Source organism: Gordonia sp. VNK1 (genome assembly GCF_040049135.1).
Taxonomy (GTDB): Bacteria; Actinomycetota; Actinomycetes; order Mycobacteriales; family Mycobacteriaceae; genus Gordonia; species Gordonia oleivorans.
Map to the genome: position 1 here is coordinate 57,672 of NZ_JBDZDJ010000005.1, position 57,270 is coordinate 114,941.

Consider the following 57,270-nt stretch of genomic DNA (forward strand, 5'->3'; position numbering starts at 1 on the left):
GCCTGCAAACTGCCGTGGTTCCTCCTCGCCGGCATCGGACGCATCGAGTCCAATCATGCGAGCAACGGTTCGGTCGACCAGTACGGCACGACGATCAACCCGATCGCCGGACCGGTCCTCGACGGTTCGCTCGCCGGCAATCAGGTCATCCGCGACACCGACGGCGGCCGGGTCGACGGCGACGCGAGCCATGACCGTGCGATGGGCCCCATGCAGTTCATCCCGAGCACCTGGGCCGCCTGGGGCAGTGACGCCAACGGCGACGGCAAGGCCGATCCGAACAACGTCTTCGATGCCACCTACTCCGCGGGCCGCTACCTGTGCGCCGGCGTCACCGACATCATGGCCGACGGCCACAAGGTGGCCGCGGTGATGCGTTACAACCACTCTGTCGAGTACGCCGAGAACGTCCTGGCCTGGGCTGCGGCGTATGCCACCGGCGTCATGCCGACCAACCCCATTCCCGAGATGCGCCGGCCCGCCTCCTCGTCCTCGTCGTCGAGCCCGAGTTCGGCGTCACGGCCGTCACCGGGATCACCGAGCGGGCCGTCGTCGTCCCCGTCGGCACCGAGTACCACCACGCCGACCCAGCAGTGCCTCGGCATGCTGTGCCTGCCGCCCGGGATCACCATCCCGGGTCAGCCCGCCCCACAAACCACGCAGGCCCCGACGCCGCGCACCACCCCGGCACGGTGACCACAGGGCTCCGCCCACAGTGACGACAGGGCTCCGCCCACAGGACCACAGGGCTCCGGGCCCGCCGTCGCCACCACTGGTTAAGCTGGCTGGGATGACTACTGGAGTGTCCCCCACCGAATCCGCGATCCGTGCGGCCCTGTCGAAGGTCCGCGATCCGGAGATCGGCAAACCGCTCACCGACCTGGGCATGGTCAAGTCGGTGACGATCAACGACGATGCCAGCGTCGACATCACGGTGTATCTCACCACCTCCGGCTGCCCGATGCGCACCGAGATCAGCGGACGCGTCGAGACCGCCGTCGCCGACGTGCCGGGAGTCGGCGCGGTCCGCGTCGAGCTCGATGTGATGGACGACGAACAACGGTCCGAACTCCGCAAGAAGCTCCGCGGCGACTCCGCCGAACCGGTGATCCCGTTCGCCCAGCCCGGCTCGCTGACCCGGGTCTACGCGGTCGCCTCGGGCAAGGGCGGGGTGGGTAAGTCGTCGGTGACGGTGAACCTGGCGTGTGCGCTCGCCGAGCGGGGATTGTCGGTCGGCGTGCTCGACGCGGACATCTACGGCCATTCGGTGCCCCGGATGCTCGGCAGCGACGCCAAACCGACCCAGGTCGAGAAGATGATCATGCCGCCGATCAGCCACGACGTGAAGTTCATCTCGATCGGCCAGTTCACCAACGACAACACCCCGGTCACCTGGCGCGGACCGATGCTGCACCGAGCGCTGCAGCAGTTCCTCGCCGACGTCTACTGGGGCGACCTCGACGTGCTCCTGCTCGATCTGCCGCCCGGCACCGGCGACGTCGCGATCTCGATCGCGCAACTCATCCCGGGCGCGGAGATCCTGGTAGTCACCACCCCGCAGCAGGCGGCCGCCGAGGTCGCCGAACGGGCCGGTGCGATCGCACTGCAGACCCGCCAGAAGATCCTCGGCGTCGTCGAGAACATGTCCTGGATGGAGTTGCCCGACGGCACCCGGATCGAGCCCTTCGGCTCCGGCGGCGGGCAAACGGTCGCCGACCGGCTTACGCGCATGGTGGGCGCGGAAGTGCAACTACTCGGACAGATCCCGCTCGAGACCGCCCTGCGTGAAGGCGGCGACGCCGGGGCCCCGGTGGTGCTCTCGGCTCCCGAGTCGGCGTCGGGTTCGGCCCTGCGCGCCATCGCCGATAAACTGGCGGTCCGTCGCCGGGGCCTGGCCGGGATGAGTCTCGGGATCGACACCACCCGTCACGCCTGATCGCCCTCGCCCGAAGGTCCTCTCGGCCGACGAATCAGGTTGCGTCCCAATCGGTGACGCTGCGATTGCCCCGCGCCGTCGCATGACCGGAATCCGATGCCGGGGCGCCGGAGTCCAATGAGGGCGAGGCCGATGAGGGCGACGGTGTGGTCGGCGTGGCGGATTCCGGCCCCGCCGGCATCGCCTTGGACACCGGCTTGATGGTGGGCGGTTCGGTCGCCGAACGCAGGGTCGACCCGACGCTGTCGAATGTGGAGAACACCGACTCGTCGCCGTTCAAGAGGTGTTTGGTGACCAGTGATCGGGGTGTCATCCCGCGCAGCTCGTTCAGATCGGCGAGGGGCTTGCGCAGGTCGTCGAAGTCGGTGCCGAGTTCGTTCTTGAGGCTGTCGGTGGCGCCGGTGGCGTAGTCGCGCGCCTTGCGGACCGACTGCATCGTCCAGCTGATGGCGCCGGGCAGCCGTTCGGGGCCGAGGATCACCAGCGCAGCCGCGATGAGGATGAAGATCTCTCCCCAGCCCACGCTGTCGAACATGACGCTTCTCCGATCCCGCGAGCTGTCAGTCGCTGCCGGGCGTGATGGTGCCGTCGAACGTGCGCCCGTCCCGCCAGTAGGTGAACTTCACCGGTTCACCGATCTTCGCCGTTCGCACCGCGACCGTCAATTCATCGGCGCTCTCGATGGACCGACCGTTGAACGACACGATGACGTCGTTCTCGCGGACCCCGGCGCGGTCGGCGGGACCGCCGGCGACGACGTTGCGGACCTCCGCGCCCAGGACGCGATCGTTGCGTACCGAACTCGCGTTGACCCCGATCTGCGGGTGGTTCACCTTGCCGTCGCGGATCAGTGCCTGCGCGATCGGGACGGCGTCGTCGATGGGGATCGCGAATCCGAGTCCCACCGAACCGCCACTGCCGGATCGGATCGCGGTGTTGATCCCGACCACCTGGGAGCGCATGTTCACCAGCGGGCCACCCGAGTTGCCCGGGTTGATCGCGGCGTCGGTCTGGATGGCGTCGATCACCGCGTCGGTGTCGGATTCGGCATCCGGACGCAAGGGCACCGCGCGGTGCAATGCGCTCACGATGCCGGTGGTGACCGTGCGGTCCAGTCCCAGCGGCGACCCGAAGGCGACGACGCCCTCACCGATCTGCAGGTCGTCGGAGTTCCCGAGCTGCGCGACGGTCAGGTTCGCGACGTTGTCCACCTTGAGGACCGCGAGATCGGTGCGGGGATCCCGGCCGGCGATGCGGGCGGGAACCCGATTGCGGTCGAAGAACACCACCTCGAGTTTCGCGTTGCGATCCGATGCGGCCAGTGACACCACGTGGTTGTTGGTGAGGATGTAGCCCTCCCGGTCGATCACGAATCCAGAGCCGGTTGCCGAGCCGTCGCTGAGTCGCACGTCGATGGCGACCACCGACTTCTCCACCGACTGCGCGACCGCGGCGACATCCGACCGCGGGGCCTGGCCGCCGTCGTCGCCGGTGGACAATTCGACGGTGTCGCTGTTCAGCGGTGCGGCGACCTCGGCGGTGAAGCGACCCATCAGGCCACCGACGACGCCGATGAGCAGGGCGATCACCGCAAGGGTGGCGAGTGCATGCCACGCCACCCGGCGCCCGAACAGCACGTCGCGGAGGCCCAGTGTGGGGCCGGCCACGGTCGGCGTCGGCGACGTGGCGGCGGCGACCGCGGGTCCGTCGAGGACGACGGGACTGTCGGGATTGCGCCACGGGTCCGGCGGCGACTCCGGCTCGGCGGGCTCCCCGAAGGAGGCGAGTGGGTCACGTTGGAGCGTCTCGGCGCTGCCGTCCGGTCGGCCGAAGGCCTCGGCCAGCACCGGATCGGGTGCGGCGACCTGCGGCTGTGGCTTCCGGTCGCGGTCCCGGCCGGCCGCGAACGATCCCGCGACGCCGTTCGGGCGGCCGAAGATCGCGGCAGTGGCCGGTGATACCGGGGCGTGTCGCGGCGGCTGCGTCGCAGCGGCGGGGCGAGGCCCGCTCGCATCGGCGGAGTTCGGCTCCGACCACGGACTGGGCCCGGATGTCGCTGCCACAGAGCGCTCGGATCCCGCAGCCGCGGAGTCGGCCGGACGTCCGGGATCGCTTGCCGAATTCGGTGTCTCGGCGACGGGTGAGAGGTCGGATCGGTCACCGGGGGAATGGTCACCGGCAGGGACGCCCGTCCGGGTGTCCTCACCCGGACCGTGTTGATCAGAGGCCACGTGTCAGCGGCTCCGCCAACGCTGGATTCGACCCCGGGTCATCGGCGGCGCGGGAACCGACACCGCCTCGCCGGACGGTGACATCGGCGGCCCGCCACGGTGGCCGGTCGAGGGATTGTGCGCCCCAGGATTGTGCGCCCCGGGATTGTGGGCCGCATCCGGCCGGCCGGGGCGGCGCTCGTCGAGTGCGGGGGCGCCCTCGGCGCTCATGTCGAACTCCCGGGTCGGGATCTGGCTCAGTTGCCCGAGCAGGCCCGACGGGATCGCCATGGTCCCCGACGACCGCAACCGGGTGCGGGCGGCGGCCTGTGCGTCGACGGCGGCGACGCATTCGTGGCACATGGCCAGATGGTGGGTCGCCCGCATCTGGGCGGTCATCCCGAGCTCGCCGTCGACGAATGCCGCGACGGCCTCGGGGGCGAGGTGCTGGGTGGGAGCGAAACGGCGCTCTCGGGGTGCGGCGGGACGACGCACGGGAGCGAACGACGACGCCGCCGGAGCCCACGCGGACGGCCCCCAGGACCGCCGACGACGCAGATTCGCGGGAAGGTCGGGCTGTCCGGTTCCGGATCCATCGCCGCCGGGCCATTCACCCGGGCCGGGTTGCCGTCGCTGGCCGTCCATCATCGCCCTCTTTCACCCCTTCCCGTCAGGTCTGTTGCTGTCAGGTCTGCGTGGTACCGCGCCCCCGAAGGGCCTGGCGGTCACCCAGCCTACCGAATTCGCCAACGATTCAGGAGAGCCCGGGGTTCCCGATCCGGCAATCCCGACACGGGTCAATGACCCGGATTGCCGACGGCGACCGACCGCCGATCGACGTGACCGTTGGCGAGGAGGTGATCACGAATCGTCTGTCTGCCGCGGTGGATTCGACTGCGCACCGTCCCCAGTTTGACGCCCAGGGTGGCGGCGATCTCCTCATAGGACAGGCCTTCGATGTCACACAGGACCACCGCGGCCCGGAACTCGGGGCTCAGCGAATCGAGTGCCGCCTGCAGATCCGCGTCGAGGTATGCATCGGCGTAGACCTGCTGCGGATCGGGCGTGTCGGCGGGTACCCGGTCGTACTCCTCGGGCAGGGCTTCCATGCGGATCTTGCTGCGACGCCGGACCATGTCCAGGAACAGGTTGGTGGTGATGCGGTGCAACCAGCCCTCGAACGTGCCGGGGCGATAGTTCGACAACGAGCGGAACACCCGGATGAAGGTCTCCTGGGTGAGGTCCTCGGCGTCGTGCTGGTTTCCCGACAGCCGGTAGGCCAGCCGGTACACGCGATCGGCGTGCTCGCGGACCAGTTCATCCCATGACGGCATGAACATGTCATTTCCGGTGGCATCGAATCCCGCGGTTCCACCGGGCACACCGGCATCCGATCCCGTGGACCCGCCCAAGGCTATTCCCGCGGATTCGGTGTCGACGGCCGCGGCCGAGGAGTCCTCATGGTCGGTCGCCTGGAATGTGGTCATCGTGTGTGGCCGGTCCCCTTCTCGCAACACCAGTGGCACTCGTGGGTGATATTCACCATGCCGAACCGTTGCGACGCCCACCTTATTCCCGCAGCGTCCGGCGCGGTGATCTCAGCCTCTCCTACCGCAGTGTGGTCGTCGTATGATGCGGCTGAGTGTTCACTGAGGAAGTCGGAGCGGACGGACTTTCGGATGGTCCCACCCGTAAGTCCCCCACATTCGGGCGTGCCCCGGCGTCGGTCGGGCGGGGCGTGTCTAACCTGGGGAGAATGACCGGTACACAGCCGAGCGACCCGCGGATGGCACTCATCGACTACGCCGAGTCGGCCATCGTCGAGGACGACGCCCTCGCCGCGGCCCGTCTTCGTGCGGCCGAACTCGGCACCGAACCGGTCAGTCCGGCGGTCGGAGCACTCCTGGCGATGCTGGCGCGTCTCGTCGACGCACGCGCCGTCGCCGAGATCGGCACCGGGACCGGGGTGAGCGGCCTGTGGCTGTTGGCCGGGATGGCCGCCGACGGCGTGCTCACCACCATCGATCCGGAACTCGAACATCACCGTGCGGCACGCGCATCGTTTGCCGGCGGCGACATAGCACCCGGACGTACCCGACTGATCAACGGCACACCGCGTGAGGTGTTGCCCCGCCTGTCCGACAACTCCTACGACCTGGTCTTCATCGACGGACCGCGCCTCGACCTGCCGCGTTTCGTCAACGAGTCGATCCGGATGCTGCGCCCGGGCGGGGCCCTGGTGATCCACGACGCCGCCGCCGGCGGGGCGGTCGCAGACCCGGCCCGCACCGATCCGATGACCAGCGCCGCCCGCGAGGCCGCCCTGCTGGTCGCCGACGACGACCGCCTCCTGCCGGTGGTGATCCCTCTCGGTCCGGGCGTGCTGGCCGCAGCCAAGGCCCGCTGAGGACGACGCCCGGTCCCGGACCATCGGGATCTCGGGAAACCGACCGCTCAGACGTCGGTCGAGAAGCGGACCCCACCGTCGGGCAGTTGCACCCCGGGCCAGACCCGCGCACCGCGGAGCAGTTCACAGCGGGCGCCGACGTCGGCGCCGTCACCGATCACCGTGTCCCGCACCAGGGCCCGCGGCCCGATCCGTGCGCCGAACCCGACGATGCTGCGTTCGACGACCGCGCCGGCTTCGATGACCGCACCGTCGAAGATCACCGCGCCGTCCAGACGTGCCCGCGGCCCGATCTCCGCCCCGCGGCCCACGACGCTCCCGCCGATCAGGAGTGCTCCCGGGGCGATGCCGGCCCCCTCGTGCACCAGCGATTCACCGTGACGATCGCCGAGTGCCGGCGACGGGGCGATGCCGCGGACGAGGTCGGCCGATCCGCGCACGAAGTCCTCCGGGGTGCCCATGTCACGCCAGTAGCTGTTGTCGACGTAGGCGTGGATGTGGCGGCCCTCGGCCAGCAGCGACGGAAACACCTCGCGTTCCACCGAGACCTCGCGACCGGCGGGGATCTCCTCGATCACCGAGCGGCTGAACACGTAGGTTCCGGCGTTGATCTGGTCGGTCGGCGGGTCCTGGGTCTTCTCCAGGAACGCCGTGACCCGCCCGGTGTCGTCGGTGGGGACCGAGCCGAAGGCACGGGGGTCGGACACCCGCACCAGATGCAGGGTGACGTCGGCCTGCGCCTCACGATGGGTGGCCACGACATGGCGGATGTCGGTGCCGCCGAGGACATCACCGTTGAACACCACGATGGTCGACGCGGTGAGCTCGTCGAGGACGTTACGGATACCACCACCGGTACCGAGCGGTTCCTCCTCGGTGACGTAGCGGATCTGCAGGTCCAGTTTCGATCCGTCCCCGTAGTACTCGGAGAAGGTCTGCGCCTTGAACGAGGTTCCCAGGATGACGTCGCGGATACCGGCGGCCCGGATGCGGGAGAGCATGTGCGTCAGGAACGGCAGACCGGCCACCGGCAGCATCGGTTTGGGCGCCGAGAGCGTCAGGGGACGCAACCGCGTGCCCTTGCCGCCCACCAGGATGACCGCCTGGACGTCGGACATGTCGACATCGGGTACCGCACCCGGCACCGGCGTCGGGTTGTTGACCGCGAAATACGTCATGGGGATTTCCTCTCCGCAGGGGGTTGGTCGGCACGGGATTGAACACGGGTGGAGTCGGAGCGTGCCGCCCGCACGGCGAGCGCCGATCGGACGGCCAGGCCCGCTCGCAGCCCCCAGCGGAGCGGCGCACGCCACACGCCGGGGTGGCGGTCGGCCTGAAAACGGTAGGCACTGCGATGGTGCGCGGGCAGCATCGTCTCGGGGCGTTTGTCGGCGCTGTGCCCCTTGGCGTGGACGACCTCGGCGCCGGGGACGTAGACGTTGAGCCACCCGGCTCGGCCCAGCCGGTCACCGAGATCGACGTCCTCCATGTACATGAAGTAGCGCTCATCGAATCCGGAGATCGCATCAAAAGCGTTGCGCCGCACCAACAGACACGATCCGGAGAGCCAGCCGACGGGACGCTCGCCGGGTTCGATGTCATCGGCCCGGTAGGCGGCGGTCCACGGATTGGACTTCCAGATCCCGCCCAGCAGGGCGTGTCCGGTGCCCGACACCAGGTCGGGAACGCGGCGGGCCGACGGGTAGACCGAGCCATCCGGGTCGCGGATCAGCGGCCCGAGCGAACCCGCCCGTGGCCAGCGCGCGGCCGCCGCGACGAGTTCGTCGATCGCCCCCGGCGACCATTCCACGTCGGGGTTGGCGATGACGATGAACTCGACGTCGTCGTCGATCGCGGCCACTGCCCGGTTGATCGCCCCGCCGTAGCCAATGTTGCCGCCGGTGTGGATCAGGGTGACGTTGGCGTGTTCGCGTTCGGCGGCCTCGGGTGCCCCGTCGCCCGATCCGTTGTCGGCGATGATCACCGGCGGCAGCGTGGACGTCGCATGGGTGAGGCTCTTGAGAAAGGCGTGCAGGTGATCACCGGACCAATAGGTCACGGTCACCACGGCCAGCTTCGACGTCACCGGGTCAGCGTAGCGGGCGGCCGCCGCACGTCACACCGGCTGCGCGGGTTACCCGGAACCTGTGGTAGAGGTCACCGCGGCCCTCACCGCCGCGGACCACTCGCGCAGCGGTGTCAGACCCGCGCGTTCCCACGCCCGGGCGGACAGCACCGAATACGCCGGCCGGGGCGCCGGGCGCGGGAAGTCGTCGGTGCTGCAGGGCCGCACCCGGTCCGGGTCGGCACCCACCAGGGTGAACACCTCCCGCGCGACGTCGTACCAGGTGGCCGCACCGGTGTTGGTGGCATGCAGGATCTTCCCGGCCACCGGCGGCCGGCGACCGCCGGCAACGAGTTCCCACAGCCCGTCGGCAAGGTCGACGGCATAGGTGGGCGACCCTTTCTGGTCGTCGACGACGGTGATCGTGTCGCGGGACCGCTCGAGTCGGCGCATCGTCCCGACGAAATCGGGGCTCTCGGGACCGCCGGTGTACACCCAGGCGGTGCGGACGATCGTCGCGGTCGGGTCGGCGGCCAGGGCGGCGCGTTCACCGGCGAGTTTGCTCGCGCCGTAGACGGTGGCCGGTGGCAGCGAGTCCGCGTCGTCGCCGGGTTCGTACGGCGTGGTGCGCATCGGGCGCTGCACGGCCCCTGGTGCGGCGGTGCCGGCCACCGCGTCGCCGAACACGTAGTCGGTGGACACGTGGATCAGCCACGCGTTCGCCGCTGCGATGGCGTCCGCGAGCAGGCCGGGTGCCACCGCATTGACCGCCCACGCCGCGTCGGCGTCGGATTCGGCCGCATCGACGGCGGTGTAGGCGGCCGTGTTCAGCACGACGTCGCCGGCCCGCAGCGCCGCGAGTACCGAGGCCACCGAGTCCGGGTCGGCCAGGTCGATGTCGGCCGAGGTCAGGGCGCGGATCTCGACACCGTCGGGTGCACGAGTGCGCAACGCGGTACCGAGTTGCCCGGCGGCCCCGAGAATCCAGATCGCGCCCGGTGATGTTCCCTGCGGCGTTCCCATTGGTGTCGCGGCGTCGGCGTCATCGTGCACGCGGACAGTCTGCCCGCAGCGGCCACCGGCGGCCACCGCTGGGGTCCGCACCTCGCCCGGGGTCACACCTCTCACGACGCATCGGCGTTGCACCGTCGACTTCGCGGTCATCTTCAGTAGTCTCGGCGAAGGCAAACCACACCAGAACCGTCAGACACTCGAGTAACGACAGTGCGCATGCGTCTCAGCCGATGCCGACTGTGGTCACCGCGAACGAAAAGGACCGCCCACACGTGGACTCCCGCCCCGACGACGTCCGTCGACGGCCCGACGCCGCCCCACGCGGTGACGCGGCTCGTCCCCGACGCTCGCGGACGGCCTCGGCAGACGCGACGGCCGCCCGCCCACGCCGCGCCGGTGAGTCACCCCGCCGACCCGCACCGGAGGCGACCGGACGGCCCGACCCGACCCACCGGGCCGAACCCGCCGACCGCCCGGACGGTGCGCGGCGTCGACGGCCCCGCCCGCCCGAGGCGGCCGGTCGGCACGACGGCGACCGCCCCGACCGACGGCCCGGCGAGCCCGATGCCCGCCGTCGGCGCCGACCGGCCCCCACCGACACCGAACGCGGCCCCCGACAGCGCACCTCGGGTGAGATCCACACCCGCACGGCGACCCCCGAGTCGCCCCGCCCGCGCAAGCGACGACCGCCGCGGCCCGCCGGCGACGACCCGACGGCCACCACCGAGGCCCGTCCGGGCGGTCGAGACGCGGGTACCCGACCACGGAAGAAGCCGGCACACCCGCGGCCCGACCGGGCGGATCAGGCACCTCCCCGGCCCCGAAAGGCCAAGCCGCACAAGAACTCCACTACCCACGCCGGCGTCGACGAGCCGACCCGCCCGACCGCTCTCATCGACCCGGAGATCCCGCCCGCCGACCCCGACACCGACTCACCCGCCGCACCGCCCCCCACGCCGCCGCGCGGGTGGGCTCGCCTCTCGGGTTTCCGCGGTGGCCGCGCGGCCGCCCGCGGTCTGATCGCCCTGCTGTCGGTCACGGTCCTGCTGTGCACCGGGTACGCCTGGAACAGCATCAACTCGCTGGACTCCGACATCACCCGCCTCGGCGGTCTGGCGCTCGGTGGTCCCGACGACGGTGCCACCGACATCCTGCTGGTCGGCACCGACTCCCGCACCGACGCGAAGGGCAATCCGCTCTCGGCCGAGGAACTGCGCTGGTTGCGCTCCGGTGACGACGTGGCCACCAACACCGACACCATCCTGCTGATCCGGGTGCCCAACGACGGTTCGTCGGCGACCGCCATCTCGATTCCGCGCGACTCCTACGTCGATGTCCCCGGGATCGGGATGAGCAAGATCAACGCCGCCTACGGCACGACCCGTGAGGGTGTCCGGCGCCGCGCAGTCGAGGCCGGTACCCCCGAGGCGCAGGCGGAGAAGGAGGGCACCCAGGCCGGACGCAAGGCACTCATCGACACCGTCGCCAATCTGACCGGCGTCCAGGTCGACCACTACGCCGAGGTCGGACTGCTCGGATTCGTGCTGCTCACCAAGGCGGTCGGCGGGGTCGACGTCTGCCTCAAGGACGCGGTGAACGAACCCTTCTCCGGTGCCCGGTTCCGGGCCGGCCGTCAGACCCTCAACGGACCGCAGGCACTGAGCTTCGTGCGTCAGCGTCACGATCTGCCGCGCGGCGATCTCGACCGGATCACCCGGCAGCAGGCCTACATGGCGTCGCTGACCCAGAAGATCTTGTCTGCGGGCACCCTCGCCGATCCGTCCAAGCTCGCCGAACTGCAGAACGCGGTCTCTCGATCGGTGATCATCGACGACGACTGGGATGTGCTGACCTTCGCCGAACAACTCAAGGACCTCTCCGGTGGTCGCGTGAAGTTCGCGACGATCCCCGTCCTCGATGATCACGGCTGGAGCGACGACGGTCAGCAGAGCGTCGTCACCGTCGACCCGGCCAAGGTGCGCTCGTTCACCAACTCCCTGCTCGATCCGTCACGCAACACCGGCCGCGGCGAGTACACCGTCGACGTGAACAATGCCGGCACCGTCGACGGCCTCGGCGCCAATGTGTCGGGCATCCTGACCGGCAAGGGCTATCAGGCCGGAAAGGTATCGAGCACACCCACCGACGAGCGCGATTCGGCGGTCTATGCGAAGGCCGCCGACGACGCCGGCGCCCTACTACTCGCCAAGGACCTCGGTGGACTGCCGGTGAAGGTCGACACCTCACTCGGCGACCACGAACTGCGTGCCGACCTCACCAACACCTACGGCGGAGTGGGCTCGGTGTCCGACGTCGGCAACGCCTCCACCGCCCCCACCGCCGACGCAGCCGGTACCAACAAGGCGATCACCGCCGGTACCGACGGCCCGACCTGTGTGAACTGAGCCGAGAGCACCGATGACCGACACGACCACCATCACCGCCGCGATTTTCGGCTCGATCGCCGATCACAGCCGTCCCGCGTTGACGTTCTACGATGACGCCACCGGTGAACGCACCGAATTGAGTTGGGCGACACTGGGAAACTGGGCGGCCAAGACCGCCAACCTTCTCGTCGACGAGATCGGCGTGGCCCCCGGGGATGACATCGTGGTGGACCTTCCCGAGCATTGGCAGACCGCGGGCATCCTGCTCGGCGCCTGGTGGGCAGGCGCGCATGTGCACCTGTCCGACGACGCGGCCGACGACCCGCGTGCGGTCTTCACCGATCGCGCCCGCATCGACCGGTATCCCGACGCCGACGAACTGATCGTCGCGCCACTCGATCCGTTCGCGCTGCCGATTCCCGGACTGCCGCCCGGGGTAGGCGACTACGGCAGCCGGGTGCGCATCCACGGCGATCACATGGCAGGACCCGTCCACCGGGGGCCCGCCCTCGACGACCGCGACACCGAGACGGTGCTCGCGTCGGCGGCCGCGGCCGCCCGCGCGGCCGGGATCACCGCCGGATCGCGGGTGTTGTCCACCCGCGAATGGCACACCGCCGACGGCGTCATCGCCAATTTCCTTGCGCCGCTGGTGGTCGGCGCCGGACTGGTGTGGGTGGCACACCCCGACAACGATCAGTCCACGCGTATCCGCACCGAACACGCCACCGTGGTTCTCGACGGACGGTGACTTCGCGTCTCGCCCCAGTCCGCAGGCCACGCCGCGCTTCGGCGAGCACCCCGAATCCCCGGTCACGCCGCCCACGGCCACCCGATGCGGCACAGTGGTGGCATGCAGGTCCCCGCCATCGTGGCCACGATCAACAAGCACGTCACCAATCCGATTCAGCGCCGGTGGGCGCCGCACCTGGCCCCGTGGGCGGTCGTCGTCCACACCGGCCGCCGATCCGGACGCCGGTATGAGACCCCGGTGCTGGCGTGGGTCGACGGCGAGACGATCTCCATCGTCCTCGCCTACGGCCGCGACACCGACTGGGTGCGCAACGTCCTGGCCGCCCCGGGATGTTCGATCATTCGGCGCGACAAGCATTTTCGCCTCGTCCGACCCGGGATCATCCCGGCGGATTCGCCGGATGTGGCGCGCGGTGCCCGGCTGTTCGCCCGCGGCTTCGAGTGGGTACTGAACGGCACCCTCGTCGCCGACACCGGCGCGCAGTAGCCGGGGAGAAAACTCCGCAGGCGGTCAGTCGCCGAGCAGTTGCTGCCGCAGGGCGGTGTCCTTGTCGAGCACGAGCTGCTCGAGGTTGCGCTGGAAGGTCTCCATCCGGGCCCGCAGATCCGGATCCGCCGCGCCCAGGATCCGCACCGCGAGCAGGCCGGCGTTGCGTGCGCCGCCGATCGACACCGTCGCCACCGGCACCCCGGCGGGCATCTGCACGATCGACAGCAGCGAGTCGAGTCCGTCGAGGGTGCGCAACGGCACCGGCACCCCGATCACCGGCAGTGGTGTCGCCGACGCCACCATGCCCGGCAGGTGGGCGGCACCACCGGCACCGGCGATGATGACCTCGATCCCGGCCTCGGCGGCGCCGGTCGCGTAGTCGAGCATGCGCTGGGGCGTACGGTGCGCCGAGATCACCCCGACCTCAAACGGTACGTCGAACTCGGCGAGCGCCTCGGCGGCGAGTTGCATTGTCGGCCAATCGGAATCGCTTCCCATGATCAGGCCGACCCGCGCCCGTGCCGGAGCCTGGTCGCGGTTGTCGGTGTCGCTCACCTCGGTCATCAGTGCCCTTCCCATCCGTCGGTCCACACCGCCGTGGACATCCACTGTGCGGCGCGTTCGGCACGCTCACGCACCGATGCGAGATCCTCGTCGCCGACCCCGACGATATTGACATGCCCGATCTTGCGGTCGGGCCGCTCCCCCTTGCCGTACAAGTGCACCTTGGCGTCTGGCATCCGCGCCATCAGGTGGTGCAGCCGCTCGTCCATCGACATGGTCGGTGCATCGTCGGCGCCGAGGATGTTGGCCATCACGGTGATCGGCGCCCGTGGTGTCGTCGCCCCCAGCGGATAGTCGAGCACCGCGCGCAGATGCTGTTCGAACTGCGAGGTGACCGCGCCGTCCATGGTCCAGTGACCGCTGTTGTGGGGGCGCATCGCCAACTCGTTGACGAGCAGCCCGCCGTCGACGGTCTCGAACAGTTCCATCGCCATCACGCCGACGACGCCGAGCTCATCGGCCAGACCAAGGGCCATCTGCTGGGCCGCCGTGGCGACGTCGGGATCGAGGCCGGGCGCCGGCGCGAGCACGACCGCACATTGGCCCCTGCGCTGAATGGTCTCCACCACCGGCCACGCACCACCCTGGCCGAACGGCGATCGGGCGATCATCGCCGACAATTCCCGGCGCATCGCCACCTTCTGCTCGACGATCAGCTCGGCTCCGGCGCCGACCTGCTCGTCGAACACCGCCAACGCCTCCTCGCGGTCGTCGAGAATCCACACGCCACGACCGTCGTATCCGCCGCGGATCGCCTTGAGGACGACCGCCCAGCGGTGCCGCTCCCCGAAATCGATCAGCAGTGCGCGTGCCGCGTCGGGGTCACCGGTCAGGTCGGCGAAGTCGGGAACCGGCAGGCCAAGCTGCGAGAGCCGCACCCGCATCGCCTGCTTGTCCTGAGCGAAGCGCAACGCCTTCGACGGCGGCAACACCGCGATCCCATCGGCTTCGAGCGCCTGCAGATGCTGCAGTGGAACCCCTTCGTGATCGAAGGTCACCGCCGCGGCCCCGGCGGCGGCGCGGCGCAGATCGCCGAGGTCGTCGTGGGAACCGAGCACCACATTCGCGCTCACCTGGGCGGCCGGGTCGGCGATGCTGCCGGCCAGAACCCGCAGGCACTGGCCGAGCGCGATCGCGGCCTGATGAGTCATCCGGGCCAACTGCCCTCCGCCGATCATGGTGACCGTCGGCATCCCGACGCTCGATCCCGACGGATTCGGGCCGGCACGGTCGGCGCCCGGCGCCGGTGGGGTCGGGTCGTCCTTCGAAGAGCTCACGCGAACCATCGTGGCATGACGGGCATGTCGGACGCATGACCGACCGCGGTGCGGCGGGCATCGACGGGGGCCTTACACTCGTGTCTTGTGCCTTTCATCGACGAGGTGGTAGCCCGCCTACCCGAACCGGTTCGCCGGATGGTGATGCAGCACCACGAACTCATCAAGTTCGCACTCGTCGGTGGCACCACGTTCGTGTTCGACCTCGCGATCTTCTACACGCTGACGTTCACCGTGCTCGGTCCCAAACCGGTCGTCGCCCGTATCATCTCCGGAACTCTGGCGACCATCCTGAGTTACATCCTCAACCGCGAATGGGCCTTCAAGAATCGCGGCGGGCGGGAACGCTCGCACGAGGCCCTGTTGTTCTTCATCATCAGCGGCGTCGGCGTGATCCTGGCGGCGGCACCGTTGTGGCTGGCCAACAACGTCTTCGACCTGCGATCCAACCTGGGGTCGCTGGAATTGGCCGTCGTCGACTTCATCCTCGGCTTCGTCATCGGCAACGTGCTGCAGATGGCGTTCCGGTTCTGGGCACTGCGCAAGTTCGCCTTCCCGGAGGAGAATCTGCGCGGCGGCGACGCCGGGTCCACCGATCTGCACCCCAGCCTCGCCGAACTCAACGATGAGGAACTCGGTCACGCCTGATCGGTGAGCGGGGCGCGGGAGCCGGTTCGGCGCCGTCGGACCCCGACGATGCGGGATCGGCCGACACGCGCGGATCACCGATGTGCCACCCCGACGCCGCGGGCACCACGATGCGGAACACCGGCGGCCGACGATGCGCCAATTCGAGCCGACCACCATCGGCCTCGACCAGCGCGCGGGCCAGTGACAATCCGACCCCGTTGCCGCTACCGCCGGAGAATCCCCGACGGAAGATCAGCTGTGAGAGATCGTCGGGAACGCCGGCACCCTCATCGGTGACGGAGATGCGGATCATGTCGCCGGCGAGGTCGTCGACGGCGATCTCACAGGTGCCACCACCGTGCTGGAGTGCGTTGTCGACGAGCACACTGATGGCCTCCCGCAACCGTCCGGGGCGGGCGCTCAGTGCCGCACCGGACCCGTCGAAGTCCGTCCGGATCTCACGTCCGGCCGCACCGAACGCCGCCCGGAAGTCGCCGACCAGTGTCGTCACCAGTTCACCCACGTCGACCGCCTGCGGATCGCCGGGATCGTCGCGGGAGGCGGCCACCATCTCATCGAGTTCGGCGGAGAGCCGTTCGATCTGGTCCAGACCGGCCTCGGCCTCGCTGACCACCGCCGGATCGTCGTGCAGGGACAGCTCGTCGAGACGGAGCTGGATCGCGGTGAGCCGGCTGCGCAACTGATGCGAGACGTCGCCGACAATCTCCCCCTCACGCTCGAGTCGCACCGCGATCTCGGCGTTGGCATCGCCGAGGGCGCGTGACACCCGGTCGAGTTCGGAGATCCCGTAGGTCGGCCATGCCGACCGGAAGTCGCCGCGTGCCATCGCCGCGGCCCGGTCCGCGAGATCGATCACCGGGTCGGCGATGCGCCCGGCGGTCACCGCGGCCACCAGGGTTCCGGCCGCCAGCGACGACGCAACGACGATGGTGACGATGCCCACCGCCGCGAGCTGATCCTTGCGGACGTCGTCGGCGGGGATCTCCAGCAGCAAGGATCCCGCGTCGCCGAGCCCGATCGAGTCCGAGAGCGCGGGACCGTCGAAGGTCGCCCCGACCGTCCGGTCCTCGGTGGAACCGTCGGCGGTCACATACGTCAGCTTCAGGTGCCCGCCCTCGGGGATCAGTGCTCGCAGGGCCGGCGAATCGAGCAGCTGGGGATCGAGGGTGGCGTCCCGGCCGTCGTCGGTGCGGATGAGCTGATCGGAGATGGATTTCAGCCGGGAGTCCAGCGTCTGATGGGCGTTGTCGGCAACCCACCACCACGCGATCACCGACAGCGGGATGCCCAGGGCGGCACCGACCGCCAGCAACATGGCGACCATGGTGTAGAGAATCCGGCGACGCATGTCAGACCCCGACGACGGCTACGGATCGAACCGGAATCCGACACCGCGCACGGTGACGATGTGGCGTGGGCGATCGCGGCGGTCGTCGCCGATCTTGCGGCGCAACCAGGAGATGTGCATGTCGAGCGTCTTCGACGACCGCAGATCCGCCGAACCCCACACCTCGGTGAGGATCTCGTCACGCCCGATGACCTGCCCGGACCGCTCCATCAAGAATCGCAACAGGTCGAACTCACGGTTGGCCAGGATCAGGTCGGTGCCGTCCAGCGTCACGCGGCGGGCACGCGCATCCAGACGCAGGTCCCCACCCTCGAGGACGACGTCATCGGTGGTCTGACGGCGACGCAGCAGGGCCCGGACACGCGCGAGCAGTTCGGCGAGCCGGAAGGGTTTACCGACGTAGTCGTCGGCGCCGGCGTCGAGCCCGACGACGAAGTCCACCTCGTCGGTGCGGGCGGTGAGCATCAGGACCGCCAATTCCGGTCGGCGCACCCGAACCTGACGGCACACCTCCAGACCGTCCATCTCCGGCAGCCCGAGATCGAGGATCAGCAACTCGAACGATCCCTCGTCGACGCGTTCCAGGGCCGCCGTGCCGGTGCCGACGACCTCACATCCGTAGCCCTCCCGCGCCAGCGCCCGGGCCAGCGGTTCGGCGATCGCGGTGTCGTCCTCGGCGAGCAGTACGTCGGTCATCGGCGTCCCCCTCGAGTGCGCACATCCGCCCCGTCGGCTCCTCCGTCGTCGTCCATGTCGCCTCCGTCGTCGTAATCGTCGTCGGCGTGATCGGCCACGTCGAGGACCTCGTGGTAGAGCAGCGCGTGCACCTTCTCGACCTGCGGGATGTCGTCGAACGACAGCGGATCGTCCGACGCCGATTCGATGACGAGGGTGCCGGTGCGCAGTATCCGGTCGATCGGACCGTGACGGAACTCGACGGTGTTGATCCGTCGGATCGGGATGTCGATGCCGGAGCGGGTCAGGACGCCGTTGCGGAAGATCACCCGACGATCGGTCAGCACGAAATGCGTGGTCTTCCAGGAGATCAGCGGGCGTAGGAAGAACCAGATCGCCGCGGCCGCCCACAGCACCGCCACCACCAGGTAGGCGATCAACGCACCGATGGACGCCAATGACGACGCCTCGATGAGACCGGCCAGCACCCCGGCGACGGCCGTGGCGAGGATGAACAGCAGAAACGGTCCCAGCAGGCACTTCCAGTGGGGATGTCGATGCAGCACGATCCGCTCACCGGGGGCCAGGTTTTCCCGCGGGTAGGCCATGGCAGCAAGCATAGGCGTGGCGCGGACGCTCTCACCCGGCGACCGTCGACCCACCGGGACCCGCCGGCGCAGCCGGTAGAATGACGCAGACCACAGCGACCACCGGCGCAGGAGCACTCATGACCTACCGCGATCCCCGCGATCCCCGCACCGCGAAGTACGAGCCCGGGTACGCACCCCAGTCGCGCGCCTACAGTCAGCAGGATCCGTCGTACCACCCGACCTCCGGCGGCGAGCCGTCCCCTTACGACCAGACCCGCTACGACCAGGGCGGATACCAGCAACCGGCTCCCGCGCGGCCACGGAAGAAGGTCGGCCCGGATATCTCGCCCGGCATGTTCGTCGGTGGTGTGGTGATGACCGGCGTGGTGACCGGACTCGCCGCATGGCTGGTCGCGTGGATCATCCGGGCGATCGTCGACCGGGTGAACGCGGCCGGCCAGTTCGGCGTGTGGAACCCGGTGGCCCAGGATCCGCTGTGGTTTGCGGTCGTCGGATTCCTGGTGGCCCTGGCCGGCGGTGCACTCTGGTATGTCCTGCAGATCATCACGCCATCACCTGACCAGTTCTATCGCTGGGTGGTGGGTCTGCTCATCGCCGCCGCGGTCGTGGTCCCGCTGGTGCTGTCGGCACAGTTCTCCGTCGGCCTCGGTACCGCGATCATGCACCTGATGATCGGACTGCCCGTCCTGTCCCTGATCCCGGCGATGGGTCACAAGAGCCGCAGCACGGCACGCTGAACGCATTCGCCCGGGGTCGGGTCACTGCCGCTCGGGGTCGGGTCAGTGCGCGCGCAGATGCACCACGTCCCCCGCGGCCGCGGTGACCGTGCGCCCGTCGGCCGCCTCGATCACGATCCGGCCTTCCCGGTCGACGTCTCGGGCGGTGCCGGTGACCTCACCATCGGGCAGTTCCAGGCGCACCGCCCGGCCGATCGTGTCGCACCGCTGCCGGTACTGCCGCGCGAGGTCGTCGATGCCATCGGGCCATCCCACCGCGGCGAGCGCACGCAGGTATTCGATGGCGACGGCTGCGGCGTCGACCGGCGCGCCGGTCGCCACCTGCAGGCTGGTGGCGGTGGGGACCGGAAGATCCGACTCGCTCATGTTGGTGTTGATGCCGATGCCGACGACAGCGTGTCCGTTCACGTATTCCGCGAGGATGCCCGCGGTTTTCCGCTCCCCGATCAGGACGTCGTTGGGCCATTTGAGCACCGGGCGGAGACCGGTGGCCTTCTCGATGCCGGTGGCGGCCGCGATACCGGTGGCCAACGACAGCCAGCCCAGCCGGTCGGCGTTGTCCCCGACGGCCACCACCGCCGAGATCGCGATCTGAGCGCCCGCGGGTGCCGACCACACGCGGGTGCGCCGCCCTCGTCCGGCGGTCTGATCGGTGGTGATCCGCACGGTTCCGACGATGTCGTCGTCGGTGGCCCGCGCGGCCAGATCGGCGTTGGTCGACCCCGTCGACTCGACCACCTCGATGCGGTGCCATCCGCTGCCGGACAGGTCCGCGGCCTCGATCGCGGTGCGGAGATCGGTGGTGGCGGTGGAATCGGCGCCAGCGGGATCGGACCCAGTGGGATCGGCGCCAGTGGGATCAGACACAGTGGGATCGGACACATCGTCGCTCATGTGACATGAGCCTACGGGGTGGATCGCGGGCGATGTGGCAGGTCACCGACCGATCGCTCGGAAACGTGAGGATTCACTCACATTGGGGTGGTTGACGTGGCTCACATATATGTCGCTAGCATCGACTCCCATGACCACAGCTTCGTCAGACTCCGGCGCCGCGCCAGACATCCACACGACGGCCGGGAAACTCGCCGATCTGCGCCAACGTCTCGAGGAGACCGCCCACCCCGTGGGTGAGGCCGCGGTGGAGAAGATCCACTCGCGCGGCAAGCTGACCGCGCGTGAGCGCATCCTCCATCTCCTCGACGACGGTTCCTTCGTCGAACTCGATGCGCTGGCCCGCCACCGCAGCACCAACTTCGGGCTCGCCGAGCGTCGCCCCCTCGGCGACGGCGTCGTCACCGGATACGGCACCATCGACGGCCGCGAGGTCTGCGTCTTCTCCCAGGACTCCACCGTGTTCGGCGGCAGCCTCGGCGAGGTCTACGGCGAGAAGATCGTCAAGGTCATGGATCTTGCGGTCAAGACGGGCCGTCCGCTGATCGGCATCAACGACGGCGCCGGTGCCCGCATCCAGGAGGGCGTGGTCTCACTCGGCCTGTACGGCGAGATCTTCCACCGCAACGTGCGCGCTTCCGGCGTCATCCCGCAGATCTCGCTGATCCTCGGGGCGGCCGCGGGCGGGCACGTCTACTCCCCCGCGCTCACCGACTTCGTCGTGATGGTCGATCAGAGCAGCCAGATGTTCATCACCGGCCCGGACGTCATCAAGACCGTCACCGGCGAGGACGTCACGATGGAGGCACTCGGCGGGGCCAACACCCACATGGCCAAGTCGGGAACCGCCCACTACGTCGCCTCCGACGAGGAGGACGCCCTCGACTACGTCAAGGACCTGCTGAGCTATCTGCCGAGCAACAACCGGGCCGACGCTCCCCGGTTGCCGGTCGCGGCCCCCGCCGCCGGGTCGATCGAGGACACCCTGACCGACGAGGACCTCGAACTCGACACGCTGATCCCGGATTCGCCGAATCAGCCGTACGACATGCACCAGGTGATCGAACGAATCCTCGACGACGGCGAATTCCTGGAGGTCCAGGCCGAGTACGCCACCAACATCCTCGTGGGCTTCGGCCGGGTCGACGGCCGCAGCGTCGGCATCGTCGCCAACCAGCCCACCCAGTTCGCGGGATGCCTCGACATCAACGCCTCGGAGAAGGCCGCACGGTTCGTCCGCACCTGCGATGCGTTCAACATCCCGATCGTCACCCTCGTCGACGTCCCCGGCTTCCTGCCGGGTACCGACCAGGAGTACAACGGCATCATCCGGCGCGGCGCCAAGCTTCTCTACGCCTACGGCGAGGCCACCGTCGGCAAGGTCACCATCATCACCCGCAAGGCCTACGGCGGCGCATATGACGTGATGGGGTCCAAGCACATGGGCGCCGACGTCAACCTGGCCTGGCCGACCGCCCAGATCGCGGTGATGGGTGCCTCCGGTGCGGTCGGCTTCGTCTATCGGAGTCGCCTCAAGGAGGCCGCGGCCAACGGCGAGGACGTCGACGCACTGCGTCTGGAACTGCAGCAGGAGTACGAGGACACCCTCGTCAACCCGTACATCGCCGCCGAGCGAGGTTATGTCGACGCCGTCATCCCGCCGAGTCACACCCGCGGTCAGGTGGCCACGGCACTGCGCCTGCTCGAGCGCAAGTTCGTCGCCCTGCCCCCCAAGAAGCACGGGAACATCCCGCTGTGACCGCCGAGGGCGCCAACGCCGGGCCTGATAGTGACGGCGAAAAGGATACTCGCGCACCGTTTTTGACGGTCGTGTCCGGCAATCCCACCGACGAGGACGTGGCCGTGCTGGTGGCCGTCCTCGCCTCGGCGGGTGGCGGCGACGCCGGCTCCGGCGCTCCCGCCATCCGTGACGACTGGGGTAGCCCGATCGATCGTCTGCGTCCGCAGTGGGGCGCGTCGACCAGCTTCACCAATTTGCGATACTGACCCGGTGAGCGAACCGGCCGGCAGCACCGAGCGCGCCACCGATACCCCGCGGTACCAGGTGGTCCTCGGATCGGCGTCGCCGGCGCGACTGTCGGTGTTACGGCAGGCCGGGGTCGATCCGCGGGTCCTGGTGTCCGACGTCGACGAGGATGCGGTGCTCGACAGCCTCGTCGGCGCGCCTCCGGATGACGTGGTGGCGCGTCTGGCGATGGCCAAGGCGGACGCCGTGGTCGCCACCCTGGTCACCGAGCGAACTGCCGACGATGCCGCCCGAGAAGATCTCGTCGTCTTGACATGCGATTCGATGCTGCTCTTCCGGGGCCGTCTGACCGGCAAACCACACACGCCGGAGGCGGCAATCGCCCATTGGCACAAAGTCCGCGGGCATTCGGCTCAGTTGCTGACCGGCCATCACCTGGCCGTGCTGCGCGGCCTGGAGGTCACCGCATCGGCCACCGCCACCCGCTCGACCACCGTCTCGTTCGCGCCCGTCACCGACGCCGAGATCGAGGCGTACGTCGCGACGGGTGAACCCCTGGAGGTGGCGGGCGGATTCACCCTCGACGGGCTCGGCGGCTGGTTCGTCGACAGCGTCGACGGCGATCCGTCCTCGGTGCTCGGCATCGGCCTGCCGACGGTGCGCGACCTGCTGCGCCGGGTCGGCCTCTCCGTCACCGATCTGTGGGCCGCCCCCGCCTGATCGCGCCGCACCGCGCCCCGGTTCGCCCAGGCCCTATCCGAAGAGTTCCGGCCAGTACTTCCCCAGGCAGTCGATGGGTTGTCCCTGCTCGCCCTGACCGAGTGCCTCACTCAGCGACGGCCCGAAGAAACCACGCGAGATCGCCGCGATCCGCTGCGTCGCGGTGCCGTGGCCCTCACCGGGTGCCGGGTCGCCGATCTTCTGGAGCAGTGCGGCGGCCTGCACGATGTCGGCCACCGACAGTTGATCCCGCCGCAGCACGGTGGCCGCCCAGTTCCCGGCCAGGCAGTCGGCGATCAGTTCGCTGTTCTCACCGCGCGGCTCCTGATCGGGGTCGAGGTTTCCGGCGGTCAGGATGCGATCGACGACGGCGTGACCGTACTCGTGGGCGACGACGGTGGCCGCGGTGAACTCCCCCTGGAAACCGCTGATCGAGTCCAGCGGCCCCTCCACCAGGAACACGCCCGTCCAGATCCCGACGAAGGTCTCCACCGGGAGGATGATCGACCCCTCGACTCGTTGCCCCTCACCGTCCTCGGCGGTGTCGAGCGGGCAGAAGAAGGCGTTCGGGGTGTCGGGCTCGACGACGATCACGCCGTCTTCATCTTCGCAGTCGGAGGTGTAGCGCCCCGATTCGACGAGCACCCGGCCCGGATACGGCTGCCCCCAACCGAGTTCGTCGAACCACGGACCCCACGTCGCATCCAGATCGTCGAGCACCGACGTCAGATAGCCGGGCACCTCCTCCTCGGCGTTGGCGCGGGTGATGGTGCCGCTCATCAGGTCGGCACCCGGCACCGGCAACTCCGGACACGCCGATTCGGTGCAGTCGCCGGGCACGTCGCCGTCGAGGGTCGACGACGGCGCCGATGACCGCGACGACGACCCGCCGGTGCCCGACGAGGTCGCATCGGAGGCGGTGGGGCCGTCGTTGCCCGAACACGCCGCGAGCCCTACCACCGTCACGGCGAGGGCGACCAGCACACGAAGTCGTACATGACCGGTGACCAGTGCTTTCATGGCTCATGAATCTAGCAATTCCGGCGCCGGATCCGGACCATCTCGACATCGTTCGAATGATGCACGGGCCGGTCGCCGGCACCGATGCGGCGCCGGTTACGCGACGATCGGGCCGCCGCCACCCACGCGCCGAGACGACTGGGTAGGCTTTGCGCGGGGCACTGTGGGTGCCCGCCGATCCACGATCACCCGGGAGGGGTTCTTCAGTTGAGCGTTGAGACCGATCCGAATCCGGCCTTCGCCGCCTATGCGCACCCCGAGCGGCTCGTCACCACCCAGTGGCTGTCGGCGCATCTGGGGTCCAAGGGCCTCAAGATCATCGAGAGCGACGAGGACGTGCTGCTCTACGACATCGGCCACATCCCGACCGCCCAGAAGATCGACTGGCACCTGCACCTCAACGATCCGGTCGAACGCGACTACATCAACGGCGAGCAGTTCGCGGAGCTCATGCGCGACAAGGGAATCGAACGCGACGACACCGTCGTCATCTACGGCGACAAGTCCAACTGGTGGGCCGCCTACGCACTGTGGGTGTTCACCCTGTTCGGTCACTCCGACGTCCGCCTGCTCGACGGTGGCCGCGACGCCTGGATGTCGGAGGATCGGGACACCTCCTTCGACGTTCCGGAGTACCCGCGTTCGGATTACCCCGTCGTCGAGCGCGACGACGCCGACATCCGGGTCTTCGCCCACGAGGTTCGCGAGTTGCTGGGCACCGAACCGCTGATCGACGTGCGGTCGCCGCAGGAGTACACCGGCGAACGGACCCACATGCCCGACTATCCCGAAGAGGGAGCGCTGCGCGGCGGCCACATCCCGACTGCGGTCTCGATCCCCTGGGCCAAGGCCGCCGCCCTCGACGGCCGGTTCCGGTCGCGTGCCGAACTCGATGAGGTCTACGCCGGCCTCGATCCCGCCACCCCGACGATCGCCTACTGCCGCATTGGGGAACGGTCGAGTCACACCTGGTTCGTCCTGACCCATCTGCTCGGTTTCACCTCGGTCCGCAACTACGACGGCTCCTGGACCGAGTGGGGCAACGCGGTGCGAGTACCGATCTCCGTCGGCGACGAGCCCGGCGATCCGCCCACCGATTCCTGAGGCCAGAAGCGTCATGAGTCTTCCCCCAGCCCTCGCCGAGATCGTCGATGACTTTGCGGCACTGGGCGATTCGGACAAGGTCACCCTGCTCCTGGAGTTCGCCGGCGAGCTGCCGGAACTGCCTGCCTCGTTGGCGGTCGAGGCGATGGAGCCGGTACCGGAGTGTCAGTCACCGGTGTTCTTGTCCGTCGATGCCGCAGATGCCGCCGCGGTGCGCCTCTATTTCAGCGCGCCGCCCGAGGCCCCGACGACCCGCGGGTTCGCCTCCATCTTGAGCCAGGGTCTCGACGGTGCGTCCGCCGCGGCCATCCTGGAGGTGCCCGGCGACTTCTATCACGATCTCGGTCTCGCGTCGGCGGTGAGTCCGTTGCGGTTGCGCGGTATGGCCGGGATGCTCGGCCGGATCAAGGCGGCGGTGCGGACCCAAACAGGCTCCGCCCAGCCGGGATGAAGTTCATCCAGATCCTCGAGGAGCCCATCGAACCCGGCGGACTCGTCGAGTGGACACCATTCGTGCCCGGCGGTCTGGGCGCCTGGCACCGCGACCCGCGACTGACGTCGCACAACCACGAGCAGCATCTGCGCGGGGCGTTCGAGTACCGTCTGCGCACCCGTCGCGAGGGTGGGCGGGAATCGTGGCTCGGGGTGGCAATCGAGTTCGACGAGCCGTTGTCCATCCCGGCGTTGCGCGCCGCGCTGCGGCGCTGGATCGACCGTCACGAGGTGCTGCGCAGTCACGTCATCATCCGCCACGACGGGCTGGCCCGGCTGAGCACCGATCCGGGTACGGTGCAGCTGAAGATGGGCCGGATCGGTTGGTACAACGAATCGGGACCGCTCGTCGAGCAGATCGCCGGGGCGTTCGACCGCACCACCGCCCCGCTGCAGTGGCCCGCGTACATGTTCGCCACCGTCGGGCGCGAGTCGTCGTTCACGTTGTTGTTCGCCGCCGATCACTCGCTGGTGGACGGCTACTCGCTGATCATGTCGCAGTTCGAGTTGACCGCGCTGTACCGCGCCGCGCGCGACCATCACGAGCCCGAACTGCCGCCGGTGGGCAGTTATGTGGACTTCAGTGCCGCCGAACGGCGGGAGGCCGATCAGTCCGGTGCCGATCACCCGGCGGTGTCCACCTGGCTGGGATTCCTGCGTTCCGGCGACGGCGACATGCCGCCGATGTTTCGTACCCCACCGGCCGGGACACCCCCACCCGGCCACAACACCGACACCGAGAACGCGGTGGCGCAACCATCGTTGTCCGGGATGATCGCCGACGACGCGACCGCGAATCGGTTCACCGCGGTGTGCTCGGAGGCCGGCGGATCGCTGACGGCGGGCGTCCTGGCGGCGTTCGCGATGGTCCACCACGACCTCACCGGCGACCCGGAGTTCCGGTGCGTCCTGCCGCGTCACACCCGTGACGACGCGCGCTGGCTCACCGCCCTCGGCTGGTTCGTCGCGCTGGCACCGTTCTGCCTCGACATGTCGGACTCACCGACGTTCGACCAGGCGGTCGCCCGGTCGACCGCCGAGCTCAAACGCTCACGGCAGGGTGCGGCGCTGCCGTTCCTGCGCGTGGCCGACCTGATCGGGTATCAGGGGTCGCCGCGCTTCGTGATCTCGTTCATCGACACCCGCTACGCCCCGGGCGCCGCGGAGGCCGACGCCGGTCGCGCCACCGTACTGCGCAGTCATTCCTACTCCCCCGACGAGGTCCTCATCTGGATCAATCGGACACCGTCGGGCCTGCGGTTCTCGGCGCGCTCACCTGTCGTCGCCGACACGTCGGGATCCGGCGGGTCCGCCGCGCCCGAGGACAGCCCACTCGCACGTCTGCTGGGCGGTTTCGCCGATCTCGTGCGCACGCTGGGCGATGACAGCACATTCAACTCCCGCAAGTGACCCACGCCTCCACCGAACGATTGCTCGGTGCGTTAGGGTGAAGCCCGGAGCGCGCACTGCCGAGAGATCCGCCATGGGTCATCCCGGCGGTGCGCGACGCCGCGTACGACGCGTTCGTGAGCGGTACGAGCCCCCCGGCGCCCCATCCGGGCGCCGGACGACCACGTGTGTGATGTACCCCCGTCACACCTGATCCCGATGTCCGGCCCAGGAGAACAACAAGTGCCCACTATCAGCAAGGTCCTCATCGCCAATCGCGGCGAGATCGCCGTTCGCGTCATCCGTGCCGCGCGGGACGCCGGGATCGCCAGCGTCGCCGTGTATGCCGAGCCGGACGCCAACGCGCTCTTCGTGAAGCTCGCCGACGAGGCCTTCGCCCTGGGTGGTCAGACCTCCGCCGAGTCGTACCTGGTGTTCGACAAGATTCTCGACGCGGCCGCGAAGTCCGGTGCCGACGCCATCCACCCCGGCTACGGCTTCCTGTCGGAGAACGCCGACTTCGCCCAGGCCGTCATCGACGCCGGACTGATCTGGATCGGTCCGTCCCCGCAGTCGATCCGCGACCTCGGTGACAAGGTCACCGCCCGCCACATCGCCCTCAAGGCCGATGCCCCGATGGCCCCGGGCACCAAGGACCCGGTCTCCGGCGCGGCCGAGGTCGTCGCCTTCGCCGAGGAGTACGGCGTCCCGGTCGCCATCAAGGCCGCCTTCGGCGGCGGTGGGCGCGGCATGAAGGTCGCCCACACCATCGCCGAGATCCCCGAACTCTACGAATCGGCCAACCGTGAGGCCATCTCCGCCTTCGGGCGTGGTGAGTGCTTCGTGGAGCGCTACCTCGACAAGGCCCGCCACGTCGAGGCGCAGGTGATCGCCGACCAGCACGGCAACGTCGTGGTCGCCGGCACCCGTGACTGCTCGCTGCAGCGTCGTTTCCAGAAGCTCGTCGAGGAGGCGCCGGCACCGTTCCTGACCGACGAGCAGCGCACCCGCATCCATGAGTCGGCCAAGGCCATCTGCCGCGAGGCGGGCTACTACGGCGCCGGCACCGTGGAGTTCATGGTCAGCGACGACGGCCTGATCTCCTTCCTCGAGGTCAACACCCGACTGCAGGTCGAGCATCCGGTCACCGAGGAGACCTCGGGTCTGGACCTGGTGCGCCAGCAGTTCCGCATCGCCCAGGGTGAGAAGCTCGAGATCTCCGAGGACCCGACCCCGCGTGGACACTCCTTCGAGTTCCGGATCAACGGTGAGGACGCCGGCCGCGGCTTCCTCCCGGCCCCTGGCCCCATCACCGTCTACCGCGAGCCGGCCGGCCCCGGTGTGCGCGTCGACTCCGGTGTCGTGGAGGGCGACGTGATCGGCGGTCAGTTCGATTCGATGCTGGCCAAGCTGATCGTCACCGGCGAGAACCGCGAGCAGGCGCTCGAGCGTGCGCGACGCGCCCTCGACGAGTACCACATCGAGGGCCTGGCGACGGTGCTGCCGTTCCACCGCCACATCGTGAGCAACCCGGCGTTCATCGGCCACAAGGACGAGGACGGCGTGGAGACCTTCGACGTCTACACCAAGTGGATCGAGACCGACTGGGACAACCCGATCGAGCCGTACACCGGTGGCGAGGCCATCGAGGACGACGACGAGGCCCCGCGCCAGAAGGTGGTCGTCGAGGTCGGCGGCCGCCGCGTCGAGGTCACCCTGCCCGGCGATCTCGCCCTCGGCGGCGGCGGTGGCGCCGCGAACGGCGTGATCCGCAAGAAGCCCAAGGCCCGTACCCGCAAGAAGGGTGGCGGTGCCGCCGCCTCCGGTGACGCCGTCACCGCACCGATGCAGGGCACCGTGGTCAAGGTGGCCGTCGAGGAGGGACAGACCGTCGCCGCCGGCGACCTCGTCGTCGTGCTCGAGGCCATGAAGATGGAGAACCCGGTGACCGCCCACAAGGACGGTGTGGTCACCGGCCTGGCCGTGGAACCCGGCGCCGCGGTCACCCAGGGCACCGCCCTGCTCGAACTGAAGTAGGACATTCCGCTGCAACCCGTCGAGATCAACGCCGGGACGTGGTATCTGCGTGGGCTTCGCGCCGACGACCGGATCACCGACGTCCCGGCGTTGTCCGATCTCGGGGTCGACGACCCCGTCGGATTCGTCGCCGCATCCGACGCCCGGTGGGCCGACGAAACCGAATTCGCCTGGGCCGTCTGCATTCCCACCACCGGTGAGCTCATCGCGCTGATCGGTGTCACCGCCGACGGTGACGCCGGCACCGTGTGGGGCCGGGCCCGTACCGGCCATGACGAGGCGCTGTCCGCCGCCGTGGCACCGGTCTCCCGCTTCGCCGACGGCGCGCTGGACCTACGCCCCTCGACGTCGATCTCGCCGCGGCTCCCGTCACACCGCTGACCTGCTCGTCCGTTTCCCACCCGGCTCAGGCGGGTTGACTCGGCTCGCGCAGGTCCACTCGGCTCGGGCAGGTCGTCGACGACCCACACGAGCGTCGACCGCCCGCGCCGGCCTTGACGAGCCGCGGTGTCTCGTGGCAGACACCGACAGGCCGGTGTGACCGACCGGATCGGTCCGTACGCCATGATCCGGCGTCGCGGGCATGTTGTAGATGATGAGGGTGTCGGTGTTCGACACCCCGCACACACATGACACCGACGGAGGTCAACGATGACGAAATTCCACAAGATCACGGTGCTCGGGGCCGGGGTCCTCGGTTCACAGATCGCGTTCCAGACAGCGTTCCGAGGCTTCGAGGTGACGTCCTATGACGTCTCCGACGATGCCCTGGCCGCGGCGGCCACCCGTCTCGATTCGCTCGTGTCCACCTACGAGGCCGAGGTGGCCGGAGCCGGCGACGGGGCGGCGAAGGCGGGACGCGCCCGCATCACACTGACCACCGACCTGGCGCAGGCGGTGACCGATGCCGACCTCGTCATCGAAGCCGTGCCCGAGGTCCTGGAGTTGAAGGAGAAGATCTACCGGGAACTGGCGAGCCTGGCTCCGGAGAAGACCATCTTCGCGACCAATTCATCGTCCCTGCTGCCCAGCGACCTCGCCGCCGCCACGGGACGCCCGGACCGATTCCTGGCCCTGCACTTCGCCAACCGTGTCTGGCAGTTCAATACCGCCGAGGTCATGGGCACCGCCCAGACCGACCCGAAGGTGTACGAGGCGGTGGCCGAGTTCGCCGAGCAGATCGGTATGGTGCCCATCCGCATCCACAAGGAGAAGCCGGGCTACGTCCTGAACTCGCTGTTGATCCCGTTCCTCAATGCCGGGCTGGAACTCGTCGCCGGCGGCTACGCCGACCCGCGCGATGTCGACCGCACCTGGCGAATCGCCACCGGCGCCCCCATGGGACCGCTGCAGATCTTCGACATCATCGGACTCAACACCCCGTACAACATCCTGATGAACGGCGATCAGGGCAACCGTCACCTCGGCGCCTGGCTCAAGGCGAACTACATCGACAAGGGCAAGTTGGGTGTGGCCAGCGGTCAGGGCTTCTACTCCTATCCGCAACCCGACTGAGCACATCAGCCCCGGCGGTGATCCTGGTCTGTTCCGCGGGCCAGGTCACCGCACTCCACCTCGATCACGCGATCGGCGTGGGCGCGCAGATAGACCGCAGCGCCGACGTCTCCCCGAACGGCGTCTCGCACGCCCGCATGGTGTGCGGCACCGATGAAGACCGGATGACCGGGCACCCCCCGGAACCTCGCCCGCACCAACCGGTCCCGGCGGCCGTCGGCCACGTCGAGAATCCGGGCCACCACCTGACCGTCGACGTCGGCCACGTCAACAACATGTAAAACCACCGCCGCGACCTCCGGTCTCGCAGCCACGTCGGCGAGCACCGCCCTCACCGTTTCCGACAGCCCGTCAGACCACCGCGGAACCATCAGCCCTCGAGCCCCCAACGGGGGTTCGACCGTGGCCGCACCCATCGCGACGACCACCTCGTCACAGCCCCCATCACCGAGTGCACGAACCGCCGACTGAAGCCATTCACCTTGCTGCGCAAGAATTTTGGGCATCCCGTAGCGGCGTCCCGCACCCGCGGCGAGCACGGCTCCGACCACCACCTCCGGCATGGTTCCCATTGTGCGCCCGGGCCCGCCCGAGCGCCCGCGAACTGCCCGCCGGGCGATCCGGCTCCACGCCCGGTATATCCCTTTTACCTGATCGCAATATACGATCCGACGGTCGCGAAAAGGGTTGCGTGGGTCCACTATTGACCTGCTGTGCACCGGACATCCCCGGTCCACCGACGTCAGAAGTTCATATTCGCAGGGAGTCAGGCGATGTCCACCGATTCGGCCCCGGCCGCGGCACCGAAAAAGAAGAAGCGCGTCCACCCCGTCGACGAGGTGCCACCACCCGGCAAACTCGTCGCACTGGGCGCCCAGCACGTTGTTGCGTTCTATGCCGGGGCGGTATTGGTACCGCTGCTGATCGCCCGCGCGATCGGCCTCGACTCCGAGGCGCTGACCATGCTGATCACCGCCGACCTGTTCACCTGCGGTATCGCGTCGTTGCTGCAGTCGGTGGGTATCTGGAAGATCGGTGTCCGACTGCCCCTGCTGCAGGGCATCACGTTTGCCACGCTGGCCCCGGTGATCCAGATCGCCAACCAGAACGGCGGCGGACGTGTCGGCCTGCAGACGGTGTACGGGGCGGTGATCGCGGCGGGTGTCTTCACCTTCCTCATCGCACCGTTCTTCGCCAAACTCATCCGTTTCCTCCCGCCCGTCGTGACCGGCACCCTGATCACGATCATCGGCATCTGCCTGATCCCGGTGGGCGCCGGTGACGCGGTCACCAACCCGAACGAGCATCTGAAGGACGCCGCCAACTGGCGGTGGGTCTGTTACGCCCTGGGCACCATCTTGCTGATCGTGTTGATGCAACGGTTCTTCCGCGGTTTCATGGCCACCATCGCCGTCCTCCTGGGCCTGGTGATCGGCACCTTCATCGCCTGGCTGTGCGGTGACGCGAGCTTCTCCTCGGTGGGCGAGGCCAACTGGCTGGGCTTCACCCCGCCCTTCGCATTCGGTTGGCCGCGTTGGGATATCGTCGCCATCGTCTCGATGATCGTGGTGTTGCTGGTGGTCGCGGTGGAGTCGACCGGCTCGATCTTTGCCACCGGCGAGATCGTCGGCAAACGCATCAAGGCCGACGACGTCGCCGCGGCGGTCCGCGCCGACGGTGTCGCCACCGTCATCGGCGGGTCGTTCAACTCGTTTCCGTACACCGCCTTCTCGGAGAACGTCGGTCTGGTGCGCCTGACCGGGGTGAAGAGCCGGTGGGTGGTGGCCTGCGCCGGTGTCATCATGATCATCCTCGGTCTGCTGCCCAAGCTGGCCAAGGTCGTCGAGTCGATTCCGGCCCCGGTGCTCGGCGGCGCCGCCCTGATCATGTTCGCAACCGTGGCGATCGTCGGAATCCAGACCCTGACGTCGGTGGACTTCACCGACCACCGCAACCTCATCATCGCCGCCACGTCCCTTGCCGTGGCCCTGTACGTGCAGTTCTCGCAGTCGTCGGTCCCCTCCCAGGTGATCGAGAAGAGCGGCAGCATCACCGACGTCCCGGAACTGCCCGGTGTCGATCAGGCGATGCCCAACATGGTGTTGCAGATCCCGTTCTCCACCGGCATCACGATGGGCGCGATCTGCGCAATCCTGTTGAATCTCTTGTTCTTCCACGTCGGCGGCAAGGGACCCGCGGTCGCCGGCAAGGGCTCGATCACCCTCGACGAGGTCAACACCATGTCGCGTGAGGAGTTCCGGGAGACCTTCGGCGAGGTCGTCCAGGGCGTCGACTGGGTGCTCGACCGCGCCTGGGAGCAGCGTCCGTTCGAGGACGTGCACGATCTGCGTATCGCGTTCCAGGAGGCGATGCTCACCGGCAGCGACACCCAGCAGATGGACCTGATCCAGGCGTTCCCCGACCTCGGTGCCGAGAACGAGTACGGCGAACTGACCGCGGTCGATCACAAGGGGCTCTCACATCTGGAGGAGACCGAGCACGAGAACGTCGTCAATCTCGCGAGCGCCTATCGCGAGCACTTCGGGTTCCCGCTGGTGATCTGCGCCCGTGAAACCGAACGGTACGACCGGGTGCTGCGCAACGGCTGGGCCCGCATGGACAACTCCGAAACCTCCGAGAAGTCCTTCGCGCTCATCGAGATCGCCAAGATCGTCAACTACCGGTTCGACGATCTCGTGGCCGACGCCAATCCGTTGACGTCGGTGCGATTCGGCCGCCAGCCCGAGCTCTCCTAGGCTGGGGCAGTGCGACGAGTGGATTGGCGTGGACTGGCCAGCTTCAATGAACTGTCCGAGAGACAGGCCATCGGCACCCTTTACGACTGCTGCAGCTCATCGATCTGGGCGCTGCGGGTGGCCAGGGCCCGACCCTTCGTCGACGATGAGGCCTTGCTCGAGTACGCCGACCTGATCCTCGCCGAACTCACCGAGGCCGATCTCGACGAGGCCCTGGCCGGCCATCCGCGCATCGGTGACCGCCCCGACAACGCCTCCTCGCAGCGGGAGCAGTCGGGGGTCGCCGGTGCGGACCCGGCCGTCCTGGCCGAACTCAAGGACCTCAACAGGGCCTACGACGAAAAGTTCGGGCACGTCTACCTGGTGTTCGCCAACGGCCGCCCGGCCGCGGAACTGCTGGCCATCCTCAAGGAGCGCATCCGCAACGACGCCGCGACCGAACGACGGGTGATGCGCATGGAGCTGGCGAAGATCAATCGCGCCCGGCTGCAGCGCATGCTCACCCCGGCCATCGAGTATGTTGACGACTGATCACCGCACCGCATCCGGCGGTCCGACATCGCAAGGGAGCGAACACCGATGACCGGTCTGTCCACCCACGTCCTCGACGCGGTCTCGGGATCGCCGGCCGTCGGTGTGGCGGTGTCCCTGCAGGACGCCGCCGGCGGCGAGGTGGCCGCGGGCGTCACCGATTCCGACGGCCGGATCGGCCAGGTGAACACCGAGCCGCTGATCCCGGGCATCTATCATCTCGTCTTCGACACCGGAAACTGGTTCGCCGACAACAACATCGACGGCTTCTATCCCGAGATCGACATCTGTTTCACCGTCGACGACCCGGACCGCCACTACCACGTTCCGGTGCTGCTGAGCCCCTTCGCGTACTCGACGTACCGCGGTAGCTGAGCGAGCTCAACCGCTCACATCGCACACCACTGACGGCGCCCGCCACCCCACTGTCAGCGCCCGCCACCCCACTGACAGCGCCCCGACCTGCCGTAACGACGGATCGATAACGGTCATCGCATGGACCGCCGACCGGGGCGGCGGCGGAGTGTGTGTATCCTGGCCTGCGCAGTTGGTTCGCCACCCGGGAAGTCATGGAGCCCCTACACCCGGGCCAGGCGTCGAAAGAGGGAATCCGGTGTGAATCCGGAACTGTCCCGCAGCGGTATGTCGGAACGACCGCCGTCACATGCACTGGGCACACACGCCCGGGAAGCGACGGCCAGTAGGAACCGGGTCAGCGATGATCTGCCCGCCGACGAGTCCGAAGACCTGCCTGCTGTACCGGTCGCGCCGCGATCGGTGGATCGTCGCCTCGTGGAATGGGCGTTGGTCGGACAGGCAGCAACAGGCGAACCGACTTCTTGCGGTAGTTCGCCACGGGGCTTGATCGACCCACTCTGCAAGGGCGACGGACCGTCGGAAACCATTGCAGGAGCGTCACACTCATGTCCGTGAGTACCACCAGCAGTTCTACTCCGAAAGCTGCACCCTTCACCGCCACCGTCCTCGGTACGCCTCGCATCGGCCCGCGCCGCGAACTCAAGCGCGCCATCGAGGGTTACTGGGCCGGGCGCGTCGACGCAGACGAACTGGCCGCCGTCGGCGCCGAACTACGCCGCGACACCTGGGCGCAACTCGCCTCGGCGGGCCTCGACTCGATTCCCGTCAACTCGTTCTCGTACTACGACCAGGTTCTCGACACCGCGATCATGCTCGGCGCACTGCCCGAGTGTTTCGCCGCGATCGACGATGCGCTGGACCGCTACTTCGCCGCCGCCCGTGGCACCGCCGGCGAGATCGACAACGCCGAGTACGAGCGACAGATGCGCGCCGAGATCGCCGACGCGATCGCACTGCAGGAAAAGATCGGGCTCGACGTGCTCGTCCACGGCGAGCCGGAGCGCAACGACATGGTGCAGTACTTCGCCGAGCAACTCGACGGATTCTTCGCCACCGCCAATGGGTGGGTCCAGTCCTACGGCACCCGGTGCGTGCGCCCGCCGATCCTTTTCGGCGACGTGTCGCGTCCCACGCCGATGACCGTCGACTGGATCACCTACGCCCAGTCGCTGACCGGTAAGCCGGTGAAGGGCATGCTCACCGGCCCGGTCACCATCCTGGCGTGGTCGTTCGTGCGCAACGATCAGCCGCTGTCGGTCTCCGCCGATCAGATCGCCCTGGCGATCCGCGACGAGACCGTTGATCTCGAACGCGCCGGCGTGGGCATCATCCAGGTCGACGAGCCGGCCCTGCGCGAACTGCTCCCGTTGCGCAACGCCGACAAGCAGGCGTATCTGGATTGGGCTGTCCGTGCGTTCCGTCTGTCGACGTCGGGCGTCGCCGACACCACGCAGGTGCACACCCATCTGTGCTACTCGGAGTTCGGTGAGGTGATCGGTGCGATCGCCGACCTCGACGCCGACGTCACCTCCATCGAGGCGGCCCGGTCGAGCATGGAGGTGCTCGACGATCTCAACTCCGTCGGCTTCTCCAATGGTGTCGGTCCGGGCGTCTACGACATCCACTCCCCGCGTGTCCCGGACACCGGCGAGATCGAGACGTCGCTGCGTGCGGCCCTCAAGGCCGTTGGCCCGGAACGCCTCTGGGTCAACCCCGACTGCGGGCTCAAGACCCGCGGCAATGAGGAGGTCATCGCGTCGCTGACCAACCTGGTCGCGGCGGCCGCCGCCGTCCGGGCGGGCGCCGACGCCTGAGTCGACCCGCACAGCTCCGACGCCGATCCATCACCCGCCCGTCGCGGGGGTGGATCGGCGTCGGACCTTCTTCTCACCGATGCCTATATCCCTCTGCCGCCCACCACATCCGAGGGGCACACTCCGTAGCGGTTGCGGAACGCTGCCGCAAACCGGCCCGAATGCGTGAATCCCCACCGCAGTGCGACCTCGGTGACGGAATCGGCTGTTTCACCGGCCAATTCGTCGTGAACGCCACGTAACCGGATGTCGGTCAAGCACTCTCGGGGTGTCTTGCCGATGTACTCCTTGAAGCCCTCCTGCAGTCGTCGTACGCTCACCCCGGCGACCTCGGCCATGTCGGCCGCCGACCACGCCCGCGCCGGATCGGCACGGATCGCATCCAGTACCCGGGTGACGATCCGGGGCCGCACTGCCTGCCGGTCCGACGGCGATTCGGGAAGTGCCGCAACGAGAAACGCGTCGGTGAGCGACGTGGCCAGCTGCTCGGCGATCAGCGGATTGGACAGCAACGGGTCGTCGCCGGGCTGACCGGCCACCGACCGCACCAGGCGGAACCAGCTCGCCATCTCGGGCACACCCAGATCCAGCTGATCCGGGATCACCACGTCGGTGTCACCGGCCACGCGGATCGCCTCGCGGTGCGCGAAGTCCCGATCGATCTTGACTCCCACGATCGTGCAGTCCCCCGACCAGCGGGTGATGTCGACCGGCGTATCCGGCGGGTTCACGGTCGCATGGCCGCTCGTCGACACCACCGTCCGGCCGTGCACCGCCGTCTCGAGCACCCCACCGAGCGGCACATTGATCCCGTACGCCCCGGGATGGTCACTGTGGATGGCCACCTCGGCTCCCCAACCGATCCGCGCGATCCGCAACGGACCGACCACCGTCACGTTCACGTCGGCCTCGGTGGCCGCACTCCCCGCGTCGAGAGGCTTCAGCTCGTGCGGGAAGTACGCATCCGACACGGCCTTGCGGGCCGCATCCCACTCGGGTGTACCCGGCACCCGGATATGGTCCACCGAACCCATGCTCTGACACCTCCTCGGACCGAGGGACGCGGTTTCGCGGGCTGATAGAACCCGACGCGCTTTTCGGATGGACACCGCGCAGATCGGATCGCCAACGTCTTCTCGGTCGCCTTATGTTCTACATCACATTCGGCCCGAGAGGAAAGGCGAGGCACATGGAGAAGAAAGCCCTGCAGAACGTTTTCGGCCAGTTCGCGAGCGGCGTCACCGTCATCACCTGCGCCAACGCCGACGGCGAGCCGCACGGCGCGACGGTCACCGCGTTCACCGCGGTCTCCCTTGAACCGCGGTTGTGTCAGGTCACCCTCACGCGAAAGTCCAAGGCGTGCAATTACTTGACCGATGCTCCCTTCGCGGTCAACATCCTCGCGGCCGATCAACTCGACACCGCGATGCACTTCGCCGGCCGGCCGAGCGAACCCGGCCCGACCTGGGTCGACGGACCCACCGCGCCGGTGTTGCGGGGCAGCGCGGCGGTTCTCAGTTGCACGCCGTGGCGGTCCTACGACGGCGGCGATCACCTGATCTTCATCGGCGAGATCGTCGACGCCGAGTCCTCGGGGAAGCCCCCACTCCTGTACTACCGCAGCACCTTCCACGATCTGGGCGAGCCCAGCGTCAACTCGCTGTGGACGCTGTGCGCCGACGATCCGCATTCCGGATGGTTCGACGCCACCACCACATTCACCCCCTTCCATCTCACCCGAGGAGAGAACGCAGAAACTCCGACGTCCAGCACAACTCCCGTATCAGCCTGATCCATAACGACATTCGTTCCATTCATCAGAAAGAGGTATGAATCATGACGACCATCGAACGCCCCAGTAACAATTCCACCGGCAATCCCGCCGACACCGGAGCGCCCACCGTCAATCCGGCCGCCGATTCGCCCGACAATCAGAAGAAGAACTTCGCATCCCGGCCGATGACCGGCGACGAGTACATCGAATCACTCCGCGACGGTCGTGAGATCTGGCTGCACGGTGAACGCGTCGAGGACGTGACCACCCACCCGGCCTTCCGCAATCCGATCCGGATGACCGCCCGTCTCTACGACTCGATGCACGACCCGGAGACCCGTGACAAGGTGACCGCACCCACCGACACCGGCAACGGTGGGGTCACCATGCCCTTCTTCAAGGCGCCGACGAGCAGCGAGGACCTGATCAAGGAACGCGACGCCATCGCCGAGTGGGCCCGGATGACCTACGGGTGGATGGGCCGCTCCCCCGACTACAAGGCCAGCTTCCTGGGCACCCTGCACGCCAACAAGGATCTCTACGCGCCGTTCGAGGCCAATGCCGAACGCTGGTACCGCGAATCGCAGGAGAAGGTCCTCTACTGGAATCACGCCATCATCAACCCGCCGGTGGATCGGCAGCTGCCTCCCGACGAGGTCGGCGACGTGTTCATGAAGGTGGAGAAGGAGACCGACGCCGGCCTCGTGGTCTCCGGCGCCAAGGTGGTCGCCACCGGTTCGGCCATCACCAACTACAACTTCATCGCCCACTACGGCCTGCCGATCAAGAAGAAGGAATTCGCCCTCATCTGCACGGTGCCGATGGACGCGCCCGGCATCAAGCTGATCTGCCGCAGTTCCTACACCCAGCAGGCCGCGGTGATGGGCAGCCCGTTCGATTACCCGCTGTCGAGCCGCATGGACGAGAACGACACCATCTTCGTCTTCGACAAGGTCCTCGTCCCGTGGGAGAACGTCTTCATGTACGGCGACGTCGAACGCATCAACGCGTTCTTCCCGCAATCGGGCTTCTTGCCGCGCTTCACCTTCCAGGGCTGCACCCGCCTCGCGGTGAAGCTCGACTTCATCGCCGGTCTGCTGATGAAGGCCCTCGATTGCACCGGTTCCGGCGGATTCCGCGGCGTGCAGACCCGTGTCGGTGAGGTCATCGGCTGGCGCAATCTGTTCTGGACAATCACCGACGCGATGGCCCACAACCCGGAACCGTGGATCGGTGACACCGTCATCCCACGCCTGGAGTACGGGCTGATCTACCGCATGTTCATGATGCGCGGCTACCCCCGCATCAAGGAGATCATCGAGCAGGACGTGGCGTCGGGCCTCATCTACCTGCCGTCGAGCGCCGCGGACTTCAAGAGCGCCACCGTGCGCCCCTACCTCGACAAGTACGTCCGCGGCTCCAACGGCATCACCGCCGTCGACCGCGTGAAAGTCATGAAGGCCCTGTGGGATTCGATCGGCTCCGAATTCGGGGGCCGTCACGAACTCTACGAGCGCAACTACTCCGGCAATCACGAGAACGTGCACGCCGAGTTGCTCTTCGCCGCGCAGAACCGCGGTGGCGTCGATCAGATGAAGGGTCTCGCCGAGGCCTGCCTGGCCGAGTATGACCTCGACGGCTGGACCGTCCCCGATCTGATCGGCAACGACGACGTCAGCTACTTCGGCAACTGAGAGGACTACCCACATCATGCACACGTTGATGGTCGCCTACCCGCACCCGGCCGATCCGGTGGAGTTCCGTCGCTACTACGCGCAAACCCACCTACCGCTGGCGGCAAAGATTCCCAACGTCCGGGCATCGCGGTATTCCTTCGAGATCGCCACGCCCGACGGTTCACCGTCGCCCTACTTCGCGGTATTCGAAGCCGACTTCGACAGCGTCGAAGCGATGGGCGCCGCACTCGACTCACCGGAAGGGCAAGCGGCACAAACCGATGTGGGGAACTTCGCCACACATGGCGTGCATATCATGCATTTCGAGTCCCAGTCCGCGTAGGCTGCGGCGTTGACCTGCCGTGGTCGCGACCCGCGAGGGTGGCGACCACGGCAGGGTGCTCTCACCACACCCACAGTGAGGGCCGGTCGGCCACCGCGACCGCCGTGAACGTCCGAGGAGGTCGGGATGCCACACTCGCCGGGCCGCCCATCGCAACCGGATCCGGGCGCGGGCCCACCCACACCGCCGACCTCGGTCGAAATGCACAGCGCCGACGTCGAAGAAGCGACCGCCGAGGTCGGACGACTGTTTCATCCCCACGAACTCACCCGGGTCGAGACCACCGGCACATTCGAGGCCGACCTGAGCGCCGTGGCCACCGGACCGATCGTGGCCGGGCGCATCCGCTACAACAGCAACAGCGATCTGTATTGCCCCGCAATCGACGGCTTTCACGTCAACATTCCGATCGCCGGGCGCCTGATCTCCGAGTCGGCGGGGGTACGCACCACGATCGACGAACTCGATGGCGTCGCCTACGACCACGACGCCGATGCCCGCCTGGTGACCCCCGCCGCCAGCCAGCTCAACATCGTGGCGCTCAAGTTCAACCGTGACGCTGTCGAGAACGTGCTCGCCGACATCGTGGGCGCCCCCGTCCCCGGGGTACACCTGCGCGGGAGCCTGAACCTCTCCGCTCGCGACGGGCTGGCCTGGCGATCGCTGGTTCTGAACACCTACGTCGCAGCCGTCCCCAATGCGATGCTCACCAACCCGGTGGTCGCCGAGCCGCTGAACTATTCGATCATCGCTGGACTGCTCTCACTCATCGACCACGGACACACCGACGCCCTCGAGGCGGCGGCACCGGCCACCGCGCCGGTCGCGATCCGGCGGGCCATGGAGTTCATCGACGCCCACGCCGAACTTCCGTTGACCCCGACATCCATCGCCCGACAGGCCGGCCTCAGTGTCCGCAGCCTGCAGCGCGGATTCCGCGAACACGTCGGCCTCGGCCCGATGCACTATCTGCGGACCGTTCGGATGCACAACGTTCATCGCGATCTCCTTGCCGCCGACCCGGCGACCACCACCGTCGCCGCGATCGCCGGCCGATGGGGCTTCTACCATCTCGGTCGATTTTCCGCGGACTACAAACGGCTGCAAGGACATTCACCGTCGGAGACCCTGAAGGCCACCGGTCGCACAAGTTGGGGTCGTCGGTCGAACCGGTAGCGCGAGGACGTGCCGTGGCGCAAATCGGATAGGACCGCGCCGCTGCGCGGATAGATGTGCGCTGTCCCACTTGCCTACGGTTGGGTGATATACGACATATCCATCGGGTGCCCTCGCCCCCGACACCACAGCGAGTCACACAGCGCGTCACCACATCACGACGCCGAGCGCGACACCACCGCACTTCCACGGACCAAATTCGTGCCGCATGGCGACGTCGCTCGCACACCGCCCGGAGGTCTCTCATGCATCCTGCCCCCACTCTCCCGCTCGTCATCGACGAGTTACGTACCGAATGCGACGGCATCGTCTGCGTCGAACTGGTGGCCGCGGACGGTACCGACCTGCCGGCCTGGGATCCCGGCGCACACATCGAGGTACACCTCGGCAACGGACTCAGCCGCCAGTACTCGATCTGCAGCGACCCCGCCGACCCCGGCCACTACACGATCGCGGTGCTCCTCGATCCACACAGTCGCGGCGGTTCACGCTACATCCACGACACATTCGCCAAGGGTGACCATCTATCGACCTCCCTGCCACGCAACAACTTCCCCTTCACCGATGCCCCGCAATATCTGTTCGTCGCCGGTGTAATAGGGATCACCCCCCTGATCCCGATGATGGTGACCGCCCAGCGACGCCACCGGCCGTACCGGCTCGTCTACGCCGGACGAGACCGATCGCGAATGGCTTTCTCCGGCCTGCTCTCCCACGATCCGTCGGTACAACTACTGGTATCGGGCGAGGGCAGCCGGCTCGACGTCGCAGGACTACTCGACGACGACACGCACGCTGCGGCCGAGATATTCGCCTGCGGCCCACCACGACTGCTCGACGAACTGACCGACCACTGCCGACGCGCCGACCGTCAGCGCCATCTACACATCGAACGCTTCGTCGGCACCGCGGTCGATCTCGACGCCGACAAGGAGCGGGCATTCGAGGTGGAACTGGCCCGCTCGGGCGCGGTGGTGACCGTGGGTGCCGACCAAAGCATTCTCGATGCCCTACTCGCACAAGGCATCAAGGCCCCCAACAGCTGCGCCGAAGGGGTATGCGGGTCGTGCGAGACCACCATCGTCGAGGGCACCGTGGACCATCGCGATCAGATCCTCGACGACGACGAGAAGGAGGAGAACGAGGTCATGATGATCTGCTGCTCGCGCGCCACATCGGATCGTCTCGTCCTCGACCTGTGACCATCACCTCTGCCACACACCCTCTGCCCCATCGGAGTTCAGCCCCCCAATTCGACAAGGAGTCGACGATGACCGAGACACCCGTGCGCCCCACCAACACCCATGCGCCGAGTACCGCACCCACCACCACATCCGCCGCGACATCCGCCGGTCGCTGCCCGGTGAGTAACTTTGCCGCAGAGTTCAACCCATTCGACGAGGCGTATCTGCAAGATCCCTACTCCGTGTTCGCCCGGGCACGAGCCGACGAGCCGGTGTTCTACAGCCCAGAGATCGACTACTGGGTGGTGAGCACCTACGACGACGTGCTCGCGATCTCCCGCGACACCGAGTCCTATTCGGCCACGGCGGCCGGTGAGTTGATCAAGCCGCCATGCCCGGCAGCGATGGACAAGCTCGCCGCCGTCGACTACGTTCCCTCGACCATGCTCGTCGACGAGGACGCTCCCCTGCACACCAAGCGCCGGCGCGTACTGCGCAAGGGCGTCACGCCGGACAAGGTCGCCGAGATCGAGCCGTACACCCGTCGATTCGTCCGCACGTGCCTCGACGCGATCGTCGATGCGGGACACGCAGACATGGTCTCCGATATGACCTTTCAGGTTCCCGCCCAGACCGCCTTCGTCCTGATGGGGGTGCCCGAGGCCGAGGTGGAGCGGGCCCGTCGGTACGCGTCCCGGTTCGCCTTGTGGATCTGGGGTCGCCCCAGCGACGACCAACAGGTCACGCTCGCCGAGGAGTTCGCCGCGTACCTGACCTATGCGCGGGAACATGTGGAGCGTCTGATCGACAATCCGGGCGACGACTACATGAGTAACGCGATCAAGGCGTGGCAGAAGGCAGGCAACGACGACGTCTGGGATCGCACCTATCTGGCCTCGATCATGCAGAGTCACCTCTACGCCTCGCACGAGACCACCACCAATGCCATGGCCAGTGGTTTCAAAGTGCTGCTCGAGCACCCTGATCAGTGGCGCGAGCTCTGCGAGAATCCCGCGCTCATTCCCGCCGCTGTCGAAGAGATCTTGCGCTACGCCTCGTCGGTGCCGGCGTGGCGTCGGGTGACCACTCGCCCCGTCACCATCGGCGGATTCGACATCCCCGCCGGGCAACGCATCCTGCTGCTCACCGGTTCGGCCAATCACGATGAGGCACGGTTTGCCGACGGTGACACGTTCGACATTCACCGCCACAACGCCGAGGATCACCTTGCCTTCGGCTGGGGAGTGCATCATTGCCTCGGTCAGGCGCTGGCGCGCATGGAGATGACCGTCATGCTCGAGGAGACCACCGCTCGGCTCCCGCATCTCCGCCTCGTCGAACCACAACGGTGGACCTACTCCCCCAACACGTCCTTCCGTGGTCCCGAAACCGTGCTCGTGCAGTGGGACCCACAGCAGAATCCGCCGACCGCCGAGGTCCGCTGACTCTGTACCCACCGAACGTCGCGGCCGATAGGCTCGGCGTATGTCGGTCACCACGGAGATCATCGCGGCGGCCGCCGGGTCACCACGTCATGTAGTGGGTATCACCGGACCACCCGGCGCCGGCAAGACCACCATCGCCCACCGCCTCGTCGCCGAGCTCGCAGCAACGCTCGGCGACGAGGCGGTGGGCCTTCTGCCGATGGACGGTTTCCATCTGGCCACACCTGTGCTGCGCCGTCTCGGCCGGGCCGCACGACGAGGCGCTCCCGACACCTTTGACGTCGACGGATTCCTCAGCCTGCTCCGACGCATCCGGACGCCCGGACATGATGTCTACGCACCGGATTTCGACCACACCACCGCCGAGCCCATTGCCGCCTCGCTGATCATCGGCGGCACTGCCCGCGTCGTGGTCGTCGAAGGCAATTACCTCGCCGCTGATGGCGAATGGTCGCCGGTACGAACACTTCTCGATCGCCTGTGGTTTGTCGATGCCCCCGATGCTGTGCGCCACACGCGACTACTTGCCCGTCACGTCGCGGCCGGCAAGACCGACTCCGATGCGCGATCCTGGATCGCTGAGGTCGACGATGTCAACGCCGCACTCGTGCGCGCCACCCGATCTCGCTGCGACGCCGAGGTCACCGGCGAGTGACCTCAGCCGATCTCGATCAGCAGGTCTCCGGGCGCGACGCTGGTGACCGGTCCGATGGCGACGCGGGTGACCTTGCCGCCGACCGGGGCGGTGATGGTGGCCTCCATCTTCATCGCCTCGATGGTGCCGATCGCCGCACCCGGCTTCACCTCGTCGCCCACCGACACCGACACCGACACCACACCGGCGAACGGTGCGCCCACCGACCCGGGATTGGACCGATCGGCCTTCTCGGCGGCCTCGACGGCGGAATCCACCGCGCGGTCGCGGACCGCGACCGGCCGCAGCTGCCCGTTGAGGACGCACATCACGGTGCGCATGCCCTTCTCGTCGGCGTCGCTGATGGCCTCGAGGCCGATCAGCAGTTCCACACCCGGTTCGAGTTCGACGCGATGTTCTTCGCCGTAGCGCAGACCGTAGAAGAACTGATTCGCCGACAACCGTGACGTGTCGCCGTAGGCCTCGGTGTGTTCGGTGAACTCGCGGGTCGGGCCGGGGAACAGCAGGCGGTTCAACGTCTCCTGCCGTCCACGTCCCGGCTCGTCGAGTGCGGCCGAATCCTCCGTCGACAACTCGACCACCTGGGGCGCCGGAGGCCGGCCCTCGAGTGCCCTGCTGCGCAACGGTTCCGGCCAGCCGCCGGGCGGATCGCCGAGTTCGCCACGCAGGAACCCGATCACCGAATCCGGGATGTCGTGGCCGGCGGGATCGTCGGCGAAGTCCTGCGGGTCGATGCCCTGGCCCACCATCGACAGGGCGAGGTCACCGACGACCTTCGACGACGGTGTCACCTTGACCAGCCGGCCGAGCATCGCGTCGGCGGAGGCGTACGCGTCCTCGACGGCCTCGAACCGGTTGCCCAGGCCGAGCGCGATGGCCTGCTGGCGCAGATTCGACAGCTGGCCACCCGGGATTTCGTGGGCGTACACGCGTCCGGTCGGTCCGGGGATGCCGGATTCGAACGGCGCGTACACCTTTCGGATCGCCTCCCAGTACGGTTCGAGATCGCACACGGCAGCCAGATCGAGGCCGGTGTCGCGTTCGGTGTGTGCGAACGTCGCCACGATCGCCGACAGCGGCGGCTGACTCGTTGTCCCGGCCAACGCCGCCGACGCACCGTCGACCGCATCCGCACCGGCCTGCACCGCCGCCAGATACGTCGCCAACTGACCACCGGGGGTGTCGTGAGTGTGCACATGGATCGGCAGGTCGAATTCCGAACGCAGTGCCGTGATCAGTTTCGTCGCGGCCGGTGCACGCAACAGACCGGCCATGTCCTTGATGGCCAGCACGTGCGCACCCGCCTCGACGATCTGCTCCGCCAGACGCAGGTAATAGTCGAGGGTGTAGAGATCCTCGGCCGGATTCGCCAGGTCACCGGTGTAGCTCATCGCCACCTCGGCCACCGCCGTACCGGTCTCCCGGACCGCCTCGATTGCCGGCCGCATCTGCTCGATGTTGTTGAGCGCGTCGAAGATCCGGAAGATGTCAACACCGACCGCGGTGGCCTCCGACACGAAGGCGGTGGTCACCTTCGTCGGATACGGGGTATAGCCGACGGTGTTCGCGCCGCGCAGCAACATCTGCAGACAGATGTTGGGCATGGCTTCACGCAGCTGTGCGAGTCGGTCCCACGGGTCCTCCTTGAGGAACCGTAGCGCCACGTCGTAGGTCGCCCCACCCCAGCACTCCACCGACAGCAACTGCGGCGTCAACGCCGCCACATACGGCGCGACCGCCATCAGCCCCGAGGTACGCACCCGGGTCGCGAGCAGCGACTGATGCGCATCACGGAAGGTGGTGTCGGTCACCGCAACTCCCGGCTGCTCACGCAGTGCGCGCGCAAAGCCCTCCGGGCCCAGTTCGGTCAGCCGCTGCTTGGATCCGGGCTGCGGATGGGCCAGCACGGCCTTGTCGACGGTGGGCAGTTTGTCGCGCGGATACACCGTCGACGGCCGCTCCCCGTGCGGCTTGTTGACCGTCACATCCGCCAGATACTCCAGGATGCGGGTGCCGCGGTCGGCGGATCCGCCGGTGGTCAGCAACCACGGCCGCTCGTCGATGAAGGAGGTGGTGACCCGTCCGGCACGGAAGTCCGGATCATCCAGAACCGCCTGCAGGAACGGGATGTTGGTCGCGACGCCGCGAATCCGGAACTCCGCCAAGGCGCGTCGGGCGCGACGTGCCGCGGTCGCGAAATCCCTTCCCCGACAGGTCAGTTTGACCAGCATCGAGTCGAAATGACCACTCACCTCACCGCCGAGGTTGGCGCCGCCGTCCAGTCGGATACCGGCGCCACCGGGGGTGCGATACGCGGTGATCCGGCCCACGTCGGGGCGGAATCCGGCGGCCGGGTCCTCGGTGGTGATGCGGCACTGCATCGCCGCGCCGTGGACGGCGATGGTCTCCTGGGTCAGCCCGAGGTCGGCGAGCGACTCCCCCGAGGCCACCCGCAGCTGCGCCCCCACCAGATCCACATCGGTGATCTCCTCGGTCACCGTGTGCTCCACCTGAATCCGCGGATTCATCTCGATGAAGACGTGCCTGCCCTGTTCATCGACGAGGAACTCGACGGTGCCGGCACAGGAGTAGCCGATCTGGCGGGCGAAGGCGACCGCGTCGGCGCAGATCCGATCCCGAAGCGCGGGATCGAGATTCGGCGCCGGCGCCAACTCCACCACCTTCTGATGGCGGCGCTGCAGGCTGCAGTCACGCTCGTAGAGGTGAATCACGTTGCCGTGGGTGTCGGCGAGGATCTGCACCTCGATGTGGCGCGGATTGATCACCGCCTGCTCGAGAAACACCGTCGCATCACCGAAGGCGGCATCGGCCTCACGCGAGGCGGCCTCGATCGATTCCCGCAGTTGCGCCGGGTCGTCCACACGGCGCATCCCGCGCCCACCGCCACCGGCGACGGCCTTGACGAACACCGGGAACTGCATGTCCTGCGACGCCGCGATCAAGTTCTCGACGTCCGAGGACGGCTCCGACGACGCCAGCACCGGCAGTCCGGCGGCCTTGGCCGCGGCGATGGCCTGGGCCTTGTTGCCGGTCAGGTCGAGCACGTCGGCACTCGGACCCACGAAGGTGATCCCTGCCGCCGCGCACGCACGCGCCAGACCGGGGTTCTCCGAGAGGAACCCGTAGCCCGGGTAGACCGCGTCCGCACCGCATCGCTGGGCCGCGGCGACGACCTCCTCGACGGACAGATATGCGCGCACCGGATGTCCGGGCACGCCGATCTGATAGGACTCGTCGGCCTTCAATCGATGCAGCGAGTTGCGATCCTCATACGGAAAGATCGCGACCGTGCGAGCGCCGAGTTCATAGGCGGCGCGAAACGCACGGATCGCGATCTCGCCGCGGTTGGCCACCAACACCTTGTCGAACATGTTGCCTTTCCGTTCCTGCAGGCCCCGAAATGTCAGATGCTCCCAGGTGAGCGTAACCCGGGAGCATCTGACATCGGACCGGCTGTCTTATGACGTGGGATGACTGGTGGGAATACCACGCATTCCGCCGCGGAATCCCCGAATTGTCGGATGACTGGACATCAGGCGGTCAGGACCCGCTGCGCCGGGCCGTCATACGAACTCAACGGACGGATGAGCGCATTGGCCGCCGTCTGTTCGATGATGTGCGCCGTCCATCCGGTGATCCGGCTCATGACGAAAATCGGTGTGAACGAACCGATGTCGAATCCCATCAGGTAGTACGCGGGCCCGGTCGGGAAGTCGAGATTGGGTTTGATCCCGGTCCGTTCGGTCATCACCGCCTCGAGTTCGCCGTAGATCTCCAACCATCGGGTGTCGTTCTTGTGGTTCGATATGTCGACGAGCGCCTCCTTCATGGTCGGCACCCGCGAGTCGCCATTCTTGTACACGCGATGTCCGAAGCCCATGACTTTCTCTTTTCGAGACAGCTTGGCCTCCATCCATTCCCTCGCCCGCTCGGGACGATCGATCTCGATCATGTCGTACATGACCGCCTCGTTCGCCCCACCGTGCAACGACCCCTTCAACGCTCCGATCGCCGCGGTGACCGCGCTGTAGATGTCGGACTGCGTCGAGGTGACGACGCGTGCGGCGAACGTCGATGCATTGAAGCTGTGTTCGGCGTAGAGGACCATCGACTTCTCGAATGCCCGGACAATCACCGGGTCGGGCACCTCTCCGAAACACATATTCAGGAAGTTCTCCGAGTATCCGAGCCCGTGATGCGGGGCGATCGGCTCCAGCCCGCGTCGCCGCCGCATGTCGGCGGCGACGATCGTCGGCAGGACGGCGAACATCCGCAGCGCCTTGTCGTAGTTCGACGACGCACTCGGATTGTCCTCGTCCGGGTCCTCGGTGCCGAGGAAGCTGATCGCGGTGCGCACCACGTCCATCGGGTGGCAGTTCTCCGGAATCCGCGCCAGGACCGCCTGCGTCGAACGATCCAGACGACGACTGGCACGCTCGAGGAGGGTGAACGCCGACAGCTCACGATCGTTCGGCAGCTCCCCGTGCCACAGCAGGTAGGCCACCTGCTCGAACGAGCAATGGGCCGCGAGGTCCTGCACGGCGTAGCCGCGGTAGGTCAGGGAGTTGGTCTCCGGCACCACCTTGGAGATCGCGGTAGTGTCGACGACGACGCCGGCCAGGCCCTTGTAGATCTTCGGGGCCTGCGACTCTGCCGTCTTCTTCTCGGGTGTCGCGGTGGTCATTGCTGTACACCTTTCGGATTGGTGGTCGACCCGGTGCCACCCGCGGTGGGAAGCGGCCCGCTCGCTCCGCTCCCGGCGCCGATGGTGAAGTTGAACAGGTCGGAATCGAAATCGTTGTAGTCGGCGTACCGCAGCAGTTCGTAGAGTCGACTGCGGTGCTGCATCCCGTCGAGAAGCCCCGATTGCGTTCCGGCGGAATGGATTTCCCGCAGTCCGCGTTCGACGGCACCCATCGCGATGCGCAGCGTCGTCACCGGGTAGATGACGGCGTTGTAGCCGACGTCGCGCAGCTGGTCGGCGGTCACGAGCTCGGACTTGCCGAACTCGGTCATGTTCGCCAGCAGCGGGACGTCGACGGCTGCGCGGAACTTCTCGAACTCACCGATGTCGCGCAGGGCTTCGGTGAAGATGAGGTCGGCGCCGGCGTCGGCGTAGGCCTTGGCCCGTTCGATGGCCGACTCGATGCCCTCGATGCCGGCCGCGTCGGTGCGCGCGCAGATGACGAAGTTCTCATCACGGCGAGCCGACACCGCGGCGCGCAGACGCTTGAGCATCTCGCCCGTCGGGACGACGTCCTTGCCGTCGAGGTGCCCGCACCGCTTCGGATTGACCTGATCCTCGAGGTGACATCCGGCCAGACCGGCGTCCTCGAGGGAGGCGATCGTGCGCGCCGCGCTCATCGGCTCCCCGAATCCGGTGTCGGCGTCGATGAGGGTCGGCAGGTCGGTGGCGTGCGCGATCGCCGAACCGCGGGCGGTGACCTCACTCAACGTGGTCAGTCCGATGTCGGGCAGTCCGAGGTCCGCCGACAGCACCGCACCCGAGACGTACACACCCTCGAATCCGACGTCCGCGATCAGCTTTGCCACCAGCGGGGAGAAGGCTCCCGGCCAGCGCAGCAGGTCACCTGAGGCGAGCCCGGCGCGCAATGCGCGGCGCTTGTCGGTGTCGGAGACGGCCGACGAAAAGAGGCCGGAGACTCCTGATGCTGAGCCCATCAGAAGATTCCCGTCCCGATCGTCGGCGCCTTGTCCAACACCAACGGCGCCACGGACACGTTGAGCGCGCCGAGCTCGCCCGGCCCGAGATCGCCGAGCCCGGCAGCAGCCACCAGGAATCGCTGCTGCTCGTCCGCATCGACTACCCCCTCGGCCATCGCCGCGAATTTCGCCTCGTACTGAGGTCGCGCGAACGGCCGAGCGCCGAGCGGATGGGCGTCGGCGACCGCGAGTTCATCGGTGATCACCTCACCGCCCGTCAGGGTGATCACGGCCTTGGCACCGAATGCCTTCTCGGCCGGATCGGTGGAGTGGTACCGACGGGTCCACTCCGGGTCTTCGACCGTGGAGATCTTGTTCCACAGCGCGATCGTGTCGGGACGGTTCGCACGTTCGGGTGCGTAGGAGGCCTCGTGATGCCAGACGCCGTCCTGGAGTGCGACCGCGAAGATGTAGGGCACGGAGTGATCGAGGGTCTCGCGGCTGGCCTTCGGATCGAACTTCTGCGGATCGCCGGAACCGGTGCCGATGACGACGTGGGTGTGGTGGCTGGTGTGCAGCACGATCGATTCGATGTTGTCGAGATTGGCGATGCGGTCCCGCATGCGGCGAGCGAGGTCGATCGGCGCCTGGCTCTGGTACTCGGCGGAGTGTTCCTTGGTGTAGCTGTCGAGGATGGCGCGCTTGGCCTCACCCGGTCCGGGGAGCGGGATCTGGTAGGTCTTCTCCGGACCGCCCAGCATCCAGGCGATGACGCCGTCCTCGCCTTCCCAGATCGGGGCGGGCGCACCCTCGCCGCGCATGGCGCGGTCGACGGCCTCGATGGCGATCTTGCCGGCGTGGGCCGGGGCGTAGGCCTTCCAGCTCGAGATCAGACCCTTACGCGACTGGCGGGTGGCCGTGGTCAGGTGCAGGGCCTGCCCGATGGCCTGGTAGATGGTCTCCTCGTCGAGCTTCAGCATCGTGCCGAGGCCGGCGGCGACCGACGGACCGAGGTGGGCGACATGGTCGATCTTGTGCTCGTGCAGGCACATTCCGCGCACCAGGTCGATCTGGATCTCGTAGGCGGTGGCGAGACCGCGGATCAGGTCGGCACCCGAGGCGCCGACCTGCTGCGCCACGGCGACGAGTGCGGGGATGTTGTCACCGGGGTGGGAGTATTCGGCAGCGAGGAAGGTGTCGTGGAAATCGAGCTCGCGCACGGCGACCCCGTTGGCCCACGCCGCCCACTCGGGCGAGTAACGGCCCTCGACACCGAAGACCGCGGCACCGGGCCTTCCTTCTGCCGGCGGGTGTGCGAGCGCCTGCGCCCGGGCGGAGGTGACCGGACGGCGGATCACCGACGCCGCGCTGACCGCGGCGTTGTCGATGACGCGGTTGATGATCATCTCCGCGGTGTCGGCGGGCACCTCGACGGGGTCGATGGCCACCTTGGCGATCTTGGTGGCAAGGTGCTCGGACTGCGGGAAGTCATCAGAGCTGCGGTGTGTCCGTACGTCGTGAATGATCATATTCGCACCGTACGCAGCATCGGCGACCAGTGGAAAGACCTGGCAAATGCGTATTTCTGCGGAAGTTTCCAGACAATCTTGCAAACTTTGTGGACGGCTCGCCGTCTATGCTGGGCGCCATGGTGAAGACGTCGTCGAGTTCGGCGGGCCGGATGTTCGTGGGCCCGAGACTCCGACGGCTGCGCGATGAGCAGGGTCTGTCGCAGGCCGCGCTCGCACGTCGGATCGAGAAGTCGACGAGCTATCTCAACCAGCTCGAGAACGATCAGCGCCCGATCACCGTCCCGGTCCTGCTCGCGCTGACCCGGGAGTTCGATCTCGACGCCGACTACTTCGCCTGTGACAACGATGCGCGACTCATCGGCGACCTCGCCGACGTCATGACCGCCCATGCGGAGTCCGGGGAGTGCAGCCGCGCCGAGATCGCCGAACTCGTCGGACGCATGCCCGCCATGGGACGGACTCTCGTCGCCCTGCACCGACAACTCACGTCGGCGACCGCCGAATTGGAAACCTACCGGGCGCAACTCGCCGATCCGACCGCGGCGGCGGGATCGACCCCCTTCGAGGAGGTGCGCGACTTCTTCTACGACCGCAAGAATCACATCGACGTCCTCGACCGGGCGGCGGAGCAACTCTTTGCCGACGAGAAACTCTCCATCGGCGGGCTCGATCTGCAATTGGCCGACCTCCTGCATCGTCGCCACGACATCCGCGTGACCATCACCCACGAACCCGATCCCGTTGCGGCCGTGGCAGTTCCAAAACGGACGTTCGATCCGGCCAACGGCGTGATCGGCCTGGCCGGTCGTCTGAGCGCGGGACAGCGCGCGTTTCAGCTCGCCACCCAGCTGGCACTGCTGGAACAGGAAGCCACCATCGATGCGCTGGTTGCGCAGGCCCAGAATCTCAGCGCTGCAACACTTCCCGTCGCACGCATCGGATTGGCGAATTACTTCGCGGGCGCTCTGCTGCTTCCGTATGAGCGGTTCCGTGCCGCGGCGGAGAAGACGCGCTACGACATCGAGTTGCTGAGCCTGACGTTCGAGGTCGGATTCGAGACCGTGTGCCATCGGTTGTCGACCTTGCAGCGTCCCGGAAGTCGAGGTGTGCCGTTCATCTTCGTGCGCACCGACAAGGCGGGAAACATCTCGAAGCGACAGTCGGCCACCGCCTTCCACTTCTCACGCGTGGGCGGTAGCTGCCCGCTGTGGGGAGTGCACGATGCGTTCGCCACGCCCGGGCGGATCGTCACCCAGGTGTCCCAGATGCCCGATGGCCGGTCCTATTTCTGGCTGGCCCGCACCACCACCGAACAGCGCGGCCACCTGGCACCGCACACCAGTTTCGCCGTGGGCCTCGGATGCGATCTCGCCCACGCCGACCGGCTCGTCTATTCGACCGGGGTCGACCTCGCCGACGAGCGCACCGTCGTACCGATCGGAGCCGGATGCAAGGTGTGCGAGCGTCCGGCATGCACCCAACGCGCGTTCCCCCAGCTCGGCCGGGGCATCCACATCGATCCGACTCGCAGCGACTCGATTCCGTATCGTCCGGCGTGAGGCGCCCTCGCCTGGGATAGGGGATGAGTGGGCGCCCGAGAATTCCTCCCCCACCGACCGATTCATCCCCCGACACTTCGGCATTCCTCCCCACTTTCGCCCTGACCGATCGTTCGTTCGACGAGGTGAGATAGCGTGTCCCACGGAGGTTGATGCCGGTGTCAGCGACAGATCGCACTGTGAGTACGAGCGGTGCGGGGAGTTCTCCCGGTGCGGGAAATCCCACCGGTGGCCGTCACGACAACCACGTCCCGCAGATTCATCCGCGCGCGGCCGTCACCGTTCTCTGCACCGCCGGCATCGTCGTCGCACTGATGCAGACGATCATCGTGCCGCTGATCCCGGCGCTGCCCACTCTCCTGCACGCCGAACCCGGCGACACGACATGGGCCCTCACCATCACATTGCTCGCCGGCGCGGTCATCACGCCCATCGGCGGTCGCCTCGGTGACATGTACGGCAAACGGCGCATGCTGCTGGCGTCGATGGCCTGTGTGGCCGCGGGTTCGGTCGTGTGCGCACTGTCGCCGTCGCTGCTGCCCTTCCTCATCGGACGTGGGTTGCAGGGCCTCGGCTTCGGCACGATCGCGCTCGGCATCAGCGTCATGCGCGACATCGTCCCGCCCCTGCGGCTCGGCTCATCGGTGGGCACGATGAGCGCCTCGCTCGGAATCGGCGGTGCCCTCGGTCTCCCGGTCGCCGCGTTGCTCGCCCAGCATGTGGGATGGCATGCCCTGTTCTGGATGTGTGCCGTTGCCGCCGGACTCAGCGCCCTCGGCATGATCGCGACCATCCCCGCCGACCGTGGCCACAGCGGCGGACGGTTCGACATCCTGGGAGCGCTGGGCCTCGCCGTGCTGCTGACGTGTCTGCTGCTACCGCTGTCCAAGGGCGCGTCGTGGGGTTGGGGTTCACCGCTGACGATCGGCGCCTTCGTGGCATTCGTGGTGATCGGCTCGATGTGGTGGCTGTGGGAGCGACGCCTGCCCAATGCCCTCATCGACACGCGGATCGCCGTCGAACGCCCGGTGATGCTCACCAACATCGCGTCGGTGGCCACCGGCTTCGCGTTCTATTCGATGCAGCTGATGCCCATCCAGGTGCTCATGGCACCGACCGCCGGACCCGTCGGACTCGGCTACCAGATGGTCACCGCGTCGTTGATCCTCGCGCCCAGCGGCATCCTCATGTTCATCTTCTCCCATGTCAGCGCCTGGCTGACCGCACACGTCGGCCCGCGGATCTCGCTGTCGCTGGGCGCGACGGTCATCGGGGTGGGCTATGTCGTGTTCATCGTCGTCCTGGCCTCCGGCCGGGACATCACCTGGTGGCTGATGCTGATGATCGCCTGCCTCATCGGCGCCGGCCTCGGGATCGCCTACGCCGCGATGCCCGCCCTGATCATGCGGGCGGTGCCGATCACCCAGACCGGCGAGGCCAACGGCGTCAACGCACTGATGCGTGTCGTCGGCACCTCCACGTCGGCGGCCGTGGTCGGGATGATCCTCACCTGGTCGATCGTCACCGTCGACGGGCCCGACGGGACGGTCACGTCGGTCCCCGACACCTCCGGCTACCTGACGGCGTCGATCATCTCGCTGTGCGCCTGCGCGATCGCCGCGGGACTGGCCCTGGCCATCCCGCAGGGACGCCGCCTCGACGAGGAGACCGTGTAGCCCACGCCTCGGCGAGCTCAGCGGGCACGCTCGCGCGTGGCGCAATCTGACCGTAACGCGATGGTCGTAGCGTGAGCCCGTGTCCCCGCAGACCCTCATCGAGAACGCGCATGTGATCACCGTCGACACCGAGCGGCGCGAGTTGTCCCACGCGTCGGTCCTGATCGACGGTGCGACCATCGAGGCCGTGTCCACCGCGCCGATCACCGACGTCGACGACGATGTCGTCCGCATCGACGGCCGCGGCTGCGTGCTCACACCGGGTCTGGTCAACACCCACCATCACCTCTACCAGTGGATCACGCGGGGGCTGGCCGCCGATCACACGTTGTTCCAGTGGCTCACCACGCTCTATCCCATCTGGGCGGGAATCGACGAGAAGGCGGTGAACGTCGCGGCACTCGGCGGGCTGGCCCAACTCGCCTTGTCGGGATGCACCACCACCACCGACCATCACTACGTCTTCCCACGCGAGGGTGGCGATCTGCTCGGCGCGGAGATCGCCGCCGCCCAGACCCTCGGCATCCGCTTCCATCCGACGCGCGGCTCGATGGACCTGTCGGAGAAGGACGGCGGCCTGCCTCCGGACACCGTGGTGCAGACCATCGACGAAATCCTCACCGCGAGCACCGATGCCGTGAGCCGCTGGCACGACCCGTCCCCCGACTCGATGCTGCGGATCGCGCTCGCCCCGTGCTCCCCCTTCTCGGTGACCACCGATCTGCTGCGCGAATCGGCCTCCCTGGCACGCGAACTCGGCGTTCGGATGCACACCCACCTCGCCGAATCCCTCGACGAGAACACCTACTGCGACGAGCATTTCGGGTCGACACCCCTGCAGTACATGGAATCCGTCGGCTGGGTGGGCGACGACGTGTGGTTCGCCCACGGCATCGAATTCGACGATGCGGAGATCGGTCGCCTCGCCGCCACGTCGACCGGGGTGGCGCACTGCCCCACCTCGAACGCGCGTCTGGGCAACCGGATCTGCCGCACTCGCGACCTCGTCGACGCCGGCGTGCCCGTGGGCCTCGGCGTCGACGGCGCCGCCTCCAACGAATCGGCGCGCCTCCTCGAAGAAGCCCACCAGGCGGTCCTGATGGCCCGCGCCAAGGGCGGTCCCACGGCGCTGACCACCCGCACCGCCATCGACCTGGCCACCATCGGCGGCGCACGAGTCCTGGGGCGTGACAGCGAGATCGGGTCGATCGAGGTCGGCAAGCTCGCCGATCTGGTGCTCTGGGATCTGTCCGGACTCGGCCACGCCGATATCGACGACCCGGTCGCCGCCCTGGTTCTCGGTGCGATCCCGCCGATCGTGGGCACCTGGATCCAGGGCCGACGCATCGTCACCGACGGCGAACTCACCACCGCCGACACGGCCACCATCGCCAGGGACTGCGCCACCGAACATCGTCGACTCCTGGACAAGGCCGGATAGGTCGCACACGCATGGATCTCAACACCATCAGCACTTACCGCTACGCACGCAACCGCGGCGATCTCGTCCTCGCCCCGGGCGAACGCATCATCGCCGGGGGCACCTGGTTCTTCTCCGAACCGCAGATCGACGCCTCCGGTGTCGTCGACATCAGCCGCATCGGCTGGCCCGACGTCGAAGACCTTCCCGACGGCGGTCTGCGGATCGCGGCGACCTGCCCCATCGCCACGCTCGCCCACCTGGAGCCACGGCCCGGGTGGCATGCACATCCGCTCTTCTCCCAGTGTGCGAACGCCTTGCTCGCGTCATTCAAGATCTGGAACGTTGCCACCGTCGGCGGCAACATCTGCCGGTCGTTCGCCGCCGCGTCGATGGTCTCGCTCGGCGTCGCACTCGACGGTGTGTCACTGATCTGGCGACCAGACGGCACCGAGCGCACCGTGCCGGTCGCCACCCTCGTCACCGGCAACGGCACCAACACTCTCGAACCGGGAGAAGTATTGCGTGCCATCGACATTCCCGGCCACGCGCTACGCGGGTTCACCGGATTCCGCAAGATCGCCCTGGCCGAGCTGGGTCGCTCCGCGGCCGTTGTCACCGGACGCCTCGACGCCGACGGTTCCGCGGTGTTCGGTATCACCGCCGCGACGGGGTGGCCGACGGTGCTGCGCTATCCCGCATTTCCCGATGCGGCCACTCTGCGCGCCGACATCGAGTCCGCCGACGGCTATTACACCGATCCCCTCGGCTCGGCGGATTGGCGCCGCGGGGTGAGCGGGACGCTCGCCGAGCAGATCCGGGTCGAACTGAGCGACCACACGCAACCCACGACCGGCGGACGGTGAGATCCCATGCACTTCGAGATCAACGGTGAATCTGCCGACGCCACACCACGGCCCGGCCAATGCCTTCGGACGTTCCTGCGCGACGCGACCCACTTCGAGGTGAAGAAGGGATGCGACGCCGGTGACTGCGGGGCCTGCTCGGTGCTGGTCGACGGGACGCCGGTGCATTCGTGTATCTATCCGGCCCAGCGGATCGACGGCGCGTCGGTGACGACAGTGTCCGGCCTCGGCACCCCCGGCGACCTGCATCCGATGCAGGAGGCGTTCGTCGACAACTTCGGCTTCCAGTGCGGATTCTGCACCGCCGGAATGATCGTCACCGCCTCGACGCTGAAAGCCGATGATCTCGACGACCTCCCACGGAAGATGAAGGGAAACCTGTGCCGCTGCACCGGATATCGGGCGATCCGTTCGGCGATCCGCGAGGGTGTGACCGGGGAGCACACCCCCAGCTCGGTGGCCGCCCGCCCGGACGGCAGCGGTGTGGGCTGCTCGGTGAATCCCCTTGCCGCCGAAC

Annotated in this window: 53 protein-coding genes and 1 riboswitch (2 of these 54 running past the window's edge); of the genes, 33 read left to right on the forward strand and 20 right to left on the reverse strand. The window is 67.8% G+C overall.

From position 1 onward, the window contains the following. Together ABLE94_RS07790 and ABLE94_RS07795 are read left to right on the forward strand one after the other, a co-directional pair. Positions 1-696: the 3' portion of a lytic transglycosylase domain-containing protein gene (locus ABLE94_RS07790; protein WP_348808617.1), read on the forward strand. The gene continues 372 nt to the left of window position 1, outside the view; the window shows 696 of its 1,068 coding nt (coding positions 373-1,068); its start codon lies beyond the left edge, outside the window; the stop codon is at positions 694-696. Between the two features lie 94 nt (positions 697-790). Beyond that, complete coding sequence (locus ABLE94_RS07795; protein ID WP_348808502.1) at positions 791-1,936, forward strand: Mrp/NBP35 family ATP-binding protein; 1,146 nt, start codon at positions 791-793, stop codon at positions 1,934-1,936. Between the two features lie 34 nt (positions 1,937-1,970). Here ABLE94_RS07795 and tatB read toward each other — a convergent pair whose 3' ends face one another. The 4 genes from tatB to sigE all read right to left on the reverse strand — a co-directional run bounded on the left by tatB (position 1,971) and on the right by sigE (position 5,633). Next, a complete protein-coding gene (tatB, locus tag ABLE94_RS07800; protein WP_348808503.1) occupies positions 1,971-2,471 on the reverse strand; it encodes a Sec-independent protein translocase protein TatB in 501 nt (166 codons plus the stop codon). Between the two features lie 25 nt (positions 2,472-2,496). Beyond that, positions 2,497-3,999 (reverse strand): S1C family serine protease, encoded by a 1,503-nt coding sequence (locus ABLE94_RS07805; protein ID WP_348808504.1) that lies wholly within the window; start codon positions 3,997-3,999, stop codon positions 2,497-2,499. A 171-nt stretch (positions 4,000-4,170) separates the two neighbouring features. After that, positions 4,171-4,794, reverse strand: coding sequence for a zf-HC2 domain-containing protein (locus tag ABLE94_RS07810; RefSeq protein WP_348808505.1), 624 nt, complete (start codon positions 4,792-4,794; stop codon positions 4,171-4,173). Between the two features lie 149 nt (positions 4,795-4,943). After that, entirely contained in the window at positions 4,944-5,633 is a 690-nt protein-coding gene (gene sigE, locus ABLE94_RS07815) for an RNA polymerase sigma factor SigE (RefSeq protein WP_348808506.1), read from the reverse strand. A 269-nt stretch (positions 5,634-5,902) separates the two neighbouring features. Here sigE and ABLE94_RS07820 point away from each other — a divergent pair, with 269 nt between their 5' ends. Continuing rightward, positions 5,903-6,553, forward strand: a complete 651-nt coding sequence (locus tag ABLE94_RS07820; RefSeq protein WP_348808507.1) for an O-methyltransferase — start codon at positions 5,903-5,905, stop codon at positions 6,551-6,553. 47 nt (positions 6,554-6,600) lie between these two features. Here ABLE94_RS07820 and manB read toward each other — a convergent pair whose 3' ends face one another. The 3 genes from manB to rfbD are packed head-to-tail and all read right to left on the reverse strand — an operon-like array spanning position 6,601 to position 9,641. Next, a complete protein-coding gene (manB, locus tag ABLE94_RS07825) occupies positions 6,601-7,671 on the reverse strand; it encodes a mannose-1-phosphate guanylyltransferase (protein WP_348808618.1) in 1,071 nt (356 codons plus the stop codon). A 56-nt stretch (positions 7,672-7,727) separates the two neighbouring features. Next, positions 7,728-8,639, reverse strand: coding sequence for a glycosyltransferase family 2 protein (locus tag ABLE94_RS07830; protein WP_348808508.1), 912 nt, complete (start codon positions 8,637-8,639; stop codon positions 7,728-7,730). Between the two features lie 48 nt (positions 8,640-8,687). Then, positions 8,688-9,641 carry a dTDP-4-dehydrorhamnose reductase gene (gene rfbD, locus ABLE94_RS07835; protein ID WP_348808619.1) on the reverse strand — a complete coding sequence of 318 codons (954 nt, stop codon included), beginning with the start codon at positions 9,639-9,641 and terminating at the stop codon, positions 8,688-8,690. Between the two features lie 263 nt (positions 9,642-9,904). On the opposite strand from rfbD, the gene ABLE94_RS07840 reads away from it, so the two are divergent. The 3 genes from ABLE94_RS07840 (at position 9,905) to ABLE94_RS07850 (ending at position 13,259) form a co-directional block, all read left to right on the forward strand. Beyond that, positions 9,905-12,037, forward strand: coding sequence for an LCP family protein (locus ABLE94_RS07840; RefSeq protein ID WP_348808509.1), 2,133 nt, complete (start codon positions 9,905-9,907; stop codon positions 12,035-12,037). A 13-nt stretch (positions 12,038-12,050) separates the two neighbouring features. Continuing rightward, positions 12,051-12,770, forward strand: a complete 720-nt coding sequence (locus ABLE94_RS07845) for a TIGR03089 family protein (RefSeq protein WP_348802528.1) — start codon at positions 12,051-12,053, stop codon at positions 12,768-12,770. Between the two features lie 102 nt (positions 12,771-12,872). Then, positions 12,873-13,259, forward strand: a complete 387-nt coding sequence (locus tag ABLE94_RS07850) for a nitroreductase family deazaflavin-dependent oxidoreductase (protein ID WP_348802529.1) — start codon at positions 12,873-12,875, stop codon at positions 13,257-13,259. A gap of 24 nt (positions 13,260-13,283) precedes the next feature. Here ABLE94_RS07850 and purE read toward each other — a convergent pair whose 3' ends face one another. Continuing rightward, the gene (gene purE / locus ABLE94_RS07855; protein ID WP_348802530.1) at positions 13,284-13,826 is read right to left on the reverse strand and encodes a 5-(carboxyamino)imidazole ribonucleotide mutase; all 543 of its coding nucleotides are present in this window, start codon (positions 13,824-13,826) and stop codon (positions 13,284-13,286) included. Continuing rightward, positions 13,826-15,112, reverse strand: a complete 1,287-nt coding sequence (locus tag ABLE94_RS07860; protein WP_425476162.1) for a 5-(carboxyamino)imidazole ribonucleotide synthase — start codon at positions 15,110-15,112, stop codon at positions 13,826-13,828. The genes purE and ABLE94_RS07860 overlap by 1 nt, the downstream gene beginning before the upstream one ends. Before the next feature lie 78 nt (positions 15,113-15,190). On the opposite strand from ABLE94_RS07860, the gene ABLE94_RS07865 reads away from it, so the two are divergent. Beyond that, positions 15,191-15,751, forward strand: coding sequence for a GtrA family protein (locus ABLE94_RS07865; protein WP_348802532.1), 561 nt, complete (start codon positions 15,191-15,193; stop codon positions 15,749-15,751). On the opposite strand, the gene ABLE94_RS07870 is transcribed toward ABLE94_RS07865, so the two are convergent. The 3 genes from ABLE94_RS07870 to ABLE94_RS07880 are packed head-to-tail and all read right to left on the reverse strand — an operon-like array spanning position 15,723 to position 18,385. Further along, on the reverse strand, positions 15,723-17,102 hold the full coding sequence (locus tag ABLE94_RS07870) for a HAMP domain-containing sensor histidine kinase (RefSeq protein ID WP_348802533.1): 1,380 nt from the start codon (positions 17,100-17,102) through the stop codon (positions 15,723-15,725). The genes ABLE94_RS07865 and ABLE94_RS07870 overlap by 29 nt on opposite strands. A gap of 18 nt (positions 17,103-17,120) precedes the next feature. Then, complete coding sequence (locus ABLE94_RS07875; RefSeq protein ID WP_348802534.1) at positions 17,121-17,798, reverse strand: response regulator transcription factor; 678 nt, start codon at positions 17,796-17,798, stop codon at positions 17,121-17,123. After that, complete coding sequence (locus ABLE94_RS07880; protein WP_348802535.1) at positions 17,795-18,385, reverse strand: PH domain-containing protein; 591 nt, start codon at positions 18,383-18,385, stop codon at positions 17,795-17,797. The genes ABLE94_RS07875 and ABLE94_RS07880 overlap by 4 nt, the downstream gene beginning before the upstream one ends. A gap of 119 nt (positions 18,386-18,504) precedes the next feature. Between ABLE94_RS07880 and ABLE94_RS07885 the strand changes: the two genes are divergently transcribed. Continuing rightward, a complete protein-coding gene (locus ABLE94_RS07885; protein WP_348803184.1) occupies positions 18,505-19,125 on the forward strand; it encodes a DUF6069 family protein in 621 nt (206 codons plus the stop codon). A gap of 42 nt (positions 19,126-19,167) precedes the next feature. On the opposite strand, the gene ABLE94_RS07890 is transcribed toward ABLE94_RS07885, so the two are convergent. Further along, the gene (locus ABLE94_RS07890) at positions 19,168-20,019 is read right to left on the reverse strand and encodes a biotin--[acetyl-CoA-carboxylase] ligase (RefSeq protein ID WP_348802536.1); all 852 of its coding nucleotides are present in this window, start codon (positions 20,017-20,019) and stop codon (positions 19,168-19,170) included. A 130-nt stretch (positions 20,020-20,149) separates the two neighbouring features. Between ABLE94_RS07890 and ABLE94_RS07895 the strand changes: the two genes are divergently transcribed. Genes ABLE94_RS07895 through ABLE94_RS07905 form a run of 3 tightly spaced genes read left to right on the forward strand, consistent with a single transcriptional unit; the run spans position 20,150 to position 22,726 of the window. Then, positions 20,150-21,778 carry an acyl-CoA carboxylase subunit beta gene (locus ABLE94_RS07895; RefSeq protein ID WP_348808510.1) on the forward strand — a complete coding sequence of 543 codons (1,629 nt, stop codon included), beginning with the start codon at positions 20,150-20,152 and terminating at the stop codon, positions 21,776-21,778. After that, positions 21,775-22,026: an acyl-CoA carboxylase subunit epsilon gene (locus ABLE94_RS07900; protein ID WP_348808511.1), complete on the forward strand. Its 252-nt coding sequence runs from the start codon at positions 21,775-21,777 to the stop codon at positions 22,024-22,026. The genes ABLE94_RS07895 and ABLE94_RS07900 overlap by 4 nt, the downstream gene beginning before the upstream one ends. Before the next feature lie 4 nt (positions 22,027-22,030). Beyond that, on the forward strand, positions 22,031-22,726 hold the full coding sequence (locus ABLE94_RS07905) for a Maf family protein (RefSeq protein ID WP_348808512.1): 696 nt from the start codon (positions 22,031-22,033) through the stop codon (positions 22,724-22,726). A 33-nt stretch (positions 22,727-22,759) separates the two neighbouring features. Here ABLE94_RS07905 and ABLE94_RS07910 read toward each other — a convergent pair whose 3' ends face one another. Further along, on the reverse strand, positions 22,760-23,746 hold the full coding sequence (locus ABLE94_RS07910) for a neutral zinc metallopeptidase (RefSeq protein ID WP_348802539.1): 987 nt from the start codon (positions 23,744-23,746) through the stop codon (positions 22,760-22,762). Between the two features lie 207 nt (positions 23,747-23,953). Between ABLE94_RS07910 and ABLE94_RS07915 the strand changes: the two genes are divergently transcribed. The 6 genes from ABLE94_RS07915 to ABLE94_RS07940 all read left to right on the forward strand — a co-directional run bounded on the left by ABLE94_RS07915 (position 23,954) and on the right by ABLE94_RS07940 (position 30,283). Beyond that, positions 23,954-24,850, forward strand: coding sequence for a sulfurtransferase (locus ABLE94_RS07915; RefSeq protein ID WP_348802540.1), 897 nt, complete (start codon positions 23,954-23,956; stop codon positions 24,848-24,850). A 13-nt stretch (positions 24,851-24,863) separates the two neighbouring features. Continuing rightward, positions 24,864-25,301 carry a SufE family protein gene (locus ABLE94_RS07920; protein ID WP_348802541.1) on the forward strand — a complete coding sequence of 146 codons (438 nt, stop codon included), beginning with the start codon at positions 24,864-24,866 and terminating at the stop codon, positions 25,299-25,301. Beyond that, the gene (locus tag ABLE94_RS07925; protein ID WP_348802542.1) at positions 25,298-26,752 is read left to right on the forward strand and encodes a condensation domain-containing protein; all 1,455 of its coding nucleotides are present in this window, start codon (positions 25,298-25,300) and stop codon (positions 26,750-26,752) included. The genes ABLE94_RS07920 and ABLE94_RS07925 overlap by 4 nt, the downstream gene beginning before the upstream one ends. Positions 26,753-26,950: 198 nt before the next feature. After that, a complete protein-coding gene (locus tag ABLE94_RS07930) occupies positions 26,951-28,768 on the forward strand; it encodes an acetyl/propionyl/methylcrotonyl-CoA carboxylase subunit alpha (protein ID WP_348808513.1) in 1,818 nt (605 codons plus the stop codon). Between the two features lie 9 nt (positions 28,769-28,777). Continuing rightward, positions 28,778-29,149 (forward strand): hypothetical protein, encoded by a 372-nt coding sequence (locus tag ABLE94_RS07935; RefSeq protein WP_348803186.1) that lies wholly within the window; start codon positions 28,778-28,780, stop codon positions 29,147-29,149. A 270-nt stretch (positions 29,150-29,419) separates the two neighbouring features. Next, the gene (locus tag ABLE94_RS07940; RefSeq protein ID WP_348802544.1) at positions 29,420-30,283 is read left to right on the forward strand and encodes a 3-hydroxyacyl-CoA dehydrogenase; all 864 of its coding nucleotides are present in this window, start codon (positions 29,420-29,422) and stop codon (positions 30,281-30,283) included. A 5-nt stretch (positions 30,284-30,288) separates the two neighbouring features. Here ABLE94_RS07940 and ABLE94_RS07945 read toward each other — a convergent pair whose 3' ends face one another. After that, positions 30,289-30,855, reverse strand: a complete 567-nt coding sequence (locus tag ABLE94_RS07945) for a nucleotidyltransferase family protein (protein WP_425476163.1) — start codon at positions 30,853-30,855, stop codon at positions 30,289-30,291. A gap of 201 nt (positions 30,856-31,056) precedes the next feature. On the opposite strand from ABLE94_RS07945, the gene ABLE94_RS07950 reads away from it, so the two are divergent. From ABLE94_RS07950 to metE, 4 genes are all read left to right on the forward strand, one after another. Beyond that, positions 31,057-33,039 carry a solute carrier family 23 protein gene (locus tag ABLE94_RS07950; RefSeq protein ID WP_348802546.1) on the forward strand — a complete coding sequence of 661 codons (1,983 nt, stop codon included), beginning with the start codon at positions 31,057-31,059 and terminating at the stop codon, positions 33,037-33,039. Between the two features lie 9 nt (positions 33,040-33,048). After that, a complete protein-coding gene (gene uraD, locus ABLE94_RS07955; protein ID WP_348802547.1) occupies positions 33,049-33,570 on the forward strand; it encodes a 2-oxo-4-hydroxy-4-carboxy-5-ureidoimidazoline decarboxylase in 522 nt (173 codons plus the stop codon). Between the two features lie 48 nt (positions 33,571-33,618). After that, positions 33,619-33,945: a hydroxyisourate hydrolase gene (uraH, locus tag ABLE94_RS07960; RefSeq protein WP_348802548.1), complete on the forward strand. Its 327-nt coding sequence runs from the start codon at positions 33,619-33,621 to the stop codon at positions 33,943-33,945. Positions 33,946-34,101: 156 nt separating this feature from the next. Next, a riboswitch (cobalamin riboswitch) is annotated at positions 34,102-34,339 on the forward strand. A 154-nt stretch (positions 34,340-34,493) separates the two neighbouring features. Then, positions 34,494-35,762, forward strand: a complete 1,269-nt coding sequence (metE, locus tag ABLE94_RS07965) for a 5-methyltetrahydropteroyltriglutamate--homocysteine S-methyltransferase (protein WP_348802549.1) — start codon at positions 34,494-34,496, stop codon at positions 35,760-35,762. 83 nt (positions 35,763-35,845) lie between these two features. On the opposite strand, the gene ABLE94_RS07970 is transcribed toward metE, so the two are convergent. After that, entirely contained in the window at positions 35,846-36,796 is a 951-nt protein-coding gene (locus tag ABLE94_RS07970) for an AraC family transcriptional regulator (RefSeq protein ID WP_348802550.1), read from the reverse strand. A 155-nt stretch (positions 36,797-36,951) separates the two neighbouring features. On the opposite strand from ABLE94_RS07970, the gene ABLE94_RS07975 reads away from it, so the two are divergent. From ABLE94_RS07975 to ABLE94_RS08005, 7 genes are all read left to right on the forward strand, one after another. Then, positions 36,952-37,554, forward strand: a complete 603-nt coding sequence (locus ABLE94_RS07975) for a flavin reductase family protein (protein WP_348808514.1) — start codon at positions 36,952-36,954, stop codon at positions 37,552-37,554. A gap of 44 nt (positions 37,555-37,598) precedes the next feature. After that, positions 37,599-39,230, forward strand: coding sequence for a 4-hydroxyphenylacetate 3-hydroxylase family protein (locus ABLE94_RS07980; RefSeq protein ID WP_348808515.1), 1,632 nt, complete (start codon positions 37,599-37,601; stop codon positions 39,228-39,230). A 16-nt stretch (positions 39,231-39,246) separates the two neighbouring features. After that, a complete protein-coding gene (locus ABLE94_RS07985; RefSeq protein WP_348808516.1) occupies positions 39,247-39,555 on the forward strand; it encodes an EthD family reductase in 309 nt (102 codons plus the stop codon). A gap of 126 nt (positions 39,556-39,681) precedes the next feature. Further along, positions 39,682-40,731, forward strand: a complete 1,050-nt coding sequence (locus ABLE94_RS07990) for an AraC family transcriptional regulator (RefSeq protein WP_348808517.1) — start codon at positions 39,682-39,684, stop codon at positions 40,729-40,731. A gap of 245 nt (positions 40,732-40,976) precedes the next feature. After that, entirely contained in the window at positions 40,977-41,933 is a 957-nt protein-coding gene (locus ABLE94_RS07995; protein WP_348808518.1) for a PDR/VanB family oxidoreductase, read from the forward strand. A 68-nt stretch (positions 41,934-42,001) separates the two neighbouring features. Beyond that, on the forward strand, positions 42,002-43,360 hold the full coding sequence (locus ABLE94_RS08000) for a cytochrome P450 (RefSeq protein WP_348808519.1): 1,359 nt from the start codon (positions 42,002-42,004) through the stop codon (positions 43,358-43,360). Between the two features lie 40 nt (positions 43,361-43,400). Continuing rightward, positions 43,401-44,015 carry a nucleoside/nucleotide kinase family protein gene (locus tag ABLE94_RS08005; RefSeq protein ID WP_348808520.1) on the forward strand — a complete coding sequence of 205 codons (615 nt, stop codon included), beginning with the start codon at positions 43,401-43,403 and terminating at the stop codon, positions 44,013-44,015. 2 nt (positions 44,016-44,017) lie between these two features. Here the strand turns inward: ABLE94_RS08005 and ABLE94_RS08010 are convergent, their stop codons facing one another. From ABLE94_RS08010 to prpD, 4 genes are all read right to left on the reverse strand, one after another. Then, the gene (locus tag ABLE94_RS08010; protein ID WP_348808521.1) at positions 44,018-47,407 is read right to left on the reverse strand and encodes a pyruvate carboxylase; all 3,390 of its coding nucleotides are present in this window, start codon (positions 47,405-47,407) and stop codon (positions 44,018-44,020) included. Positions 47,408-47,568: 161 nt separating this feature from the next. Continuing rightward, entirely contained in the window at positions 47,569-48,720 is a 1,152-nt protein-coding gene (locus ABLE94_RS08015) for a bifunctional 2-methylcitrate synthase/citrate synthase (protein WP_348808522.1), read from the reverse strand. After that, on the reverse strand, positions 48,717-49,718 hold the full coding sequence (prpB, locus tag ABLE94_RS08020; RefSeq protein WP_348808523.1) for a methylisocitrate lyase: 1,002 nt from the start codon (positions 49,716-49,718) through the stop codon (positions 48,717-48,719). The genes ABLE94_RS08015 and prpB overlap by 4 nt, the downstream gene beginning before the upstream one ends. After that, on the reverse strand, positions 49,718-51,229 hold the full coding sequence (prpD, locus tag ABLE94_RS08025; protein WP_348808524.1) for a 2-methylcitrate dehydratase PrpD: 1,512 nt from the start codon (positions 51,227-51,229) through the stop codon (positions 49,718-49,720). The genes prpB and prpD overlap by 1 nt, the downstream gene beginning before the upstream one ends. Positions 51,230-51,348: 119 nt before the next feature. On the opposite strand from prpD, the gene ABLE94_RS08030 reads away from it, so the two are divergent. From ABLE94_RS08030 to ABLE94_RS08050, 5 genes are all read left to right on the forward strand, one after another. Further along, positions 51,349-52,791: a short-chain fatty acyl-CoA regulator family protein gene (locus ABLE94_RS08030; protein ID WP_348808525.1), complete on the forward strand. Its 1,443-nt coding sequence runs from the start codon at positions 51,349-51,351 to the stop codon at positions 52,789-52,791. A gap of 152 nt (positions 52,792-52,943) precedes the next feature. Continuing rightward, a complete protein-coding gene (locus ABLE94_RS08035) occupies positions 52,944-54,467 on the forward strand; it encodes an MFS transporter (RefSeq protein ID WP_425476164.1) in 1,524 nt (507 codons plus the stop codon). A gap of 79 nt (positions 54,468-54,546) precedes the next feature. Continuing rightward, positions 54,547-55,908, forward strand: coding sequence for an 8-oxoguanine deaminase (locus ABLE94_RS08040; RefSeq protein ID WP_348808526.1), 1,362 nt, complete (start codon positions 54,547-54,549; stop codon positions 55,906-55,908). Between the two features lie 11 nt (positions 55,909-55,919). Beyond that, positions 55,920-56,753, forward strand: coding sequence for an FAD binding domain-containing protein (locus ABLE94_RS08045; protein ID WP_348802565.1), 834 nt, complete (start codon positions 55,920-55,922; stop codon positions 56,751-56,753). 6 nt (positions 56,754-56,759) lie between these two features. Further along, positions 56,760-57,270: the start of a molybdopterin-dependent oxidoreductase gene (locus ABLE94_RS08050; RefSeq protein ID WP_348808527.1), read on the forward strand. Its footprint extends 2,246 nt past the window's final position; the window shows 511 of its 2,757 coding nt (coding positions 1-511); its start codon is at positions 56,760-56,762; its stop codon lies off the right edge, out of view.

Excerpts from the sequence above, each read along its gene's own strand:
- ABLE94_RS07810 (WP_348808505.1), bottom strand. The coding sequence starts at position 4,794 with ATGATGGACGGCCAGCGACGGCAACCCGGCCCGGGTGAATGGCCCGGC.
- rfbD (WP_348808619.1), bottom strand. The coding sequence starts at position 9,641 with ATGGGAACGCCGCAGGGAACATCACCGGGCGCGATCTGGATTCTCGGG.
- ABLE94_RS07795 (WP_348808502.1), top strand. The coding sequence starts at position 791 with ATGACTACTGGAGTGTCCCCCACCGAATCCGCGATCCGTGCGGCCCTG.
- sigE (WP_348808506.1), bottom strand. The coding sequence starts at position 5,633 with ATGACCACATTCCAGGCGACCGACCATGAGGACTCCTCGGCCGCGGCC.
- uraH (WP_348802548.1), top strand. The coding sequence starts at position 33,619 with ATGACCGGTCTGTCCACCCACGTCCTCGACGCGGTCTCGGGATCGCCG.
- ABLE94_RS07980 (WP_348808515.1), top strand. The coding sequence starts at position 37,599 with ATGACGACCATCGAACGCCCCAGTAACAATTCCACCGGCAATCCCGCC.
- prpB (WP_348808523.1), bottom strand. The coding sequence starts at position 49,718 with ATGGGCTCAGCATCAGGAGTCTCCGGCCTCTTTTCGTCGGCCGTCTCC.
- ABLE94_RS07920 (WP_348802541.1), top strand. The coding sequence starts at position 24,864 with ATGAGTCTTCCCCCAGCCCTCGCCGAGATCGTCGATGACTTTGCGGCA.
- ABLE94_RS07885 (WP_348803184.1), top strand. The coding sequence starts at position 18,505 with ATGACCTACCGCGATCCCCGCGATCCCCGCACCGCGAAGTACGAGCCC.
- tatB (WP_348808503.1), bottom strand. The coding sequence starts at position 2,471 with ATGTTCGACAGCGTGGGCTGGGGAGAGATCTTCATCCTCATCGCGGCT.
- ABLE94_RS07850 (WP_348802529.1), top strand. The coding sequence starts at position 12,873 with ATGCAGGTCCCCGCCATCGTGGCCACGATCAACAAGCACGTCACCAAT.
- ABLE94_RS07940 (WP_348802544.1), top strand. The coding sequence starts at position 29,420 with ATGACGAAATTCCACAAGATCACGGTGCTCGGGGCCGGGGTCCTCGGT.
- ABLE94_RS07875 (WP_348802534.1), bottom strand. The coding sequence starts at position 17,798 with ATGACCGACGTACTGCTCGCCGAGGACGACACCGCGATCGCCGAACCG.
- ABLE94_RS08015 (WP_348808522.1), bottom strand. The coding sequence starts at position 48,720 with ATGACCACCGCGACACCCGAGAAGAAGACGGCAGAGTCGCAGGCCCCG.
- ABLE94_RS07845 (WP_348802528.1), top strand. The coding sequence starts at position 12,051 with ATGACCGACACGACCACCATCACCGCCGCGATTTTCGGCTCGATCGCC.
- ABLE94_RS07925 (WP_348802542.1), top strand. The coding sequence starts at position 25,298 with ATGAAGTTCATCCAGATCCTCGAGGAGCCCATCGAACCCGGCGGACTC.
- prpD (WP_348808524.1), bottom strand. The coding sequence starts at position 51,229 with ATGATCATTCACGACGTACGGACACACCGCAGCTCTGATGACTTCCCG.
- ABLE94_RS08000 (WP_348808519.1), top strand. The coding sequence starts at position 42,002 with ATGACCGAGACACCCGTGCGCCCCACCAACACCCATGCGCCGAGTACC.
- ABLE94_RS07890 (WP_348802536.1), bottom strand. The coding sequence starts at position 20,019 with ATGAGCGACGATGTGTCCGATCCCACTGTGTCTGATCCCACTGGCGCC.
- ABLE94_RS07950 (WP_348802546.1), top strand. The coding sequence starts at position 31,057 with ATGTCCACCGATTCGGCCCCGGCCGCGGCACCGAAAAAGAAGAAGCGC.
- ABLE94_RS07880 (WP_348802535.1), bottom strand. The coding sequence starts at position 18,385 with ATGGCCTACCCGCGGGAAAACCTGGCCCCCGGTGAGCGGATCGTGCTG.
- ABLE94_RS08010 (WP_348808521.1), bottom strand. The coding sequence starts at position 47,407 with ATGTTCGACAAGGTGTTGGTGGCCAACCGCGGCGAGATCGCGATCCGT.
- purE (WP_348802530.1), bottom strand. The coding sequence starts at position 13,826 with ATGACCGAGGTGAGCGACACCGACAACCGCGACCAGGCTCCGGCACGG.
- ABLE94_RS07970 (WP_348802550.1), bottom strand. The coding sequence starts at position 36,796 with ATGGGTTCGGTGGACCATATCCGGGTGCCGGGTACACCCGAGTGGGAT.
- metE (WP_348802549.1), top strand. The coding sequence starts at position 34,494 with ATGTCCGTGAGTACCACCAGCAGTTCTACTCCGAAAGCTGCACCCTTC.
- ABLE94_RS07910 (WP_348802539.1), bottom strand. The coding sequence starts at position 23,746 with ATGAAAGCACTGGTCACCGGTCATGTACGACTTCGTGTGCTGGTCGCC.
- ABLE94_RS07985 (WP_348808516.1), top strand. The coding sequence starts at position 39,247 with ATGCACACGTTGATGGTCGCCTACCCGCACCCGGCCGATCCGGTGGAG.
- manB (WP_348808618.1), bottom strand. The coding sequence starts at position 7,671 with ATGTCCGACGTCCAGGCGGTCATCCTGGTGGGCGGCAAGGGCACGCGG.
- ABLE94_RS07995 (WP_348808518.1), top strand. The coding sequence starts at position 40,977 with ATGCATCCTGCCCCCACTCTCCCGCTCGTCATCGACGAGTTACGTACC.
- ABLE94_RS07820 (WP_348808507.1), top strand. The coding sequence starts at position 5,903 with ATGACCGGTACACAGCCGAGCGACCCGCGGATGGCACTCATCGACTAC.
- ABLE94_RS08005 (WP_348808520.1), top strand. The coding sequence starts at position 43,401 with ATGTCGGTCACCACGGAGATCATCGCGGCGGCCGCCGGGTCACCACGT.
- ABLE94_RS08035 (WP_425476164.1), top strand. The coding sequence starts at position 52,944 with ATGCCGGTGTCAGCGACAGATCGCACTGTGAGTACGAGCGGTGCGGGG.
- ABLE94_RS07870 (WP_348802533.1), bottom strand. The coding sequence starts at position 17,102 with ATGCGTCGCCGGATTCTCTACACCATGGTCGCCATGTTGCTGGCGGTC.
- ABLE94_RS07860 (WP_425476162.1), bottom strand. The coding sequence starts at position 15,112 with ATGGTTCGCGTGAGCTCTTCGAAGGACGACCCGACCCCACCGGCGCCG.
- ABLE94_RS07930 (WP_348808513.1), top strand. The coding sequence starts at position 26,951 with ATGTCCGGCCCAGGAGAACAACAAGTGCCCACTATCAGCAAGGTCCTC.
- ABLE94_RS08045 (WP_348802565.1), top strand. The coding sequence starts at position 55,920 with ATGGATCTCAACACCATCAGCACTTACCGCTACGCACGCAACCGCGGC.
- ABLE94_RS07990 (WP_348808517.1), top strand. The coding sequence starts at position 39,682 with ATGCCACACTCGCCGGGCCGCCCATCGCAACCGGATCCGGGCGCGGGC.
- ABLE94_RS07975 (WP_348808514.1), top strand. The coding sequence starts at position 36,952 with ATGGAGAAGAAAGCCCTGCAGAACGTTTTCGGCCAGTTCGCGAGCGGC.
- ABLE94_RS07895 (WP_348808510.1), top strand. The coding sequence starts at position 20,150 with ATGACCACAGCTTCGTCAGACTCCGGCGCCGCGCCAGACATCCACACG.
- ABLE94_RS07945 (WP_425476163.1), bottom strand. The coding sequence starts at position 30,855 with ATGGGAACCATGCCGGAGGTGGTGGTCGGAGCCGTGCTCGCCGCGGGT.
- ABLE94_RS08030 (WP_348808525.1), top strand. The coding sequence starts at position 51,349 with ATGGTGAAGACGTCGTCGAGTTCGGCGGGCCGGATGTTCGTGGGCCCG.